Raw genomic sequence first — 40,800 nt, forward strand, 5'->3', positions numbered from 1 at the left:
CAATATGCGCATCTCTTCAAGCGTGTTGTGAGCCAGGCTCCGGCCGTCTCGTTTCATGAGCGATCCTGTCAATAGCTGTCGCTCAAGCATAGACCATTTGTCCGCTAAATTTCTGACCTATGAGTAACACCATTACCCTTGTGACCGCAATTGTCATCTTGGTCAGTACGGTGGATGACTTTGCGCTGGACGCTTGCTACTGGTCGTTCGAGCTTGGGCGGGTTCTGCGTCACGAAAAAAAACAGACTGTCAATATCAGCATGTTGCGCTCCTTGGAGGAGCGCCATCTGGCACTAATGCTACCGGCCTGGAAAGAGTATGACGTGATCGCCAAGATGATCGAAAACACCTTGGCGACCATGGAGTATGAGCAATATGTGATTTTCGTCGGAACCTATCACAACGACGCCGAAACCACGGCGGAAGTCGACCGGATGGTCCGCCGGTATCCTGGCAGGGTAACGCGCGCAACGGTCATGAACGATGGGCCGACCTGCAAGGCGGACTGCCTGAACTGGATCATTGCCGCCATCCTGCGTTACGAAGAGATCCATCATATGCAGTTCGCGGGCGTCGTCATGCACGACTGCGAGGATGTGATTCATCCGGTTGAACTCAAATACTTCAACCATGCGGTTGTGGACAACGATCTGATCCAGCTTCCCGTCCTGTCGTTGCCCCGGAAATGGAACGAGTTCGTGGCCGGATGCTACATGGACGACTTCAGCGAAACGCACCAGAAGGACGTGCCGTCGCGGGCACGTCTGACCGGTGTCGTCCCCGGCGCAGGGACTGCCTCGTGCTACAGCAGACGCGCGATCGCAGCGGCGATGAAGGAGCGCGACGATTGCCCGTTCAATACGAGCTCACTGACCGAGGACTATGACTTCAGCTTTAGGTTGAGAGACCTGGGCATGAAGGAGACCTTTGTGCGCTTTCCGCTTTCGGACATCACGCGGGATGGCGGGGCGGAGCGTCCAGGTCGTGGAGTGGCTGCCCGGAATCTGTTGGCGACACGTGAGTACTTCCCGAAAACATTTCGGACCGCGTACCGGCAGCGCGCCCGATGGATCGTCGGCATCGCTTTTCAGGGCTGGGAGCAGCTGGGTTGGAAGGGTAACCTGCTCACGCGCTATCTGTTCTTCCATGATCGCAAGGGGATCGTTACCTCGCTGTTTTCGGTAATTGCCTATGGCGTGCTGATCAACTTCGCAGCGCTTGCGGCGCTTCAGAGGAGCGGATATGTCATTCCGGCCAATGCGCCCGTCGTCACGCTCGGCGACTGGATCAATCCGCTGCTATGGGTGAACACCGCCATGTTGTTTGCCCGCGTGGGACAGCGCTACCATTTTGTCAGCAAGCTGAACGGTCCGGTCCAAGGGCTGCTCTCGATTCCGAGGATTTTCGTCAACAACCTGATCAATTTCTACGCGGTTTGCCGGGCGTGGCGCATCTATATCGGGCACCTGGCGAGCGGCAAGCCTATCGCATGGGACAAGACCAGCCATACATACTTGTCGAGCGAGGAACTCGGGAAGACGCGCCGCAAGATTGGCGAAATCCTGGTCGGATGGGGCGTGCTGACACCGGAGCAATTGCAGGCCAGCCTGGAGAAACAACTGACATGCGGCAAGCGACTGGGCGAACTGTTGATCGAAAGCAATGTAATCTCAGCCGAATCGCTGGCGGATGCGCTCGCTGAGCAAGCGGATCTCCCCCGAGTGAGCCTGGACAATGTGGCGGCAGGCCACTTCGCGGCGTCGCTGGCGTTCGAGCTGCAGTACGCGTATCGGGCTGTCCCGTTTTCAACCTCGGACGACGGAACGTTGAACATTGCGGTCGGGCGCTCGCTTACGCAGGACGAACAGGATATCGTACGGCGAGGTGCCAGAACGAACGTTGCCTATTTCATTGCCAGTGATGCGGAGATTGCCGCCGAACTCGCGCGGCACTCTCGCTTCGTCGAACTCACTCGAGCACGCGACGGCAATGAGGCAACGCCACGCGTATCGTCAGCGATAAAAACAGCGGGAGACCCGACATGAAAAGCTTGAGACCCCCGATCGCGGTTTGCCTGAAGCGCTGCGTCGGATCGAGCGCAATGGCGGCGGCCATCTCGCTGGCCTGGCACGCACCGGCTTACGCCACGCAGCCGCTCGTGCCCAAAGCTTACCGGCTCGCTGATAGTGCGTACAAGGCAATCAATGCCGGCAACCTGCGTCGCGCGGAAGATTATGCGTCGCGCGCCCTCAAGGTGCAGCCTGGAAGCGAACAGCTTGGACTGCTGCTCCTTGACGTTTTTAAGCGAGAAGGAAAAATCGCGAAAGCGGACGCCCAGGTGGAATCGTTGCGGGCTCGCTTTCCGAACAGCGCGGCAGTGCTGGCGGAGCACGGCTACATGGCTGAGCGGAGGAAGCACTACGACGCAGCGTGGAGAGATTTCTCGGCCGCCGTCCGGACAGGACAGTGGAGCAAGGACCAGCAGCGCAACCTGCGACTCGCCTGGTCGGACAGCGCGCTCTCGGCGAATCGTCCATACGAGGCTGGCGTGGCGCTTGCACCGCTGGAAAATGACAGATCGACCGCGGTTCAGTTGCGTATCGCACAGGTGCGTTTGATGACCGGTGACCGGAAAGGGGCACTCCGGGCGGCGGAACTCGCAGCAAGCGAGGCGTCGACGGACGCTGACCGGGAAAAAGCCGTATCGATAGCGGCGCAGGCACGGGAATCGGAACTGCCGGCTGCGGAGCCGGCGGACGACACCGCAACGCAGGCGCTTCAGAAGGGCTACGACCTCCTGCGCGAGCACAAGGATCGCGAGGCGCTCGCTTCATTCCAGCAAGGTTTCGACGGGGGAGCCGGCAACGCGATGAACTATGCGGACGCGGGCTATGCGGCCAAGCGTGCCGGATTGAATGACGAGTCCGTTGACCTCTTCAAACATAGCCTCGACGCGGATGAAAGCGAACACGTATTCGACGAGCAGCGCAAGTTCGGCTATCGGCGAGAAATCGAGCGACTTCAGCGCAGCTGGGGTTTCGTGCTGAGCGCGCCATACCAGACGGCCGCGTTCGGCCCGCAGGGCACCATCAGCGTGTTGCAGCCTGGTATCGAGGTGTACTGGCAGCCGCCGAAGATCGGATATCAGAACGGGCGCATCCTCCAGTTCTTCGTGCGCGGCTACGGCACGGCATACGACGGAGCGGGCAACGTGACCGGCATGCCGACCGTGCAAGGGTCAGCAGGCGTGCGTTACAAGCCGCTCCCCGAGCAGAACGTCGTGTTGACCGCGGAGCGGCTTGTCCGCATCGGCAGCCTGTCGACGAACGACTGGCTGATGCGTCTGGGTTATTCGTCGGAAGCGGGTACCGACCTGAGGGTCACCGAACCGAGCTGGCGTAGCTGGCAGGCCTATGTCGAAGGCGCGTACTTCATCAGCGCGGGCCGGTACATCATCTATTCGGAGCTGCGTTATGGGAACACCTGGCGTTTACCGATGCTCAGCGATCGGCTGACCGTGTATCCGCACGCGGCGATTGCCGGCGATCACGACAACCGCCAGACGGACGAAACGGCGATTGGTGTGGGCCCCGGCGTGCAGTTCCGCTACTGGTTTCGCGAAGACCGATATAGCGCGCCGGCAAGCTATGCGGACGTCACGGTGCAATACCGGTTTGCGTTGACGTCAGCGGTGCGTGCCCGTGGTGTCGTGGTGCGCGCGACATTGTGGTTCTAGCGGCTTGGAGAAAACGGTGAAGAGAGTATTGGTGGTATTTGGCACGCGGCCGGAGGCTATCAAAATGGCGCCGCTGGTGCATGCGCTAAGGGAATGTGCGGACTTCAACGTCAGCGTGTGCGTGACGGCCCAGCATCGCGAAATGCTGGATCAGGTGCTCGAGCTCTTCGACATCCGACCGGAGTTCGATCTCGATCTGATGCGCAGCAGGCAGACCCTGACTGATATCACGTCCGGTATCCTGATCAATATCGGCAACGTAATCGAACCGGCGAGGCCCGACATCGTACTGGTTCACGGCGACACGACCACGACGCTGGCTGCGAGTCTCGCCGCGTTTTACCGGCATATTCCGGTGGGGCATGTCGAAGCGGGGTTGCGCACCGGCGATCTGTGGTCACCGTGGCCGGAGGAGATGAACCGTCGTTTCACGGACACCATATCGTCGTGGCATTTCGCGCCAACATTGCAGGCGCAGCAAAACCTCATTTCCGAGGGTGTGGCGCCGGAGCGCGTCGTCCTCACGGGCAACACCGTGATCGACGCGCTGCTTGCGATCAAGCGACGGCTTGACGAGGAGCCGGAGCTCACTGCGGAGGTCGCCTCGCGATATCCGTTCCTTGATCCGGTGCGCCGGCTCATTCTCGTGACAGGGCACCGGCGCGAGAGCTTCGGCGAACCATTCAGGCAGTTTTGCGCCGCGCTGCATATTCTTGCGTCCGATCATCCGGAGGTCCAGATCGTCTACCCGGTCCATTTGAATCCCTTGGTGAGGGAGCCAGCGGAAGAGCTCCTCTCCGGCCACGAGAACATCTTCCTCCTTGGCCCGCAGGAGTACCTTCCCTTCGTGTTCCTCATGTCCCGGGCCTATTTCGTGATGACCGATTCCGGTGGCGTTCAGGAGGAAGCGCCCGCGCTTGGCAAGCCGGTACTCGTGACGCGCGACACCACTGAACGCCCGGAAGCCATCGAGGCGGGAACGGCCCGGCTGGTCGGCACCGATATCCTGACCATCCTGAGTACCGCATCGGAGCTTCTCAACGATGCTGACGCGTACCAGCGGATGGCGCAGGCGGCGAATCCTTACGGAGATGGGCATGCGTGCGAACGTATCGTCTCAGCACTATCGGAGACGGAGGATAGCCGGCCGGTCGACGATGCGTTGGCAGTTTGCGCGGATCGATTGCCGATGGCGCCGACGGATACGGAAATGCCCGAGGCGGCGCGCGCTGAATGACGCCCAGCAGCGTTCTGCCCGCGCCCCGGCTGAGATGCATCGCACGGCAGTTGCGTGACAGGCAACCCGATACGGCATTTTCCGATCGGGCTGCCCGGACCCATCAGCTGGGCGCCTTCAGGTTGATGATCGTTTGACGCAGCAACTGGAAGTAGGGGCTCGTCGAATACGGAAGCATTTCCTCGGCGTAGTTCCACCAGAAGAATCCTCCAATGAACCGCGGATCGGTCATGCTGTTGACCATCGGGTAATAGGTCTTGATCAGGTTCTGCTGCACCGAGGCCGGCGCGGCGATATCCGACGTGCCAATTTCGCCGAAGCCGACCTTGGCGTTCGGGAAAATGCTTTCCAGCGCGGTGAAATCGTTCTTCCACGACGGATTCAGCCCCGGGCAATCCTGATACGGGTAGTAGCTGAACAGCGCATAGTCGGCCTGCTGACGAACCGTCGCGGGCAGGAAGGCCGTTGGCCAGGTCTTCCAGTAGTCCTGCGGTTTTTCCCAGCAGTTGGTGCCCTTGCTGTCGTCGTTGTAGTACAGCGTGATAGCGGTCTTGCCGCCGTTCGACTTGACGATCGTGTTGGCGGCCGCGACCATCTGGCCGATTTGCTGTTCTTCCGAATTGACCACCGAGTTCGTGCCGCTCGGATCGTTACGCAGCCATTCGCCGTTGATTTCATTGGCGATTTCCCACACGTCGACCGTGTTCTTGAGCTGCGACACCAGCTCCTGGGTTCGCGCTTGGTACGTCGAGAGATTGGTCGGGAAATAGTAGGAATCGTAGACTTCGCCCATCACATACGCGACCGCATGCAGGCGCAGCAACGGTGCGTAGTAGTCCGTGGCCGGCGTACCCGGATCGAACACCACGCGCACGGTGGGTCGGTACGGCAAGTTCTGCAATGATGCGATGATTGCATCCAGTTTCGTCAGATCGTCGAGCGTCACGCCGTAGACGGGATTCTTCAAGGGTTCGACCTGAGCCTGGACGGGTTGGGAAAAAGGCATCAGCCCGGAATACGCGACGCCCGCAGCAACGGCCGCGCGGGCGAGGTGTTTCGTCAGCTTTTTCAAAACAGTCCTTCCATCTTAAGGTAAGAAGAAGGGCGATTTTAACGGAAAATAAAAGCAAATTATCTGACGATAACGAAACATCGGCTTCGGCGCGTTGCGAGGCGACGCCTGGAGCGGGCTCCGAGCCTTGCACCGAACAGGCGACTGCGCTCGATGCGGAGCGAGGTGCGCGGCAGTATCCGCCTCGCACGCCAACGCATCGAGCACGCGTAGTACAACATACTATTTAGCGGTTATTGCAGCCGAAGCGGATGCTACCCGGACGTGATCAACGAAATTGCTGGCTGAGAAGTTCGTCGACGATTCTGCGCGCCACATGAGCGTCGTGCGAAAACATATCGCAGCGCCCGTCAAGCCGGCGATCGACCGGGTGCCGGTCAATGTTTTCGCATCACGGCCTGAAGCAGCGATTCACCATCGTGCGTCACCCGCGGACGGCTTGCGCCGGAGCCGAATCGCTCGAGTACGACGAACTGTTGCTCGATCAGCGTATCGAGTTCCTCGCGCGCCATGTCGATCTGGTCAGGCGATGCCTTGACCAGCATGAGCACCGAAAATTCGTGAGGGCTCAGCATTCTTGTCTCCCGGGATTTGGAATAAGCAGGCTTGACCGCTTCGTTCAGCATCGACCGCAACGACATCGAATCACACATGCTGCTTGCGCGTGATCAGTCTCGTTTCGGGTGCGCAATGTGATGGGTGATATCCCTGACTAACGTCAGCTTCGGACTCGGACGCGAGATCGACAACGAATCCGCGGCTGCATGGACGCCTTGCTTCACGTGTATAGGCGAGGCTCCGGGATTCGCGATTACTTCCACGTGGAACAGCGTGACGGACAATTCCATCGGTGTTTCGCCGAGCATGGCGGCAAGATCCTCCTTAGTCAGCGGATCGGCGTCGACAATGTCGACCGTCATCGACCCGACGCCCGTCTGGCGATCGACATGGACATTCCAACGGCAAATTCTTGCGCCGCGTTTCGCGAGGCATTGCCACACGGCGCCGACGTACAGCTTGCCGGTGGCAGCACGGAACGAAAGTCTTTGGACAATCATGTCTGTTCAAAGCTGAAGTGGTTCCCCTGTCATGGGGAGGGCCGTTCCAAAGCATATGTCAGGGGGGCAGGAAAGTACACGACGGGAACATGTCCGTATATTCATCTTTACGAACATCGGTAGCGGCGTTGGAACAACACGCCGTCCTTGCGCACGCGCCAGCCCTCGTCCTCGTGGTGGCCAGACGCAGCCGCCTCGGCGAGCCCGCGAGCAGGGGCGGCCGGCCGCATTCACATCGGGTGATCCGAACGGCCGGGACGCCGACTGTCGTGCAGGCGCAATACCGGAAGCTGCACTTCGACCAACAACAAGTCGCTTTTACACCGTCGTTATAAAAAAGCACCGACGCCACGCACATCGCAACGCGCGATTCCGTGCGGTCGCTTAACAGAATCTCAAGGCGACGAAGTGGCACGGAAATCGCTGTATTTCGTGTATCGACGCTTATCCGGACAAGCGTCGATTGTGCGACCGTCCAGAGAGCCGCATGTAAATCAGACGCTCGAACCGCTCAGGTCGCCGGCGCGTTGTCGAACGATTCGAGCAACATGGCGCGACGGATGGCGTCGCCTGCGAAACCACGCACCGTCGCCGTCCGAGGAGGCGAAAATGAACGGCGTGTGGTGCGGCGCACAGCGAATTTTGTGTGTGCGGCTCGACAGTATCGGCAACGTGCTGATGACGACGCCTGCCATGCGCGCGCTGAAGGAAAGCGGCGAAGGACGTCACCTGACGCTGCTGACGTCGAACGCAGCGGCGCCGCTCGCCGGGCACCTGCCGATGATCGATGACGTGTGGACGTACGACGCGCCGTGGATCAAGTATGCGTGCACGAAATCCAATCCGGTGAGCGATCTCGACATGGTTACCCGGCTGCTGACTGCCCAGTTCGACGCGGCGGCCATCTTTACTGCTTGCAGTCAGAGCGCGCTGCCCGCCGCGCTGATGTGCTGGTTCGCGGGGATTCGCCTCCGGCTTGCTTATTGCCGCGAGAGTCCGTACCAGCTGCTGACGGATCACGTCGTCGAAAGCGAACCGCATCGCCCAGTGCAACACGAGGTGGTGCGCCACCTGGCACTGGTTCGCGCGGTCGGCGCGACCACCACCGACTGGCGGATGACGTTCGATCCCGGCTACGCTGCACGTCGCGCGATTCGTGTGTGGCTGCGCGCGGCGCTGCAGCGCATGGAGGGTGCAATACGGCCGCTCGGCGGACTTGGACGCTGGCTGGTCGTCCATCCCGGTGCGTGCATGCCGTCACGGCGCTGGCCGGCGGAGCGCTTCGGCGACACGGTGGCTCGGCTTGCGCCGCTGTTCGACGGTATCGCGGTCACGGGCAGCGGCGCCGAACGCGACCTCGTCGCGAACGTCTGCGCGCGCGCCGGCGGGCGGGTGTTCGCGCTTGCCGGTGCGCTGTCGATCGGCGAGCTAGGCGCGCTGATCGAGGCGGCCGACCTGCTGATCTCGAACAACAGCGTGCCGGTGCATCTCGCCGCCGCGCTCGGCACGCCCGTCGTGGATCTGTGCGCCATGACCCATTCACGGCACACGCCATGGCACGTGGCGAGCCGTGAGCTGAACGTCGACGTGCCATGCCGCAATTGCTGTCGCGGTGTGTGCGACCAACCCGGCCATCCGCGCCTGCTCGGCGTTGGCGTCGACGACGTAGTCCGCGCGGCGCATAGCCTGTTGCGCGCGACCGCCCGACGCGCGGACCGCTTGCAGGGTGTGGCGAATGCGTGCCCGACAGGTGTGGACGGGCCCACGGAGGAACTGACATCGGCGACAGTATCCAATGTGATTCCTTTCGCATCCGTCATCACGAGGAGGTGACCCATGGCCCGAACCGGCACGGTTGCGTCACTCGACACGCTCGGCGTCAATGCCGTCTTCCACGGCAGCGCGGCATCGGCGGCCGCGCACGTGTTCCATTGGCACGGCTTGCGCGGCACCCGGCTCGCGCCGTCACATGTCGCCGAGATCATCATCACGTCGACCGCGATCCCGCCCGTTTCGCTGTGCTGGCATGTGCGCGGTACGACGCATTTCAGGGCGACCTTGCTATGACGCACGAATTTTCCCAATCGTCTTCGGATATGCCCGGTCGACCGCGCATCGCGGTGTTCCGGGCGCTGCAGCTCGGCGACATGCTGTGCGCGGTGCCGGCGCTGCGCGCGTTGCGGCGCGGCGAGCCCAGCGCCCGCATCACACTGATTGGCTTGCCGTGGGCGCGCGAATTTTCATCCCGGTTCGCCGACTACGTGAACGATTTCATTGCATTTCCCGGTGCGCCTGGGCTCGCCGAGCAAGCCGGGGATGATGCAGGGCAATACGATGTGTTTCGTGCGACATGCCAGGCGCGCGGTTTCGATCTCGCGATCCAGCTTCACGACAACGGCGAGCTGACTAATGCGGTGGTCGCATCGCTCGGCGCGGCCCGCACCGCGGGATTCGTTCCGGCGAACGGCCATGGCACGGCGCTCGACCATGCGATTCCGTGGCCAGACCGTGAGCCTGAAGTTGCGCGGTATCTCCAGTTGATGCGCAGTCTCGGCTACGATGACTGGGGCGATTACCTCGAATTTCCGCTCGGCGGCCTCGACTTTGCAATCTGGCAGGTGCTCTGCGAGAAACATGGTCTGCAGCCAAGCCGTTATGCCGTCGTACATCCCGGTGCGATGATGCAGTCGCGGCGCTGGCCGGTCGATCGCTTCGCGGGCGTCGCGCGCTGGCTCGAGGATCGCGGCCTGCGGATCGTGCTGACCGGAACACGTGCGGACGCGGAACTCGCACTAGCCTTTCGAGAGAGCCTCGGAAGGCCGTTCGTCGACCTGTGCGGCGGGACACCGCTCGGCGCGCTCGCGGCATTGATCGGCCGCGCGCGGTTGCTTCTGTGCAACGACACGGGCGTGGCGCACATCGCCGCGGCGCTCGGTACGCCGAGCATCGTCGTCGCATGCGGCAGCGACGTCGCGCGCCGGGCACCTCTCGATGGCGGGCGACATCGCGTGCTCGCGATCTATCCGGCCTGCCGCCCATGCATGTTCGACACCTGCCCATATGAGCACGTGTGCGCGACCGCGATTGGCGTGGACGATGTGATCGGCTTTGCAGACGAGCTGCTCGGGGAGGGGAGACGCCATGCCCGGTAAGCGTTTGCGTGATTTGACCGACCCGCGTGATCGAGCATGGCGCGCTGATTCCGGAGCGCGAATATGGCACGCCAGCCTCGGTGTCGAAGTGCCCGGCCCGCCGATATGAGCGCCGGGACCGCGACGGCATCATGCAAGCGAGGCGCGGGGTGGCCGCTCACACGCAATCGCGTACGGGACACGACACGCGAATTGCAAAGAACACCCTTTGCGCACGGCACCGCGCAAAACGGGCGTCATGTTGACGCCCGCAATACCACAGTCGACGCATGTCAGCGTCGCTCCTCTCCGCTTTCCGGGTGGTTGGGCGACGCCGCATGAGGTGGCTCGTCGAGGTCGAGTTGGTCGCTCTCGCGCCAGTAGGGCGCACTGCCATAGGACTCGTGCATCGGGCCGGCCCATTTCGGATCGGCCGTCGCCGGCCAGTGGTCCTTGTCGAATCCCGGCGCGTTGCGGATTTGCTCGGACGACTCCGACAGCAGCAAGCACTTGCGTTCGGCGTCGAGCGTGAACGCGCTCCAAGGAATCGCGACCAGCTTGTCGCCGATGCCGAGCATGCCACCGCTCGACAGCACCGCGTAGGCGATTCGCCCCGATATGACGTCGAGCATGATCTCCTTAATCTTGCCGACGTCGTCACCGTCGATCGAGAGGACCTTGTCGCCTTCCAGCGTGCTCGCGGCCATCACGTCGGGGCCTGGGCCGCGTGCCGTTTCGAATCCCTTGCGGATGATGCGGGTCAGGCCTTGGGCGGGGATATTCATCGTCGTTCTCCTGGCTGGCGCGAACGTAGACCGTACCGGGCCGATATGTCGCGCGGGTGTCTGTCAAGCCGGCGGGTCGCTGGCTGGAAATCGAGATGCGGCACGGAACGATGCGTATGTGCGTCGTCCTTGTTCTTGAGCAGCAGCAACCACGGCTCGCAACGTGTGCGCAACACGCGTACCCATGCTGTGACGGGTACAGCGTTTGCGACATCGCATGTGCCCCGTCACGACGCGGCGCCGACGTGGCGGCTGGCGCAGGACGCATCGCAATGAACCAGCGGCCTGCGAATCAAGCCCAACGGGCCGCGCGCAACGGCGGCGCCGGCGACAGGAGGGGGCATGACGTTGCCGAAGCAGACGCATCAGACGCATTACGAGGTCAACGTATGCGGCGGCGGATTCGATACGGTCAGGGATCGGTTTCGGATCTGGAAGCAGGAGCCGCTCGTCTCGCGACCCGGCAGGCTGATGTTCGAGGGCAAGTCGGACGTGCGGCCGCTCGGCACCGGCGATTTTGACGGCACCGAGGCCGCTCGTCGTGCGCTACAGCGGGCGAGCCGGCCGCAGGACAATTTCGCGCTTGCCGCACATGCGTGCGAAGACGGTCGCGAACTCTGGATCGTGCTGGCGGCGTACGACGTATGACCATGTTGCGACGATTGGAAAATTTACACCAGTCGATGTAGCTATTTCGACGGCGGGCTGTGTGGAACCACGGGCGCGCGGCCCCACAGCCGTGTGCGGTGAACGGCGCCAGGTGGCACGCCGATTGCGGACCAATGGTCATTCCATCATGAGGACCGATCCATGGAACCTGCACCCTGGACGTCGCTGCATCCGCCCGATCCGCCGATGCCCGACGTCGAACCGGACCCCGCTTCGCCCAACGAGGACGACGAGTTGCCGCCCGAGATGCCGGAGCCGTATCTGCATCCGGTGGGGGATCCCCCTGAACATCGGCCGCCCAAACACGAACCGCCGGTGTACGCGTTGCCTGCACCGAGTGCCGGCGTACCCGCCGGAAGCGGAGGTGTGCGATGAGCATCCATGTCATACCCGGGATCAAGCGCGAGATTGCCGAAACGCTCGGCCGCTACTTCGAAGCGCGCGACATGTTGTTCCATATCGAGGAGCGGCCGTCCAACGTGCTGCACGTCGGGTTTCAGGTCAACGGGCATACGGCCGCTGTGACCGTGACGTTCGATGAGGACGCGTTCGCCGCATTCGAGCAGTGGGACATCGACCAGCAACGCGTCGCGCTGACACACGTCGCGGAGGAATTCGACGAGATGATGGCGCAACGCAGCCCGACCGCGTATGCGGGGGATCTTCACATCAACCGGTTCTGAGCGCGGCACGCGCATGGCCGGTTCTCATTTTGCGGAGGACTTCGATGATTCCGAATCCGATACGCTGCATCGCAGCCTGTGCGGTTGCCGCCGCGTGCAGCCTGACGGCGTGCTCGCAGACGGGGCCTTATGGCTCGCGACCCGGCTCTGACCCGCAGCAAAGCGGCGCAGTGCCGCCATCCACGACGCAGGACGCGAACAGCCGTTACGACACGCGTTCGCCGGGGGGCGGAATGGTCCCCGGGCCGTCGACGGGCGACGACCATAGCCCGGGCGCGCAGCCGCCACCGTTGTATTGACGCATACCGTGCAAAACGGCACGCGCGTCGCGTGAGATGGCCGCGCCGGCAAGTTCCCCGACATCGAGCGCCTCGACCCTCGCAGCCACAGGCAAATCCGCGAGCGACACGTCGTGGCGCAACTGGCGCTCGGACGCGTGGCCAGCCTCAGTCTGAGCCGCCAGTTCCAGAACGATGTGCTGATCGGGCTTCAGTATCGAGTCAGAAGCTAGCCGCCGGGCAGCGGCCCGTCTTGCTCGAGCCCGGTCTGCCAGAGCGTGGCGTCGAGAATGCTCGGTGACGACACCGCCATACAGGAACGGCACGATCGCGAGTCCCGATCCGAACACGAACGCACCCGCTTTCATGAAGAACGTGCCGATCTGAACGAGTTGCGGCAGATCGATGCCGCTCAGCAGGCCGCTTGCCGCCGGCAGGTTGGCGCCGGCGATTGCATTCAACCCGCTCTTGTGCAGCCATTTGGGTGGGGCGCGCCAGAACCGCATGCGAGCCGTCGCGTTCAGGCCGAGTATCGCGCGGGCCTGCGCCGGCGGCGAATCGCAACCGGCGGCCACGCCGGTTTTGAGCTTGCGGTAATGGCACGAGTGAAAATTGATTTGAAGGCTGGATCAACCGGCAATTTTCCGTACGCCTTGACCGGGCCGGCAATTTTCCGTACCGTGGCTGCCAGGAGGTAAATGGCTATGGCCACGACGAGATTCGAAGCCCGCATTGACGCAGACGTGCATGCAGCGATCCGCCGAGCCGCCGAGCTCCAGGGGCGCACGATGTCGGATTTTGTCGTCTCGGCTGCCCGCGAAGCTGCGCAACGCGCGATCGCCGAGGCCGAGATGATTCGCCTGTCGCTGGCGGATTCGCAGCGCTTTGCCGACGTGATTTTGTCGCCACCTGAGCCAGTCGACGCGCTGAAGCGCGCGATCACCCGTCACGATCAACTGCTGCGTAACGAATGAGCGCCGATCAGCTGCTTGTTGGCGCCGTCGGATCCACTCATGACCGGTGCCGTTTCGAGTGCGGATCGGCCGCGCTTGATCGTTACCTCCGAGAGCAGGTTACCCAGGATGTGCGGCGACGCGTCGCGGCGTGTTTTGTCATGCTCGATGGCGACTTTGTCGTCGGCTATTACACGCTGTCCGCAGCCAGCGTCGCGCTTGCGGAGCTGCCGCATGCCGTGGCGCGCAAGCTGCCCCGATATCCGTCGATCCCGGCAGTCCGGATGGGGCGGCTGGCCATCGATATGAAATACCGGGGCAGGGGGCTGGGTGCGGCGCTGCTCGTCAACGCGCTGCAGCGCGCCGCGAAGCCGGAGATTCCCGCGGTGGCCTTGACGGTCGACGCGAAGGACGATACGGCCGTGGAGTTCTACCGGCACTTCGGCTTCATGCAGCTGACGAACAATCCGTTGGCGCTATTCCTGCCTTTGGCAACAGTCAAGTAGGGCGTGTAGGCCTCGATCGGAGGAAGGATGAATGTCTGAAGAATATGAAGTGCATGGCCCTCACGACGATGCGGTGGAACATCACGGAGCCCACGGCGGAGATCAAGGTACGTCGCGCATAGCGGTGCTAACGGCCGTGCTTGCCTGCTTCGGCGCGATTTCTGCCTATCAGAGCGGTGCGGACGAGAGTCTGGCGCTGCTGTTCAAGAACGAGGCCGCGATCCGGAAAACCGAGGCCGCCAACCAGTGGGCCTACTATCAGGCGAAGGGCAGCAAGCAGAACCTCGCCGAACTCGGCGCGGCGTTGAGCCCGGACACGTCGCCGCAGCGGAAGCGGTTCGAGGCGGACGCCGCGCGATACCGCGCCGACAAGGAACCGATCCGCGCACGTGCCGAGGCGCTCGAAAAGGAAGTCGAAAAGAACAACGCGGCGAGCGAGGAGCGGATGCATCGACACCATCGATGGTCGCAGGCGACGACCGTCATCCAGATCTCGATCGCGCTTGCGGCGATCACGATTCTCACGCGGCGCTCCTGGATGCAGGGGCTGTCGATTGGCGTCGCCGCGATCGGCATCGTGTTGGCGGGGTTGGCGTTCTTTGGGGTTTGATTGACGGCGAAGCCGTCGCAGTCCACTCGTATCGCGCCAGTTTATGCGCGAGGTCACACGTGTAGAGCAGGGATACGAGTCGCCGATCGGACGCGGCTGCGGCTGCCGTCCGGGTATAAACCGTATATACTGTTTATACTGTTATTAACCCGGAGAAACTCATGAATACACAAACCGCAACCCCGCCGACAACAGAAGCCTTTCCCTTTCCGAAAAGCACCAGCAGCGCCGCCGATCCAGTTCAAGAGCCGGCAGCTCAAAACGACACGCCAGAACCCGCTGCTGTTGAGGTCAAGCCCACCAAGACCACCAAGCCCACCAAGACCAAAGCTGTAAAGAAGGCGCCGAAAGCGCCGGCAGCTCAAAGCGATTCGCCAGAATCGGCAGCCGTTGCGGCAACCGTTGAGGTCAAGCCCGCCAAGACCAAAGCAGTAAAGAAAGCACCGAAAGCGCCGGCAGAATCGACGGCGGAGACCAAGGCGAAGCGGCCGAAAAAGCCGAAAGTCGTGCGAGACAGCTTCACGATGCCGAAACAGGACTACGAGAAGATCGCCGTCTTGAAGCAGAAGTGCCTTGAAGCTGGCGTTGCGGTGAAGAAGAGCGAGATCTTGCGCGCGGGTCTGATCATGCTCGAAGCGGCGGCTACCAAGCGCTTGCTCGCTGCTGTCGAAGCGGTCGAGACGGTGAAAACCGGTCGGCCCGCCAAGTCGTAAAGGGTTACGGCTCGAGCCGCATGGCCGCGCGTCGCCGTCGCGAGTTCAAACGGCAATGTTGTTCCCCAACTGAGCAGCGCCCGCGGCGGATCCTGCAACTGCCGCGGTAAATGATTGAGGAGACCGGTCATTTCCGACTTCGATCCTCTCATGCATAAGCTCGACTGGCAGCCTGCGGAAGAATGGGTGCCGTACTCTCACGCCACCGTTTTTCGTTCTTTACGTCTTGCATACCCCGCGCGGTGAAGGCGAACCGGGCCGATATCAAAGTCCACAACTCGAAGCTGGCGCTCTTCAATCGTTCATTTCCCGGTTTGCGCCGTTCTTCGCCAGCGATGCGCGTTTCGATCTCTGGGTGCACTCGCCCGGTTCCCAAGGCACGATTGTCTGGGACCGCCACGATCTTATCTATGGCTACGGTCCAATCGAGTGTTTTCGCCGTGGTCTCGGTTCAATCGGATTCTACGAAGGCAGGCCTGGCGTCCCGAGCCCACACATGCATCACGACCGCCAAGAGCTGGATGGAGATGCAATGGCTCTGCTGTCTACATACTCCTGGCAGTAATCTCCGCTGCGGCCGGAGGACGAACAGTGAACGCGTATCACATGAGGTTCGAGCGCCCGAACCCGCGATATCGCGTCGTCACACCACGCCGGACGACCGCCGCCAGGCGGCCGTCCGTCAGGCACATCAACTCCGGCGCGCTGTGAGCCACTCCGCCGGCTTCGGCGGCTTGCCGACCACGCGGACCTCGCCAATGTTGCCGAAGAAGCCGTCCGTCCCACAGCATCTTGCCGTAGGGCACCTCGAGCGGGCTGACGCCGTCCTTGTCGATGTTGAGGAACTGGTGGTTGACCAGGATCACGGGCAGCGTGGGGTTGTCCCGGATGACCTTGTTGGCCCACGCGAGACCGTCGTCGGAAATGCGCCAGGACAGCGACAGCACCAGGAACTTCTGCCCTTCGGCGGTGAACACGCGGTATTCGTGAAAGCCGCTGGGATCGCGCCCGCCGAAGGTGGCCTGGCGCTTCGCGCGCGCCGTGCCGAACCACTGCAGGTACCGTTCCTTGGTGAGGTCGCGCTGCTTGTCGGTCGCGCTTCCCTGGCTGCTGGCGTCGACGTAGTCGCGGACGAGAATGACGTCGTGGTTGCCGGCGAGAATCGAGTAGGGCACCTTGGCGTTCTCCAGCACCTGCATCGCGCTGTTGGCCACCATCCACTGCGCTTCCTTGCTCTGCTGGTCGACCACGTCGCCCAGGTGGATCAGGAACGGGATGTTCAGCGTCGCGGCGTTGCTCGCCACCCATTGGGTCTGCGCGCGGAACGGCTCGCTGCCGTATTTGCGGATGAGCTGCCGGTTCTTGGCGACCGTGGCATAACGGGCATAGAACTGAGTGTCGGGCAGCACGGCCAGCGCGAAGCTGGAGACCGCTTTCGACGCGCCCGGCTGGGGCGTGGGCTGAGCCGGCGGCTGAGTGCCGGTGCCCGGACTGCCGTCGCAGCCGCAGCCGCAGCCGGCCAGCAGCGTCGTGCACTGTACGCTCGGCCACATGTCACTGGGTACGACGTCGATCTACGTGTAGTCGGAAGAAGCGCGTATGCGCTGGGAGGCCGCGAAATATCACGCGCGACTTGCGGGTGCGAAAGGTGAGAGTGGGGATGGCACTACCGTGGTTCGTCAACGCGGTCGGAAGTGCGGTCGTAGATTGCCCGGTGGCGGACACTGCGGCCGAACGCGTAAACGGTGGCAAATCGGCGCCAGATTAGATATCGTCATTGAAATGACCGGCATCATTTTATACAATATCATCATTGATGATTGACGGGGGCGATCCGTGGCAGCAATGACCATTCGAGATCTGGACGAGCCACTTAAGACACGGTTGCGTGTCCAGGCCGCCAAGCACGGCCAATCAATGGAGGCGGAGGCGCGCGATATCTTGCGCAGTGCATTGGCGGTGGAGCCGCCGCAGGGTGACTCACTGGTGGCGTCGATTCGCCAGCGTGTGGCCGCAATCGGAGGCGTGGAACTCGAGTTGCCGACGCGGGAGCCGATTCGAGAGCTGGGCGGTTTCGGCTCATGATCGTCCTCGATACCAATGTTTTGTCCGAACTCATCAAGCCGGCGCCCAATGAACGAGTGATCGCATGGTTCGGTCGGCAGTCTCGACTCGCGCTGTTCACGACGACCCTCACGCGCGGCGAAATGCAGTACGGCGTCCGTTTGCTGCCGACCGGTACGCGGCGTGAAGCACTCGCAACTGCGGTCCGTGCGATCTTCGATGTCGATTTTTCGGGGCGAGTCCTCAGCTTTGATTGGGATGCAGCTGACACCTATGCCCAAATCGCGAGCGAGCGACGTCTGGCGGGTGCGCCGGTTAGTCAGATCGACGCGATGATTGCCGCGATCGCACGCGCGCACGGTGCGACGGTAGCGACCCGTAACGTGAAAGACTTTGTAGGCTGCGGTGTGGAGTTGATCGACCCGTGGAATTAATCTGAAGCCCGCTCGACGGTTGACGGGAGTATGTATGTTGATCGAGCTATTTGGGAAGGCGAATCGCCAGTCTGATGTGCGCAATAGCTGGGACCAGCGAGTTGAAGTAACGTAGCGGCACCGGCCGATGTCGCGACGTCGCCCTCTTCGAACTGCCCCGAGGCGCTGATGGCTGAAAACGTGCAGTTCGTTTCGTTTGCTTTGCCCGTGGAGATCGCGCCCAAACAGGTGCCCTCGTCGTTGCACGACTTCGTGAGGCTTCTCGCGACAGCAACTCCGCTTCGAGTGTGCCGAAGAATGATTCGCACATGGCGTTGTCGTAGGCGTCGCCGGCCGTCCCCATCGACGGTTGCACGCGTGCTTCGCGACAGCGCCGCCCGAAGGCAATGGACGTGTATTGGGCACCCTTGGTCGGAATGATGAATCACATGCTCGGGACGACGCTGCGCAAGCGCCATATCGAGCGCTCGCAGCATGAGCTCCGTGTACAGATGGTTGGACATCGCCCAGTCCACGCACGGCGACTGAAGACATCGAGCACCACCGCCAGGTACAGGAATCCCTCGCTCGTTGGTATGTAGGTGGCGTCTGCCACCCACAGTACGTCAGGCCCATCGGCACTGAAGTGACGGCGTACGAGATCAGGTGCGCGCCGTGCCCCCGCGCGTTGCCGCGTGGTACGTGGCCAGCGCCGTCGGCTTGCGCCACAAAGCCCTGCCATGCGCATCAGGCGCGCCACCCGCTTGCGTCCCACGTGCACGCCTTCACGCGCAAGTTGCGCATGGATACGGGGTGCCCCATACGTGCCGCGCGAACTCGCGTGCAGCGTACGGATAGCGCCAGCAGCTGCGCATCACTGCATGCGTGGCGCGACGGTTTGCGTGCCAGCCACGCGTAGAAGCCGCTCGTGGAGACGCCGAGCAGCCGCGCCATCGTGGCAACGGGCCAGCGGGCCCGGTTCGCTCTCATGAATCCGTACCGCCCTTCGGTGGAACGGCTCCCGTCTCCCTCGCGAACCAGGCTGCCGCGTGAGAGAGTATGTCGCGCTCCATCTCCAGCTGGCGGACCTTACGACGCAGCCGCGTCAATTCTTGCCGCTCGGCCGTGGTCAAGCCGTCCTGGCGCACACCGGCGTCACGATCGGCCTGCGCGACCCAGTTGATGATGCTTTGCGCCGTCGGCTCGAACTCGCGCGCCAATTCCTCAGGCGTACGTTCTGCCTTTACCAGTTCCACCATCTGCGCCCGGAATTCGGCCGCGTACGGCTTCCGATGCTTGCCCATGACGGCACCTCCATCGGGCGGCCAGGAGGCCTCTCAATGATTATCAACTTCAGTCGCGGTCGAGAACGACGTCGTGGTTGCCGGCGAGAATCGAGTAGGGCACCTTGGCGTTCTCCAGCACCTGCATCGCGCTGTCGGCTACCATCCACTGCGCTTCCTTGCTCTGCTGGTCGACCACGTCGCCCAGGTGGATCAGGAACGGGATGTTCAGCGTCGCGGCGTTGCTCGCCGCCCATTGGGTCTGCGTGCGGCCGCCGGCAGTTTGGCGAGCTGCTTCGTGGCGCCGGGCAGGCCGTCCACGTAGGTCAGGAAGGCTTCGGCTTGTTGGGCCGCCGGCGTCGACTGCGGGCCGCCATCGCCGCCGTAGGAGGCCAGGGAGAGCGCGGTGGAAAACGGGAGGAGCGAATACGCGCCAATCTGGCGTTTGGTATAGCGAGTCACGGTCGACTTTGGAGATTGTGAATCCGCACATATCTTTCACGACGCTGATTAAAAATGTATTTCTTGTATGTTGCAAAATAGTTTCAATTGGATGGGAAAGCTTTCCGTGCGTCAGCTTTGTTCTTCGGATTCCGGACGAACAAGCCTGCCGGCGAATCTTGGGAAGCGCGCGTCAGCCGGACGCCTTGGTGCTGTCCGGCGAGGTGGTGTGGAGCGGGCTCACGCGTGTCACTCGGTATCGACTCGCGGGCATTTCCGCAGTCGCCCGCGTCCCGGAACCGATCGGGAGTTGTTTTCAACAGAGGAAAGCGCCTCGGAATCCCCTACGCTTGGCCGTGGCCAACCCGCCGTCGAACCGATTCCCCCCAGGGAAAAGGTCGGCTGACTGGCTGGATGGATCCGAATTCAATTGGCTTGCAGACGACCTCGATGCTGCTGGAATGCTCCTGGGGCCGCCATGCGTATGCGCCGTAGTATTTACGCTGCTGACGTTGAACGGAGTCCCTCTAATGCAAGGTCGGATGGGTTACCCACTAGTATTAATTTGTAGTGGGTAACTTGAGCCGCACGCCCGCCTTTCCACAGTACAAGTTACCCACTAATATGTGAATTTAGTGGGCAACTTCGATGCGACCATGCTGACCTACCATCCCGACGCGCTGCAAACGCTGTACGCCTCTTTGATCGAGTCCGCGGCTGGGCAAACGCATATCTCGCTGCAGACGCCCGGCACAGCGGCGTACAAGACGGTCAAAGGCAACGACTACACCTATTGGCGCGTCTATAGGGCCGATGGGCAGCGCTCTGACGAAATTCTCGGGGTGACGGATGCTCCGGACACGCTCGCCAAGCTAGACCAGAAGCGTAGCGAGAGCGCGGAAGCGCGTGCGTTGGCGGAGTCGGTGAAGACACTACGAACAGCCAAGTTCGCCGTCGCGGACAACTCCTCGGCGCTCACCATCGCGTCGATCTTCAACGCGGGTCTGTTCAAGCAAGGGGCGGTCCTCGTCGGCTCACACGCCTTCGGTGCGTTGCTGAACGGCCTGGGGGTCAAACTGGCCGCGAACTACCAGACGAACGACATCGATATCGGTGCGGCTTCTCCGGTGGCGCTCGCCATTTCGGAGGATCGCAGCCTTCTGGATGTACTCAAGGACACCGGGCTTCCATTCCTCGAGGTGCCTGGGCTCCATCCCAAGCAACCCGCAACCTCGTACAAGCGCCGCGGTTCGATGCTCAAGGTCGATCTTCTGGTACCGGGTTCAGAGAATTACGAAACCAAGGAATTGCCCGGGCTGAAGGCCCATGCGATCGGCCTGCCGTACTTCGACTTTCTCATTTCAGAAGCAGACTCGGGATATGTGCTGGGTAAGGATCACATTGTGCCTGTACGCGTTCCGGCGCCCGCGCGCTTTGCGTTGCACAAGCTCGTTGTGAGCACGCTGCGACCAGCCGCATTGGGCGTGAAATCGAACAAGGATCTGCAGCAGGCGGTTGTGATGCTCGCGGCAACACTGGAGCGCAATGCGGATTGGGTCGAGGCCGCGATGGAGGCCTTGCCGCCCGCGGCGCGTTCGCGCGTCGCGCAAGCCGCCGATCATGCCATGCCTCATGCCGAGGGGTATCCGCACCTTACCGTAGACACATTGGAGCGGCTGGTTGCGTTGGGCTGATCGTTGGATATGCATTTTCTTTTACCGCCGGCTGATGATCAAGTAGTGGGGGGCTTTCTACGTGACAAGGACTTTCTGGTCTTTTCACCTCCGGCCTACAACACTGTAGGCGTCGACGTGTTCGATAACCGTGCGGTAGCCGTACCCTGCTATGCACCGACGCACACTTTCGTCGAGAAGCTCTGAAGGGGCAGCAGCCCGCGGGCACCCGCGCACAAGGTCCTGGAACCGCTGGTCACAGACTTGTCGTGGTCCTCATCCCGCCAAAAAGGACGACCACCCCGACGAAGCTTGGCACCGGTGTGGGCGGTTCGCTCAAAAACGAACTGTTCGGCTGTTAGTGTGTCTGTCCTTTTGAGTTCGTTTCGACTCGAAGGAACACCGATGGGCACTCGACTGAAACCGGAGCCGGATGACGGCAGTACGAGAAGGGGACCGATACCCGAGTGCGATTCGACCGGCCCGTTGCGCGCACTCGATCACGCAAGACAGGCACTGATCGCGCGCGCGACCGGCGGTTTTTCGCCAGCGGCACTCATGCTTGCATTCGCCGACTGGTTCATACATCTTCTTTCCGCACCCGGCAAACGGCTGGAACTGGCGGCGCTTGCTGCGGGCAACGTCCGGCTGATGCTGGCAGACCTGACTGACGCACAGGCCGGGAAGGGCGCGCAGCCGCTCGCGCCGATACTCCCGGAAGACGACCGTTTTGGTGCGGCTGCGTGGCAATGGGAGCCGTTCCGCTTCTGGCAGTGTGCCTTTTTGCTGAGTGAGCAATGGTGGAGCGCAGCCACCCATGAAGTGCCGGGCACGACGCGCCACCATGAAGACGTCGTATCGTTCGTCGCACGACAATGGCTCGACGTCTTCGCGCCGGCCAACTTCGTGCCGACCAACCCCGAAGTCTTGCAGCGCACCGCCGCCACCATCGGCGCCAATCTCGCGCAAGGCGCGGCCAACGCGATCGAAGACGCGTGGCGCCTCGCGTTGCGCATGCCGCCCGCCGGCGTCGAACGCTTCGAGGTCGGCGTCGACGTTGCCGCGACCCCGGGCAGTGTCGTGTTTCGCAATCGGCTGATCGAATTGATCCAGTATCGCCCGTCGACTGCCCAGGTTGCCGCCGAGCCTGTGCTGATCGTGCCTGCGTGGATCATGAAGTACTACATCCTCGATTTGTCGCGTGACAACTCGCTGATCAGGTACCTTGTCGACAACGGGCACACCGTCTTTTGCATCTCTTGGCGCAACGTCGACGAGCAGGACCGCAATCTCGGCCTCGACGACTATCGCAGCCTTGGCGTGGTGGCCGCGCTCGACGCCATTTCGCGCATCGTGCCGAACCAGAGAATTCACGCGACCGGCTACTGCCTCGGCGGGACGATCCTCGCCATCACCGCTGCCGCCTTGGCGAACGACCATGACGACCGGCTTGCTTCGGTGACGCTGTTCGCCGCGCAAACGGATTTCACGGAACCGGGTGAACTGCAATTGTTCATCGACGAAAGCCAGGTTTACTTTCTCGAGAGCGTGATGTGGGAACGTGGCTATCTCGCCGCGCGTCAGATGGCGGCCTCGTTTCAGCTCTTGCAATCGAACGACCTGATCTGGTCGCGCGTCGTGCACGACTATCTGCTGGGCGAACGTTCGCCGATGAGCGACCTGATGGCATGGAATGCCGATCCAACCCGCATGCCCTACCGGATGCATTCGGAGTATCTGCGCAAGCTCTTTCTGGACAACGACCTCGCTTGCGCACGATATGAAGTCGGCGGCCATCCCGTTTCGCTGCGCAATATCCGGGCACCGATGTTCGTTGTCGGTACCGAGCGCGACCATATTGCACCCTGGCGCTCCGTCTACAAGATTCATTACTTGTCCGACACCGATGTCACCTTCGTGCTGGCGAGCGGCGGCCACAACGCAGGCATCGTCAGCGAGCCGGGACACTCGCACCGCCAGTTCCGGATCAAGTTCACCGCCGCCGCCGAGATGAGCATCGGCCCCGACGAGTGGCTCGCCGCCGCCGACCACTGCAATGGTTCCTGGTGGCCCGCATGGACCGAATGGCTCAACGAGCATTCTTCAGCCAGCCGCGTCGTGCCGCCGCCGATCGGCTTGCCCGATGCCGACATGCCGATCCTCGCCGATGCGCCAGGCACCTACGTCTTGCGAAAGTGAAGAGCGGGACATGGACGACAAACTCTTGCGCTCTCCGCCGTTATCGCGCGACATTTTCACTTGGCGGACGTTGGGCCGAAATAGCCATTTACAGGACAGGCTACCGTTTGTATCATGCTTTCTCATGTTATTTGAGAATTCTCAATCGTCGTGAGAAAGCATGAGAAAACCCCGGTCGACCCGTGGCATTACCCGCGTCCTGAGCTGGCCAATGCCTATCTAAATGCGTTCGGCCTGGGTCTGACATCCGCGCGAGGTCTCTTTGCCCGCCGCCGCATGGGCAAGACGGAGTTCCTGTGTAAGGACCTGCTGCCGGCGGCCGTCGAAGAGGGTATCCTCGTCGCCTACACGAATCTTTGGGACACCTCGACCCCGGATATCGCGCTGGTTTCGGCGCTGGCCGAAGCGCTCGAGCCGCGCGGTCTGCGCGCCGTGCTCACCGCCCTGGGCAAGCCCGTGCGGAAAATCAAGGTGGGCGGGAAGATTCCGGGCGGCGCGGAGGGCTCCATCGAAGCCGAGCTGGCGCAGCTCGACGCCGACAGCTCGGCCACGATGCGCGAGGTGCTTCGGCAGCTGGACCGTCAGCAGAAGCCGCTGCTGCTCGTCATCGACGAGGCGCAGGTGCTGGCGAAGGCAGAGCACAGCACGTTCGCGCACGCGCTGCGTGCCGCGCTCGACATCCGCAAGGAGCGCATCAAGGTGGTGTTCGCTGGCAGCTCGGAGACGACGCTGCGTGACATGTTCGCGCGCTCCGCCGAGCCCTTCTACAACTGGGCACCGCTGGAGCCGTTCCCGCTGCTCGGCGACGAGTTCGTGGCGTTCACCATCGACCGGATGAACAGCATGGCCCGGCATACGCTAACCTTCGAGCAGGGCAAGCGCGCGTTCGACGAACTGCACCGCACGCCTGAGTTCTTCAAGCGCTTCGTCGAGCGGTTCATGCTCTACCAGACCGAAGGCGTCGGCGCCGCCATCGAGCACACGAAGGAATCCGTGTTCTCCGATGCGCACTTCCTCAAGCAGTGGAACGCCGCCAATCCCGCCGACCAGGCCGTGCTGACGCTGCTCGCCAGTGGCGATTCGGACCTGCATTCGGTGCCGGGCATGGCACGCCTGACGGCGCTCATCGGCCGGCCCGCGACCCGCAATACCGCGGGACACGCGCTACGCCGCCTGCAGGACGACAACGTGGTGACGCGCCTGAGCGTAGGCGAATATCGCATCGAAGACGAGGCCTATGGCGAATGGATTCGGCGGCGCACCGCGGCCACCCTGCACACGACACTCGTGCCGCCCGTGAAGAAGTAGCCCGCCGGAGAACGCGGGCTGCTCGCCTGATGATCAGCGAACCTCAATCCGCGTCATGCCCTTTCAGTCCGTAATAGGCGATGTACAGGTAGCACACCACGGGTACGCAGAACGAGAGCTGTACGCCAATGTGGTCGGCCATAACACCCTGGATGAGCGGGACGATCGCGCCACCGACAATCGCCATGCACAAGATGCCCGAGCCTTCGCCGGTATGCTTGCCCAGCCCCTCGATCGCCAGCGTGAAAATCGTCGGGAACATGATCGAATTGAACAGGCCGATCGCGAGCAAGGCCCACATCGCTATCGTGCCCGATGCCAGTATTGCGATCATGAGCAGCGCCGATACGACGAAGGCGTTAAACGCGAGCAAGTAGCCGGGGCGGATCCTGCTCAGCAACGCAGAGCCGAGGAAGCGCCCCACCATGGCTCCGCCCCAGTACAGCGACAGGTATCGGGCGGCTGCTTCCTGCTGCAAGCCTGCAATCTGCGGCTGGCCCATGAAGTTCACCAGAAAGCTCCCGATAGCGACCTCGGCCCCCACGTACAGGAAGATGCCGACCGCACCCAACACCAGGTGGCGATGGGTCCAAACGTTCGCGTGGACACGGTCGGTGCTACGGGCGTCGGACACCTCGACCCGCGCTTCGGGCGCGTCGATCTTCGGCAACTTCAACGTGGCAATCGCGACGGCCAGCAGGTAGAACACGATCGCGAGCCCGATGTACGGGATTTGCACTGCGCCCGCTTGCGAGACGCCATAAGCCGCGAGCTCCGCGGGATTCAATTTCTGCAACTGCCCGGAGGTCTTGATCGCCACCGAGAGAATCAACACCGAGCCGAAAACCGGCGCGAGCGCGGTGCCGAGCGAATTGAAGGCCTGGGTCAGGTTGAGGCGGCTCGATGCCAGTTCCGGCGTCCCGAGGATGGCCACATACGGATTGGCAGCGACCTGCAGCAGGGTGATACCCGAGGCGAGCACGAACAGCGCGCCAAGAAAGAACGGATAGGACGCGTGTTCCGCCGCGGGATAGAAAAGCAGACAACCGGTTCCGGCCGCCGACAGGCCGAGGATGATGCCCGCCTTGTATCCGAGCCTTTCGACCAGAAAACCTGCCGGGAACGACATGACCAGGTATGCGCCGAAGAAGCAGAACTGAATCAACATCGCCTGCACATAGCTCAGCGTGAATACCGCTCGCAAATGAGGGATCAGGATGTCATTGAGCGAGGTGATGAATCCCCACATGAAGAACAGGGATGTCAGGATAATCAGCGGTGTCGTATAGCGCATCGCAGCTGGCGAGCCGCCGCCAGATCGTGCGCTTCTTAAAATCATGTCCGCCACAATGTTGTCTCCTTGAGTTCAAATCATCGGGTGAGCGCGTGGGAAATCGACGCGTCGCGTTCGCCACACAGGGCGAACGCGACGCACGCAAGTTGCGTTTCCTTCCACGCGCTGCAAAATTGCCCAGGCGCAATTCTGTCGTTGCGCGCGCAGGGCAAGTCAAAGTAGCCAAGCCAGACAGGCGTCAGACCTTGGCAATGTGCAGGAAGTTGGTTGTGCCCGCCACGCCGAAAGGCATGCCGGAGGCAATGACGACGAAGTCGCCCGCGTGCGCGAAGGCTTCGCGTCGCGCGATCGCGCAGGCTTTGTTCACCATGTCAGGCACGTCGGAGACACGCTCGTTGGCGTGCACGGGATGCACGCCCCAGACGAGCGCCAGGCGCCGTGCAGTCGCGAGTTCCGGCGTCACGCCAAGCACGGGGACCACCGGCCGCTCGCGTGCCGCGCGCAGGCTCGTGTAGCCGGATCGCGTGTATGTGACGATCGCCGCGGCAGGCAGCAGGTTCGCCGTCTGCTGCAGAGCAAGGCAGACCGCATCGGCAACTGCGGCCTGCGGCGCCGTATGAGCGGCGTCGATCCCGCTGCGGTAGTCCGGATCGGACTCCACCTCCGCAATGATGCGGTCCATCATCGCCACGGCCTCGCGCGGGTATTGGCCGGACGCGGACTCGGCCGACAGCATCACGGCGTCTGCGCCGTCATACACCGCATTCGCCACGTCCGAGGCCTCCGCACGAGTCGGCACCGGCGCGGCGATCATCGATTCGAGCATCTGGGTGGCAACGACGACAGGCTTGCCAGCGGCCCGGCAGGCCCTGACGATCTGTTTCTGGATCCGCGGCACCTGTTCGGCCGGCAGTTCGACTCCCAGGTCGCCGCGCGCCACCATGATCGCGTCGGCCGCATCGACGATCGCGTCGAGCGAGTCGATTGCCGCCGGCTTCTCCAGTTTGGCCAGCACGGCGGCGCGCCCCTGGACGATCGCTTTCACCTCGAGCACATCCTCGGGTCTTTGCACGAACGACAGCGCGACCCAATCGACGCCCAGCGTCAGCCCGAACTCGAGGTCGGCGCGGTCCTTGGGTGTCATGGCCGGGATGGGCAGCAGTACCGAGGGGACGTTCACACCCTTGCGATCCGATATCGTGCCGCCGGTGATCACCTGCGTCTCGGCGAAGTCCGGCCCGAAGCTCAGTACCTTGAGACGCACCTTGCCATCGTCGACCAGCAATTCGGTGCCGGTCTCGAGTGCGGCAAAGATCTCCGGATGGAGCAGCGGTGCGCGTGTGGCGTCGCCCGGGGTGGCGTCCAGATCAAGGCGAAACGCCGCACCGGCCTTTAGCGTGACCGGGCCGTCGGCGAGCGTGCCGATGCGCAGCTTCGGGCCCTGGAGATCGAGCAGCACGGCGATAGGCCGCCCGGTGTCCTGCTCGACGCGGCGGATGATCTCGAGCCGCTCCTGGTGCTGGACGTGCGTACCGTGACTGAAGTTGAGTCGGAACACATCGGCACCGGCGTCGAACAGGGCACGCACCGTGGCCAGGTCGGAACTCGATGGCCCCAGTGTCGCGACGATCCGGGCATTACGTTTGCGACGCGTCATGTTCACTCCGCTTAAAAGATGAAGTCTGTGTTGATGAACTTCGATTGATGTTCGCGCACGATGGTGTTGAGCAATGCCATGTTCGGCTCGGTCTGTCGGGTCGCGACCATCGAGCGGATCGAGAACGCGCGCAGCGCATCGCTGACCGACAGCGTGCCCTCGGCCGAATCCTTGCGCCCGGCAAACGGGAACACGTCCGGCCCGCGCTGACACTGGCAGTTGATGTTCACGCGGCAGACCTGGTTGACCAGCGGATCCACCAGCGTGCCGATCTGCGAAGCGTCGTTGCCGAAGATGCTTACCTGTTGCCCGTGATCCGAGGTGATCACGTAGTCGAGTGCCTCTTCCACGTCGTCGAAGCTCATGACCGGGACGACCGGACCGAACTGCTCCTCCCGGTACAGCTTCATCCCCTCGCGCACGGGGTAGACGACGGCCGGGTTGAACAGCGTGCTGCAGAAGGCACCGCCGCCCTCGTTGACGACGCGCGCGCCCTTTGCCACGGCGTCTTCGATCGCTTCTGTCATGTAGGCGGTGCGATGCGGCCCCGGCAGAGGCGTGATGTGCACGCCGGCCTCCCAGGGCATGCCCGTTTTGAGCCGGGCCAGTTCAGCCGTGAAACGCTCGAGGAATGCGTCGATGACACTGCGGTGCACGATCAGCATCTTGAGGGCCGTGCAGCGTTGTCCGTTGAACGACAGTGCGCCAAGCAGGCATTCCCTTGCCGCCAGATCCAGGTCGGCATCGGGCAGCACGATGGCCGCATTCTTCGCGTCGAGGCCCAACACGGCGCGCAGGCGGTGCGATTTCGGATGCTGCTTTTTCAGATGGTCCGCAACGCGGCTCGATCCGATCAGTGCCAGCACGTTGACGTTGCCCGAGGCCAGCATGCGCGGCACCACCAGTTGACCCGGCGCGTAAATGGTGTTGACCACGCCGGGCGGAAACGCATCCCGAAACACTTCGAGCAACGGCTCGAAAAGCAACGTGCCATATTGTGGCGGCTTGAGGACCACGGTATTGCCCATGAGCAACGCCGGGATCAGCGTGCAGAACGTCTCGTTGAGCGGATAGTTGTACGGCCCCATGCACAACACGACGCCCAGCGGCGTGCGGCGGACCTGTCCAATGGTCCCCTCGACCACCATGAATCGCGAATGGCCGTTGTCCATGTCCTTCAGGGCGTCGATCGTGGCCTGGATGTACTCGATGGTGCGATCGAACTCCTTGCGCGAATCGGCGAGGCTTTTGCCGATTTCCCACATGAGAAGGTTCACGATCGACTGCCGGCGCTCGGCCATGCCTTTCACGAAGGTTTGCATGCAGGCGATGCGGCCGGCGACCGTCATCGTCGGCCATTCGCCTCGGCCGTTGTCGTACGCAGCGACGGCGGCATTCAGTGCGGCGTCGCTCTGCGCCTCGTGCATGAGCGGGTAGCTGCCGATCTCGACCTGGCTTACGTCGCCCGTCAACGGGTCGCGTGTGCAGACCGGCGACAGCACGGTTTTGCAGGGGCCGTCCCATGTGAGCAGTTGCCCACCGATCAGGAAATCGCGCTGGTGAACGGGGGCGGCGAGACGGTGTTCCTCCGGTATCTCGTCAAGCGTTGGGAAGTGCCGGGCGAGTCGCGAATCGTGATCGGTCGTCATGAGGTCTCCGAAAGCGTTGGGGCAGGTGTACAGCGTGTTCAGTCGAGGCGTTCAAAGCGCACGGCGGTCAGGCGCCTTGCAGGCGGTGCCGAAGTCGATCGGAGCAGGGTACGCGGGCATGGCGCCTGCGCGCGACGTGCTGCAACGAGGGATTGAAGCCGGCGAGAAACCGACGAGAAACGCCTGCGCAGATTGATCAGCCCTTTCTGCATCGACATCGCTCCGCCTTTTCGTCCCCAGGTACTATTCATTGCGCTCGACTGTAGTTAAACTACTTCGCAGTGTCAATTGCAATTTTTGCACGACTACATTGCCTCGGGGCGGTAGCGACAGATGCCTGGCGATTCCGGCGGTATCACCGCACTTTTCGGTGCGGCGCAGGCGCGCCTCCGATGCAGGCGCTGCTCCAGGTGGCGTGCCTGATCCTGCTGATCGCTCCCGGCACACGCTCTACGTGCTGCAGCAGGCCGCCACGGCTGACCGGAACAGTGCCATCTCGAAGCTGGCGAACGACAAGGAAATGAGACTCAATGTCTACAGGTGCACCTGACAAATCTGCCCCTGGCGAGAGCCAGCACGCCAACGGACCGAGAATGCTCGCCGACATCGGGGGGACCAACGCGCGCTTCGCCCTGGAGTGGAGCGCGGGCGAGATCGGCCAGGTGCGCGTGTATCCGTGTGCCGACTATCCGGGTGTCGCGGACGTCATCCGGCAGTATCTGAAGGACACGAAGGTCGGCCGCGTGAGCCTCGCGGCCATCGCCATTGCAAACCCGGTCGATGGGGACCAGGTGCGCATGACCAATCACGACTGGACCTTCTCGATCGAGGCCACGCGCCGTGCGCTCGGCTTCGACACGCTCCTGGTCGTGAACGACTTTACCGCGCTCGCCATGGCGCTGCCGGGTTTGACCGACGCGCAGCGCAGCCAGGTGGGCGGCGGCCAGCCCCGCCAGAACAGCGTGATCGGCCTGCTCGGGCCGGGCACGGGCCTCGGCGTCTCGGGCCTGATTCCCGCCGACAACCACTGGATCGCCCTTGGCAGCGAAGGCGGCCATGCGAGTTTTTCTCCGCAGGACGAGCGCGAGGATCTCGTGCTGCAGTTTGCGCGCAAGAAGTCGCCGCACGTGTCGTTCGAGCGCGTCTGCTCGGGCCCCGGCATCGAACTGATCTATTGCGCGCTTACCGCGCGCGAAGAAACGAAAAAGCTGCCCGCGAGCCTCGACACCGCCGAAATCGTCAAGCGCGCGCACGAGGGCGAGGCACTCGCGGCCGAAACGATCGAGTGCTTCTGCGGCATTCTCGGCAGTTTCTCAGGCAATCTCGCGATGACACTCGGCTCGCACGGCGGCATCTATATCGGCGGCGGTGTGGTGCCGCGTCTGGGCGAGCTATTCACCCGCTCGTCGTTTCGCCGGCGCTTCGAAGCCAAGGGTCGATTCGACGCCTATCTCGCCAACGTGCCGACCTACGTCATCACCGCGGACTATCCGGCGTTCCTCGGCGTTTCGGCGATCCTCGCAGAACACCTGTCGAGCGAACCGCGCAGTGGCCCCGGCAAGGCGTTGCCGCATTGACTTCGCGGTACCGCAAGGAACAATCCGATCGATCCATCGTGGCCATTCGTGCTCACGTGCCGGCGGTTACACCGGTCGTATTGCCGCGCGCGTAAACGTTGGAGTGCTGACGAATTTAAGACCGCGTCGTCCCGTTCGACAAAGGCACGCCCAGGAAACGATGCAAAACCGCAATCTATCTCAAAAGGCAATGCTGCTCCCCTTGCCGATGGTATTCGTCAGGGATGCGTCGCTCGCAGCACATCTGGCTTTCGCGGTGTGCTGCGCGGGTCAGGGAAATCGGCATCAGCTCTATCAGCTTATCCGCATGACCTATCTTTCATACCTGCTTTGGCAGGACGGGTATGGAGACGCGGCATACGAGTTGTACTGCGACGCTGAAGGGGCATTGGAGGCTGCGGCCGAGCATGCCTATGCAACGGATGACTGGAGCCTGGGCGATGACGCAGTCCGTTTAATGCAGGAGGTCGTCCGAATTTACGATGGGCAAATGCGCTCGGTTTGTCGTCGACGTTACCTGCAATGCACGGCCAAACTCGACCGTTTGCTCCGAATCGAAATACCGGACAAGTTGCGCGGAAAGGTCGTCGATTCTATTCCCCTTTGATACCTGATCACCCGCCAAGTCCGTACCGGTCTGGCTGCGTTCGCGGGTGACCGGCGCGCCGATCAATGCATGTGCTGGCCACCGTTGATTGCGATGTTCGAGCCGGTCACGAAGCCCGCATCCTCCGAGCACAGATAGACGACCAGTGCGGCGACCTCGTCAGGCCGGCCGAGCCGCCCGATGGGAATCTGCGGCAGGATCTTGATGTCGAGGATGTCCTGCGGGATCGCCGTCACCATCTTCGTCGCAAGGTAGCCTGGCGAAATGGTGTTGACCGTCACGCCTTTGCGGGCCACTTCGAGCGCGAGCGCTTTCGTGAAGCCGTGCATGCCCGCCTTGGCGGCGGCATAGTTGGTCTGGCCGACCGAGCCCTTCGAGCCATTGACCGACGAGATGTTGATAATCCTGCCCCATCCACGTTCGACCATTCCTTCGCACACCGGCTTGGTCATGTTGAAGACCGAATCCAGATTGGTGCGGATCACGGCGTCCCAATTGACCTTGTCGAGTTTCCTGAGCGTAAGGTCGCGCGTGATGCCGGCGTTGTTCACCAGGATGTCGATCGGGCCGATCGCCTGCCGGATCTCCGCCACACACTGCTGGCACGAGTCGTAGTCGGCCACATCGACCGCATACGCGCGGAAGTGGCGCCCGTGCGCCTGCATGCCGGCTAACCAATCCTTCACGCCGGTATTGGACGGTGAGTGGGTGACGGCGACGTCGTAACCCGCGTCATGCAGCTTCGTGCTGATGGCTTCTCCCAATCCGCCCATGCCGCCCGTTACCACCGCAATGCGTTTCGTCATGATGTCTGTCCCCGGTTGTCGATTCAGTGGTACTCATCAGGGTCACGCCCGTGCGACGTATCGTCAACCCCGCGGCGATTGCCCGCGGTGCGCCTGATCGAGCAGCCGCAGCATTTGGGCACGCCGCTGCTCGCGTCGATAATGGCCAACCACGGAAATGACCGCGAACAGCAGCACCGCCAAACCCATCACCATGCTTACCCGGCTTTCGTCCATCTTCATTTCCTTCAACGTGGTGTTGAGCGACCCGGCCGATTAGCGGATGCCGACCATTGCTGCGGTGCGCAGTATGACGCCGACGTCCACGCCGGATGCCAGCCTTTACACGGTGCCCAACTGGTGCGGTGCCCGGTTCTCGTTGACGCACCGTCTCACTGTCGAATTCCGGAAAATCACTGCCGAAAGACGACCTGGTTTTCCTGCTCAGCTTCGGCGTCGGGCGTTATCGTTTGGTGGCCGGTGCCGCCGGCACGACGGTGCGCTTGACGGATTGCGAGGCCGCTACCACGGCCATGTCGAGGTTGCCTCGGGTGATCTCGGCCGCCTGTTGAGCGCTTCGCTGCATCGTTTCATACAGTGCATTGGCGGCGGTGAGCGCGGAATCCAGCGCGGCGAAGGGCGTCTCGGAACCTCCGGGCGCGCTTTGCGCGAGATCCGCCACCAGCGTCCGAGCCTGGTGACTATACGCCTCCCACTGAGCCAGCCCGACCTGCGCAAACCCGGTCTGGATCGCAGTGACGATCTCGAACAACTGACGGTGGTAGGCCTGCACCTTTTCTGCACTGTTGCCGACAAGGCCGTCCTGTAGTGCCAGCCATTCGCGTGGCTCTTTCACAGAGAGGGACTTCTGGGCCTGATCGAGCGTATCGGTCAACGCAGACCGAATCGCCTGTGCGTTCAGTTGGGCGAGCTGTTCGACGCTTTCGACGATCCTGTTGGTCAGGCCGAACAGCATGTCGACATAGGCCTTCTGGGTCGCAGCAAGCTGCTCCTGCGTTTGCATGATGGAACTCCTGTAAGGGGCACGGACGTTGCCCCGTTACCATGGGGTACGTGACATGCGGCGGCATGGCGGCAGCGCCATCACCCGCGGACGACGCGTGGACTGTCTGGTTGAATTCGGTTCAGCGTATCCGCGCGACGGCCTGCAGCACGGCATCGCCGTTGCGAGTGAGATGCGGACGCTGCTGTCCGGAGGCGAGCTGTTCCAGCGCGACCAGTTGCCGTTCCAGAAGCGTGTCAAGCTCTTCGCGGCCGAGATCGATTTGGTCAGGCGCAGACTTGACCAGCATCAGCGTGGAAAATTCGTGGGGACTCAGCATGGCTGTCTCACAGGTTATCGGGAGCAACGTTGCTGGGAGAGAGGAATGACCGCTTTCGCGCCGGAGGCACACCGGTGCGGATAGGTTATTCCATTCTGTTTTCTGGTATGGCGAAATTCGCTTGTCCCAAGACCAGATTAATCATCTTAGTTCGGGATTGGGGACGGTGCCAGAAAAAAATTAAACATGAAAACGCTTTGATGGGTCAGTAATGGGATGGTCACCCCCACCTCTCAGCGAGTACGCTGCTGAGAACTTTCCTCGGGAGGCCACTGCCATGCACAACGTCACGATGGTTGGAATCGATCTGGGCAAGCATTCTTTTCACCTGCATGGGCAGGACGGCGCCGGTAAAGCTGTATTCCGCAAAAAAGTTTCGCGCAAGCAACTGCTTGAGTTCTTTGTGACATTCCACCCTTGCACCGTCGTGATGGAGGCCTGCGCCGGCGCACATTGGATGGCACGCAGGCTCAGCGAGTTCGGACATACCGTCAAGCTGATTTCTCCACAATTCGTACGCCCGTTCGTCAAGAGCAACAAGAACGACTTCGTCGATGCCGAGGCGATTTGCGAAGCCGCATCGCGACCATCGATGCGGTTTGTTACGCCAAAGACAGAATCCCAGCAGACTCTGTCAGCACTGCACCGGGTTCGCCAGGCTCTGGTCCGCGACCGTGTGCGTACTACCAACCAGATGCATGGATTCCTGCTTGAATTCGGCATCAGCCTTCCCGTTGGCCACGCCGTCGTAAAGCGACTGCCGGCCGTACTGGCGGAGCATCGACTGCCGCCACGTCTGGTCGCGATCCTCGATCGCCTGCATGCGCACTTCAAATACCTTACAGAGCAGATTCGCGATATCGAGAAGGAACTCGAGCGGCAACTCGCCGATGACTCCATTGGCCAGCGTCTGCTGACGATTCCCGGCATTGGAACGATCACTGCCAGTCTGCTTGCCTCGGAGCTCGGCGATGGTAAGCAATACCGATGCAGCCGTGACTTCGCCGCTGCGGTCGGGCTGGTGCCAAGGCAATACAGTACTGGTGGAAAGTCAAATCTGCTCGGAATTTCCAAGAGAGGGGACAAGAATATCCGCCACCTGCTGGTCCAGTGTGCCCGAGCATTTATGCTCCGGCTGGACAAGCAGTCGGGCCGTATGGCCGACTGGGTGCGAGCGATGCTGGGGCGACGCCACTCCAGCGTGGTCGCCTGTGCGCTGGCCAGCAAGCTGGCACGAATTGCATGGGCGATCGTAAGCCATGACACTGTATTCGAACGACAGGCGCCCGCTGCGGTCGCGTAACGATGTGCCGTCGCACTTTTAACGAATTCAACCCACCTGGTTTTGCGACTGCTGATTATTGATGACGTAAACGGCAAACCGGCCTGGCGGACACCCTGAAAGGTTAACGAGCTCCTGAAGCTGCGTCTGTTATCAGGACCGCCTGGCGCGATTCTCATCGTGGCGCGGGGAGTAGTCCCCACAACGACGCCGGATAGATTTGTGCAAGCCATCCACCCGTCAAGATCAGCATTGCAAAAATGGGGGTGACCATAGATTAACCTTTGTAAGACAACTTGCACCTTTGCACAGCGCAATTGAAAGACGGATCCGTAGGGAAATATCGCTCCAACGCGCACGGGGTTCACACGGGGAGAATTTCTGCCGGCCGCCCAAGGCACGATTCCGCGCGTGGTTGTCCTGCGGCCATACTCGTCGAGGTAAAACGGCACTTAATGCAGCCTGATCCTGAGGGCGCGCCGCCTTCACCTACCTGAAGCGGGCGCATCCGTTGGCAGCGGTACCGCACGCGCAATTCTCAAGTCGGGTTCACGACCGGCTCGCTCCGGATCACCCGTTCCATAAACCCGGTACCCGGGTCGAATTCCCTGGCGAAACGATGTCCGGGAAGCAGCGCGATCGATAGTTCGCCAGTCGTGCGACCATGCACCCGCGCGCCATCAGGCGAGACCGACCCGGCCAGGGTCAAAATTTCGAGGTCGCCACGAAGCCCGGTCGGGGATTCTGCGCCGGCGATCGCGCAACATTGGGGGGCAATTCGGCAAAGCCATCGAGCCCCCGCATTCGCGGTCGGCAGCATATGTTGTACCGCACCATGCATTCAGGTATCATCCATCCCCCCAAAAGCTGCGCACACCGGATTCCGCGCGAGGCATCCCGGCCTCGACTATCTGTGCGTCTCCACGATTCCGTTCGCATCCTGGCAGGCATCCATCCTGGTGCCATGCTCGCGACGATCGTCGGCCTATCTGTCGAGGAGCAAGTATTGGCAATTCCTGATCGGAACGTTTCCACGTTCCCTGTCACCACCGTCGCGTCAAAGGCCGGCCGCCGCGAGTTGAAGGGAAAGGCCCAGGCCCTTTCGCCGCAGGACACCGCGTCACAGGCACGCCAGAACGAAGAGCGTCAACGCCAGATGCGTGCGTTGATCGCGCTCGGTCGAGAGCGCGGCTATCTCACGCACGCGGACATCAACGATCACCTGCCCGATAACTTTACGCAAACGGCGGCGATGGACACCATCGTCAGCACGTTCAGCGACATGGGTGTGGCCGTGTACGAACAAGCGCCGGACGCCGAGGCGCTCCTGTTGACCGACGCCGCGCCTGCCGCGGCATCGGACGATCAGGCTGACGAGGAGGCGGAAGCTGCGCTCTCGACTGTCGATTCGGAATTCGGCCGCACCACGGATCCGGTCCGGATGTACATGCGCGAAATGGGCGCCAGCGAACTGCTGACCCGCGCCGGCGAAATCGAGGTCGCGAAACGGATCGAAGATGGCCTCCAGGACATGATTCAAGCGATTGCCGCGTGTCCGTCGATCGTGTCCACGATTCTTGCCGATGTCGACCGCATCGTTGCCGGCGAACTCCGCATCGACGAACTGGTCGATGGCATCAGCGTCGACGCCGACGAAAGCGACATGGCGCCGGAGTCCGAAGAAGAGGAGGCGGAAGCACTCGCCGCCGACGATGAGTCGGACGAAGACGACGACGTCGAAACGGACGCCGGGGATTCGGAGAAGGTGAACGCGGCACGCCTCGAAGAACTCACGAACGACAGTCTTGCGATTTTCGCGCGCGTGCGTGCCCTGTTCGAGCAGTTGCCGGATGCGCCGGTTACTGGCGACGCTCGATCCGCGGCCGCTGCGCAAGTGCGCACCGCGATCCAGCGTGAAGTCGCGCCGATCCGCTTTACGGCCAAGACCATCGACCGCCTGTGCGCCATTGTGCATGAGCAGGTGACTGAGGTTCGCTCGATCGAGCGCAGCATCCTGGCGATCGCCGTCGATCGGTGCGGCATGCCGCGCGACGCGTTTGTCGAGTCGTTCCCGGGCCACGAGACCGACCTCGAATGGACGAACCGCACGGCAGCGACCTCGCAGCAGTTCGGCGCGGCGCTCGAGCGACACCTGCCGGCCATTCAGGCTGCGCAGCAGAAACTCGTCGACATCGAGTCCCGGGTCTCGTTGCCGCTCCAGCAGCTCAAGCAGATCAACCGCCAGATGAGTGCCGCGGAGCTGAAAATGCGGCAGGCCAAGCGCGAGATGATCGAAGCGAACCTTCGCCTTGTCATTTCGATCGCCAAGAAATACGTGAACCGTGGCATGCAGTTTCTGGATCTGATCCAGGAGGGCAATATCGGCCTGATGAAGGCCGTGGACAAGTTCGAATACCGGCGCGGCTGGAAGTTCTCGACCTACGCGACCTGGTGGGTCCGGCAGGCTGTCACGCGTGCGCTCGCCGATCAGGCGCGGACCATTCGCGTGCCGGTCCACATGATCGAGACGATCAACAAGCTGAACCGGATTTCGCGCGAAATCCTGCAAAAGACAGGGCAGGAAGCGCATCCCGCAGAGCTTGCAAAGCGCATGGAGATGTCCGAGGAGAAAGTGCTCGGTATCCTCAAGATCGCCAAGCAACCTGTCTCGCTCGAAAGCCCGGTGGGTGACGATGGCGATGCGACGCTTGGCGACATGATCGAGGACGCCTCGGCGAGTTCACCGGCTGAAGCCGCGATTCACGCAAATATGCGCAAGGCGATCGACGAGGCGCTCGACGGGTTGTCGCCGCGCGAGGCCAAGGTCCTGCGGATGCGATTCGGGCTCGACACGAACTCCGATCACACGCTTGAAGAGGTCGGCAAGCAGTTCGACGTGACCCGCGAGCGGATTCGCCAGATTGAAAGCAAGGCGATGCGCAAGCTGATGCATCCCAGTCGCGCAGACAAGCTCAGGCCCTTTCTTGAGCGCTGAGACAAGCCGGGCGTGATATCACTTTGACGTCCGGCTCCAGACCAGCAGCGATCATGCGCAGGCGTGATCGCTGCTGGTAACTTGCAGCGGCTTGATGTTGGCCGCCTGTTTCCCCTTGGGGTCCTGCTTGACCTCGAAGCTGACCTTCTGGCCTTCCTGAAGGGATTTGAAGCCACTTCCCTGAACCTCGGAGAAGTGCGCAAACACGTCTTCGCCGCCGTCGTCCGGCGTCATGAATCCGAACCCCTTCGTATCGTTAAACCACGTTGTGGCGACCTCGTAAGCGATTGTGGCGTTGGCACCGGCGAACAGGAAAATGGAATCGACAGGCTGGATCAGCTCTTTCTTGATGTCTTCGCGACAAATGGCGTCGGTACGTGTTGAACCTGTTCGCTTCCGCATTGCGGGCAGGGCGGGTGAGCCGATGCATGTTCAGCGAGATGCTCAACACTCTCAAACGTTTTGCCGCACTTCTCGCAACGGTATTGGTAGGTCGGCATGGCATTCCTCCGGTATCGATGCTGCCTGTGGATATGAGTATGGTGCGAGGCGGCGCAAACTCGATATTGCAGTGAACCCGCATTGAGGCACCCGCGGGAACCTCGACCGGGAGGACCGCTCGTGGAGCCCGACGACGGCGTGTTCGAAAGGCGGCTGGTACGTGTACGCGACGAAGTGCAGGGACGACCCTGCAAACGTCTGATTAATGATTCTTTCGCTGCTTCGCGACAAATTCACGAGTAGCGCCGAGCTTTCTTCGCTGAAAGGACCATCACTGGAGGAGGCGATCAACCTGATGCCTTCGCTGAGTTGTAAATGGGTCGATGCGATGAGCGGTTATGCGCTGCAGCTCCAGCATTTTGGCCGCTGGTTGTAATCGGGCGTCAGCCTGGCCGATGGATATTCTCCATCCATCCTTGAGTTGCGCCGATGAGTTCGTAACGCATGTTTTGAACTCCTTGGTTTCGTTTGAGTTGGAGAGCCCTTTCGATAGGACTTGATCGATCACGCGCTGGTTGACAAGTGGCTGGCAGGGTAATCTATCAATTCCGTCTATCACGATGAGTGGCATAATTCGAGCGTTGCGACCTCTCGCAACCGACAACTATGGGAGAACAGAACATGGCCAATGGCGACTACAAGACGTTGAAGGCACAGCTTGAAGCATTGCACGAGAAGACGGAAGCAGCACGCATTGCGGAATTGGAAGCAGTGATCGCTGACATTCGCGAAAAGGTGGCTGAATACGGGATCACGGCCGAGCAGATTTTCGGTCGTCAACGCGTCGGCAAGGGCAAGACGGTCGGTGCTCACGTCGCGGCAAAGTACCAGAACCCGAAGACGGGTGAAACGTGGAGCGGACGCGGTCGCGCTCCGGCGTGGATCAAGGACGTGAAGAACCGCACCCGCTTTCTCATTGGCGCCGCGGCCGAGGCACCGAGTACCGCCGGCAAAGCCGCGACCCGGACTGCAGCAAAGAAAGCCGTCGCAAAGACTCAAAAGGCCGACGCGAAATCCGTGAAATCGGCGGGCGCGACAGTGGCTCGCGAAAGAGGGCGCCCGTCGACTAATGTTGCCGCAACAAAGACGAGAAGCCAGCGCGCTCCTCGCGTGAAAAAGGCGGCAGGCGCCGTCAAGCCGGAAGTTGTCACCGAAGCCGCGAGCGAGTAACGGCGCGGATCAGGCGGGCGAGCGGCAAGGAATGGACTGGTCGCTGTCGCTCGCTTTATTGTTTCTTACTGCTGACGTTGAATCGTTTTTCACGTGCTCCGGGTCAATCCGACCCGGGGCCCGGATGCCGCCACAGTTTTGTATGTGGGTTTGGAATGCCAGCGTTTTATCGGATGGATTGCTGCTGGAGAAACTTCTCGCTGGGTGAGTCTGGTGTCTCGATACCGATCAGGTGTTCACGGCATCCTTGAATGCTTTGCCGGCGGTAAACTTGACCGTTTTTGCGGCGGCAATCGTGATGGCTTCCCCGGTCGCCGGATTGCGGCCGGTCCGCTCAGCACGTGCCCCGGTGGAGAAAGAGCCAAAACCGATCAGTTGCACCGTATCGCCGCGCGTGACGGCGTGCGTCACGGCCGCGAGAATGGCATCAATGGCAGCGCCCGTGCTGGCTTTGCTGTCGCCCGTTGCAGCCGAAACAGCGTCGATGAGTTCTTGCTTGTTCATTCGTGGATTCCTCAGTCATGTCCGCTAAAGGCGGATTTGGCCACTACCCTATAACATTTACTGCGTAGAACGCAACTTCTGCCTCTTTGTTGCACATGTAACATTCGAAATCGAGGTCAACCAGGGGAGAATCGCCGCGTTGTACGGAGCAGGCGTCGGGCGAGGCGCTCGTCCTGCCCGATGATGCCGCTACGCTGCGATCTGGATGGACAATGAGGACGGGTAGGTGGTACCACTGACGAATGCGATGCGTGCCAGGATTTTGGCGCGAGTTGTTCCGCAAAGTTGCCATCATGATTGGTCGTGGCCAAACAGGCCTCGAAAATGCGCCGCGACCGACATGGTTTGCGCGCACGGTATCGATGAACAGATTATTCATGACGACCAGTAAAATTCAATCGCTGCACCAGCAACTCGGCCACCTCAACTTGCTCGTTGATGAGGCCCGGAAAAAAGAAAAGGCAGCAGTACTCGCCACGATTCGGGAGCAGGTGAAGCGGCGCGCGTCAAGGTAGTTGCCGCCTGATTCATGCAGCCAGAGGCTGTTTGCTGTCGACGTGCGGGGCCATCGAAACGACAGCGTCGTGTTCAGGATTGAGCGTCACGGCACCAACCGGTGTCCAG

Annotated in this window: 39 protein-coding genes and 6 pseudogenes; 24 read left to right on the top strand and 21 right to left on the bottom strand. The window is 61.9% G+C overall.

Annotation, left to right across the window (positions count from 1 at the left end):
• Positions 1 to 119 precede the first annotated feature (119 nt).
• From DID96_RS31485 to wecB, 3 genes are read left to right on the top strand one after another with little or no spacing between them, the layout of a single operon-like run.
• Entirely contained in the window at positions 120 to 2,045 is a 1,926-nt protein-coding gene (locus DID96_RS31485) for a glycosyl transferase family protein (RefSeq protein ID WP_124603127.1), read from the top strand.
• Positions 2,042 to 3,736 carry a bacteriophage N4 adsorption protein A gene (locus DID96_RS31490; protein ID WP_124603128.1) on the top strand — a complete coding sequence of 565 codons (1,695 nt, stop codon included), beginning with the start codon at positions 2,042 to 2,044 and terminating at the stop codon, positions 3,734 to 3,736. The genes DID96_RS31485 and DID96_RS31490 overlap by 4 nt, the downstream gene beginning before the upstream one ends.
• Before the next feature lie 16 nt (positions 3,737 to 3,752).
• Positions 3,753 to 4,973, top strand: coding sequence for a non-hydrolyzing UDP-N-acetylglucosamine 2-epimerase (wecB, locus tag DID96_RS31495; protein WP_124603129.1), 1,221 nt, complete (start codon positions 3,753 to 3,755; stop codon positions 4,971 to 4,973).
• A gap of 103 nt (positions 4,974 to 5,076) precedes the next feature.
• Here wecB and DID96_RS31500 read toward each other — a convergent pair whose 3' ends face one another.
• The 3 genes from DID96_RS31500 to DID96_RS31510 form a co-directional block, all read right to left on the bottom strand.
• Entirely contained in the window at positions 5,077 to 5,979 is a 903-nt protein-coding gene (locus DID96_RS31500; RefSeq protein ID WP_260464077.1) for a hypothetical protein, read from the bottom strand.
• A 443-nt stretch (positions 5,980 to 6,422) separates the two neighbouring features.
• Positions 6,423 to 6,620, bottom strand: a complete 198-nt coding sequence (locus DID96_RS31505; protein ID WP_124603156.1) for a hypothetical protein — start codon at positions 6,618 to 6,620, stop codon at positions 6,423 to 6,425.
• 93 nt (positions 6,621 to 6,713) lie between these two features.
• A complete protein-coding gene (locus DID96_RS31510; protein ID WP_124603131.1) occupies positions 6,714 to 7,103 on the bottom strand; it encodes a hypothetical protein in 390 nt (129 codons plus the stop codon).
• Between the two features lie 609 nt (positions 7,104 to 7,712).
• On the opposite strand from DID96_RS31510, the gene DID96_RS31515 reads away from it, so the two are divergent.
• Entirely contained in the window at positions 7,713 to 8,936 is a 1,224-nt protein-coding gene (locus tag DID96_RS31515; RefSeq protein WP_124603132.1) for a glycosyltransferase family 9 protein, read from the top strand.
• 230 nt (positions 8,937 to 9,166) lie between these two features.
• The gene (locus tag DID96_RS31520) at positions 9,167 to 10,255 is read left to right on the top strand and encodes a glycosyltransferase family 9 protein (RefSeq protein ID WP_124603157.1); all 1,089 of its coding nucleotides are present in this window, start codon (positions 9,167 to 9,169) and stop codon (positions 10,253 to 10,255) included.
• Between the two features lie 272 nt (positions 10,256 to 10,527).
• Here DID96_RS31520 and DID96_RS31525 read toward each other — a convergent pair whose 3' ends face one another.
• Positions 10,528 to 11,019 carry a PRC-barrel domain-containing protein gene (locus tag DID96_RS31525; protein ID WP_124603133.1) on the bottom strand — a complete coding sequence of 164 codons (492 nt, stop codon included), beginning with the start codon at positions 11,017 to 11,019 and terminating at the stop codon, positions 10,528 to 10,530.
• A gap of 342 nt (positions 11,020 to 11,361) precedes the next feature.
• Between DID96_RS31525 and DID96_RS31530 the strand changes: the two genes are divergently transcribed.
• From DID96_RS31530 to DID96_RS31540, 3 genes are all read left to right on the top strand, one after another.
• Complete coding sequence (locus DID96_RS31530) at positions 11,362 to 11,667, top strand: hypothetical protein (RefSeq protein WP_124603134.1); 306 nt, start codon at positions 11,362 to 11,364, stop codon at positions 11,665 to 11,667.
• Positions 11,668 to 11,829: 162 nt separating this feature from the next.
• Positions 11,830 to 12,063, top strand: a complete 234-nt coding sequence (locus tag DID96_RS31535; RefSeq protein WP_124603135.1) for a hypothetical protein — start codon at positions 11,830 to 11,832, stop codon at positions 12,061 to 12,063.
• Entirely contained in the window at positions 12,060 to 12,371 is a 312-nt protein-coding gene (locus tag DID96_RS31540; protein ID WP_124603136.1) for a hypothetical protein, read from the top strand. Before DID96_RS31535 ends, DID96_RS31540 begins: the two co-directional genes overlap by 4 nt.
• Before the next feature lie 541 nt (positions 12,372 to 12,912).
• Here the strand turns inward: DID96_RS31540 and DID96_RS31545 are convergent.
• Positions 12,913 to 13,149, bottom strand: a pseudogene (locus DID96_RS31545) (chromate transporter); the annotation flags it as partial.
• Positions 13,150 to 13,353: 204 nt separating this feature from the next.
• Between DID96_RS31545 and DID96_RS31550 the strand changes: the two are divergent.
• From DID96_RS31550 to DID96_RS31565, 4 genes are all read left to right on the top strand, one after another.
• Positions 13,354 to 13,623: a DUF1778 domain-containing protein gene (locus DID96_RS31550; RefSeq protein ID WP_124603158.1), complete on the top strand. Its 270-nt coding sequence runs from the start codon at positions 13,354 to 13,356 to the stop codon at positions 13,621 to 13,623.
• Complete coding sequence (locus DID96_RS31555; protein ID WP_124603137.1) at positions 13,620 to 14,108, top strand: GNAT family N-acetyltransferase; 489 nt, start codon at positions 13,620 to 13,622, stop codon at positions 14,106 to 14,108. Before DID96_RS31550 ends, DID96_RS31555 begins: the two co-directional genes overlap by 4 nt.
• Before the next feature lie 31 nt (positions 14,109 to 14,139).
• Entirely contained in the window at positions 14,140 to 14,718 is a 579-nt protein-coding gene (locus DID96_RS31560; RefSeq protein WP_124603138.1) for a DUF4337 domain-containing protein, read from the top strand.
• A 161-nt stretch (positions 14,719 to 14,879) separates the two neighbouring features.
• On the top strand, positions 14,880 to 15,431 hold the full coding sequence (locus DID96_RS31565) for a hypothetical protein (protein WP_124603139.1): 552 nt from the start codon (positions 14,880 to 14,882) through the stop codon (positions 15,429 to 15,431).
• Positions 15,432 to 16,189: 758 nt separating this feature from the next.
• On the opposite strand, the pseudogene DID96_RS31570 reads toward DID96_RS31565, so the two are convergent.
• Positions 16,190 to 16,984, bottom strand: a pseudogene (locus DID96_RS31570) (metallophosphoesterase); the annotation flags it as partial.
• Positions 16,985 to 17,276: 292 nt separating this feature from the next.
• On the opposite strand from DID96_RS31570, the gene DID96_RS31575 reads away from it, so the two are divergent.
• Positions 17,277 to 17,516: a FitA-like ribbon-helix-helix domain-containing protein gene (locus DID96_RS31575; RefSeq protein ID WP_409333830.1), complete on the top strand. Its 240-nt coding sequence runs from the start codon at positions 17,277 to 17,279 to the stop codon at positions 17,514 to 17,516.
• Complete coding sequence (locus DID96_RS31580; protein ID WP_124603142.1) at positions 17,513 to 17,929, top strand: type II toxin-antitoxin system VapC family toxin; 417 nt, start codon at positions 17,513 to 17,515, stop codon at positions 17,927 to 17,929. Before DID96_RS31575 ends, DID96_RS31580 begins: the two co-directional genes overlap by 4 nt.
• Before the next feature lie 424 nt (positions 17,930 to 18,353).
• Here the strand turns inward: DID96_RS31580 and DID96_RS39640 are convergent, their stop codons facing one another.
• From DID96_RS39640 to DID96_RS38510, 4 genes and pseudogenes are all read right to left on the bottom strand, one after another.
• A complete protein-coding gene (locus DID96_RS39640; RefSeq protein ID WP_124603160.1) occupies positions 18,354 to 18,764 on the bottom strand; it encodes an IS3 family transposase in 411 nt (136 codons plus the stop codon).
• 130 nt (positions 18,765 to 18,894) lie between these two features.
• Positions 18,895 to 19,212 (bottom strand): transposase, encoded by a 318-nt coding sequence (locus DID96_RS31595; RefSeq protein WP_124603143.1) that lies wholly within the window; start codon positions 19,210 to 19,212, stop codon positions 18,895 to 18,897.
• A gap of 52 nt (positions 19,213 to 19,264) precedes the next feature.
• Positions 19,265 to 19,456, bottom strand: a pseudogene (locus DID96_RS31600) (modulator protein); the annotation flags it as partial.
• Entirely contained in the window at positions 19,420 to 19,653 is a 234-nt protein-coding gene (locus DID96_RS38510; protein WP_185732432.1) for a hypothetical protein, read from the bottom strand. The gene DID96_RS38510 and the pseudogene DID96_RS31600, both read right to left, overlap by 37 nt.
• Positions 19,654 to 20,288: 635 nt before the next feature.
• Here DID96_RS38510 and DID96_RS31605 point away from each other — a divergent pair.
• The 3 genes from DID96_RS31605 to DID96_RS31620 all read left to right on the top strand — a co-directional run bounded on the left by DID96_RS31605 (position 20,289) and on the right by DID96_RS31620 (position 24,812).
• A complete protein-coding gene (locus DID96_RS31605) occupies positions 20,289 to 21,326 on the top strand; it encodes a GSU2403 family nucleotidyltransferase fold protein (protein WP_124603144.1) in 1,038 nt (345 codons plus the stop codon).
• A 384-nt stretch (positions 21,327 to 21,710) separates the two neighbouring features.
• Complete coding sequence (locus DID96_RS31615) at positions 21,711 to 23,504, top strand: alpha/beta hydrolase (protein WP_124603161.1); 1,794 nt, start codon at positions 21,711 to 21,713, stop codon at positions 23,502 to 23,504.
• Positions 23,505 to 23,654: 150 nt separating this feature from the next.
• The gene (locus tag DID96_RS31620; protein ID WP_124603146.1) at positions 23,655 to 24,812 is read left to right on the top strand and encodes an ATP-binding protein; all 1,158 of its coding nucleotides are present in this window, start codon (positions 23,655 to 23,657) and stop codon (positions 24,810 to 24,812) included.
• A gap of 43 nt (positions 24,813 to 24,855) precedes the next feature.
• Here DID96_RS31620 and fucP read toward each other — a convergent pair whose 3' ends face one another.
• From fucP to DID96_RS31635, 3 genes are all read right to left on the bottom strand, one after another.
• Entirely contained in the window at positions 24,856 to 26,151 is a 1,296-nt protein-coding gene (fucP, locus tag DID96_RS31625) for an L-fucose:H+ symporter permease (RefSeq protein ID WP_185732431.1), read from the bottom strand.
• Positions 26,152 to 26,344: 193 nt separating this feature from the next.
• A complete protein-coding gene (pyk, locus tag DID96_RS31630; RefSeq protein WP_124603147.1) occupies positions 26,345 to 27,763 on the bottom strand; it encodes a pyruvate kinase in 1,419 nt (472 codons plus the stop codon).
• An 11-nt stretch (positions 27,764 to 27,774) separates the two neighbouring features.
• Complete coding sequence (locus DID96_RS31635; protein WP_124603148.1) at positions 27,775 to 29,412, bottom strand: NADP-dependent glyceraldehyde-3-phosphate dehydrogenase; 1,638 nt, start codon at positions 29,410 to 29,412, stop codon at positions 27,775 to 27,777.
• A gap of 530 nt (positions 29,413 to 29,942) precedes the next feature.
• Here DID96_RS31635 and DID96_RS31640 point away from each other — a divergent pair.
• Positions 29,943 to 30,950: pseudogene (locus DID96_RS31640) on the top strand (glucokinase); the annotation flags it as partial.
• A 199-nt stretch (positions 30,951 to 31,149) separates the two neighbouring features.
• On the top strand, positions 31,150 to 31,596 hold the full coding sequence (locus DID96_RS31645; protein WP_124603149.1) for a hypothetical protein: 447 nt from the start codon (positions 31,150 to 31,152) through the stop codon (positions 31,594 to 31,596).
• 62 nt (positions 31,597 to 31,658) lie between these two features.
• Here DID96_RS31645 and phbB read toward each other — a convergent pair whose 3' ends face one another.
• The 4 genes from phbB to DID96_RS31660 all read right to left on the bottom strand — a co-directional run bounded on the left by phbB (position 31,659) and on the right by DID96_RS31660 (position 33,724).
• The gene (phbB, locus tag DID96_RS31650) at positions 31,659 to 32,402 is read right to left on the bottom strand and encodes an acetoacetyl-CoA reductase (RefSeq protein ID WP_124603150.1); all 744 of its coding nucleotides are present in this window, start codon (positions 32,400 to 32,402) and stop codon (positions 31,659 to 31,661) included.
• Positions 32,403 to 32,465: 63 nt separating this feature from the next.
• Positions 32,466 to 32,618 (bottom strand): hypothetical protein, encoded by a 153-nt coding sequence (locus DID96_RS38515; RefSeq protein ID WP_185732429.1) that lies wholly within the window; start codon positions 32,616 to 32,618, stop codon positions 32,466 to 32,468.
• 226 nt (positions 32,619 to 32,844) lie between these two features.
• The gene (gene phaP / locus DID96_RS31655; RefSeq protein WP_124603151.1) at positions 32,845 to 33,405 is read right to left on the bottom strand and encodes a TIGR01841 family phasin; all 561 of its coding nucleotides are present in this window, start codon (positions 33,403 to 33,405) and stop codon (positions 32,845 to 32,847) included.
• A gap of 121 nt (positions 33,406 to 33,526) precedes the next feature.
• Positions 33,527 to 33,724, bottom strand: coding sequence for a hypothetical protein (locus DID96_RS31660; RefSeq protein ID WP_124603152.1), 198 nt, complete (start codon positions 33,722 to 33,724; stop codon positions 33,527 to 33,529).
• Positions 33,725 to 34,001: 277 nt separating this feature from the next.
• On the opposite strand from DID96_RS31660, the gene DID96_RS31665 reads away from it, so the two are divergent.
• On the top strand, positions 34,002 to 35,027 hold the full coding sequence (locus tag DID96_RS31665; RefSeq protein ID WP_124603153.1) for an IS110 family transposase: 1,026 nt from the start codon (positions 34,002 to 34,004) through the stop codon (positions 35,025 to 35,027).
• A gap of 517 nt (positions 35,028 to 35,544) precedes the next feature.
• On the opposite strand, the gene DID96_RS39180 is transcribed toward DID96_RS31665, so the two are convergent.
• Positions 35,545 to 35,847, bottom strand: a complete 303-nt coding sequence (locus tag DID96_RS39180; RefSeq protein WP_409333831.1) for a DUF296 domain-containing protein — start codon at positions 35,845 to 35,847, stop codon at positions 35,545 to 35,547.
• Positions 35,848 to 35,970: 123 nt separating this feature from the next.
• Between DID96_RS39180 and rpoD the strand changes: the two genes are divergently transcribed.
• Positions 35,971 to 38,001, top strand: coding sequence for an RNA polymerase sigma factor RpoD (rpoD, locus tag DID96_RS31675; RefSeq protein ID WP_260464076.1), 2,031 nt, complete (start codon positions 35,971 to 35,973; stop codon positions 37,999 to 38,001).
• A gap of 51 nt (positions 38,002 to 38,052) precedes the next feature.
• Here the strand turns inward: rpoD and DID96_RS31680 are convergent, their stop codons facing one another.
• Both DID96_RS31680 and DID96_RS31685 read right to left on the bottom strand, forming a co-directional pair.
• Positions 38,053 to 38,289 carry a cold-shock protein gene (locus tag DID96_RS31680; protein ID WP_124603164.1) on the bottom strand — a complete coding sequence of 79 codons (237 nt, stop codon included), beginning with the start codon at positions 38,287 to 38,289 and terminating at the stop codon, positions 38,053 to 38,055.
• A 47-nt stretch (positions 38,290 to 38,336) separates the two neighbouring features.
• Entirely contained in the window at positions 38,337 to 38,501 is a 165-nt protein-coding gene (locus tag DID96_RS31685) for a zinc ribbon domain-containing protein (protein WP_124603154.1), read from the bottom strand.
• A 206-nt stretch (positions 38,502 to 38,707) separates the two neighbouring features.
• Here DID96_RS31685 and DID96_RS38520 point away from each other — a divergent pair, with 206 nt between their 5' ends.
• Positions 38,708 to 38,878 carry a hypothetical protein gene (locus tag DID96_RS38520; protein ID WP_185732430.1) on the top strand — a complete coding sequence of 57 codons (171 nt, stop codon included), beginning with the start codon at positions 38,708 to 38,710 and terminating at the stop codon, positions 38,876 to 38,878.
• A gap of 245 nt (positions 38,879 to 39,123) precedes the next feature.
• A pseudogene (locus DID96_RS39185) lies at positions 39,124 to 39,420 on the top strand (H-NS family nucleoid-associated regulatory protein); the annotation flags it as partial.
• A gap of 480 nt (positions 39,421 to 39,900) precedes the next feature.
• Here the strand turns inward: DID96_RS39185 and DID96_RS31695 are convergent.
• A complete protein-coding gene (locus tag DID96_RS31695) occupies positions 39,901 to 40,176 on the bottom strand; it encodes an HU family DNA-binding protein (protein ID WP_124599463.1) in 276 nt (91 codons plus the stop codon).
• A 377-nt stretch (positions 40,177 to 40,553) separates the two neighbouring features.
• Here DID96_RS31695 and DID96_RS31700 point away from each other — a divergent pair.
• A pseudogene (locus DID96_RS31700) lies at positions 40,554 to 40,676 on the top strand (H-NS histone family protein); the annotation flags it as partial.
• Positions 40,677 to 40,800 lie beyond the last annotated feature (124 nt).

The sequence above is a fragment of the Burkholderia sp. Bp8963 genome, assembly GCF_003854275.1.
Classification (GTDB): domain Bacteria; phylum Pseudomonadota; class Gammaproteobacteria; order Burkholderiales; family Burkholderiaceae; genus Burkholderia.

Bases quoted from the DNA above. Each gene is read 5' to 3' on its own strand.
- DID96_RS38520 (WP_185732430.1), top strand. From the start codon at position 38,708: ATGATTCTTTCGCTGCTTCGCGACAAATTCACGAGTAGCGCCGAGCTT.
- DID96_RS31575 (WP_409333830.1), top strand. From the start codon at position 17,277: ATGACCATTCGAGATCTGGACGAGCCACTTAAGACACGGTTGCGTGTC.
- DID96_RS31530 (WP_124603134.1), top strand. From the start codon at position 11,362: ATGACGTTGCCGAAGCAGACGCATCAGACGCATTACGAGGTCAACGTA.
- DID96_RS31635 (WP_124603148.1), bottom strand. From the start codon at position 29,412: ATGACGACCGATCACGATTCGCGACTCGCCCGGCACTTCCCAACGCTT.
- DID96_RS31515 (WP_124603132.1), top strand. From the start codon at position 7,713: ATGAACGGCGTGTGGTGCGGCGCACAGCGAATTTTGTGTGTGCGGCTC.
- DID96_RS38515 (WP_185732429.1), bottom strand. From the start codon at position 32,618: ATGGACGAAAGCCGGGTAAGCATGGTGATGGGTTTGGCGGTGCTGCTG.
- DID96_RS31665 (WP_124603153.1), top strand. From the start codon at position 34,002: ATGCACAACGTCACGATGGTTGGAATCGATCTGGGCAAGCATTCTTTT.
- DID96_RS31695 (WP_124599463.1), bottom strand. From the start codon at position 40,176: ATGAACAAGCAAGAACTCATCGACGCTGTTTCGGCTGCAACGGGCGAC.
- DID96_RS31500 (WP_260464077.1), bottom strand. From the start codon at position 5,979: ATGCCTTTTTCCCAACCCGTCCAGGCTCAGGTCGAACCCTTGAAGAAT.
- fucP (WP_185732431.1), bottom strand. From the start codon at position 26,151: ATGATTTTAAGAAGCGCACGATCTGGCGGCGGCTCGCCAGCTGCGATG.
- DID96_RS31615 (WP_124603161.1), top strand. From the start codon at position 21,711: ATGGGCACTCGACTGAAACCGGAGCCGGATGACGGCAGTACGAGAAGG.
- DID96_RS31540 (WP_124603136.1), top strand. From the start codon at position 12,060: ATGAGCATCCATGTCATACCCGGGATCAAGCGCGAGATTGCCGAAACG.
- DID96_RS31605 (WP_124603144.1), top strand. From the start codon at position 20,289: ATGCTGACCTACCATCCCGACGCGCTGCAAACGCTGTACGCCTCTTTG.
- pyk (WP_124603147.1), bottom strand. From the start codon at position 27,763: ATGACGCGTCGCAAACGTAATGCCCGGATCGTCGCGACACTGGGGCCA.
- phbB (WP_124603150.1), bottom strand. From the start codon at position 32,402: ATGACGAAACGCATTGCGGTGGTAACGGGCGGCATGGGCGGATTGGGA.
- DID96_RS31580 (WP_124603142.1), top strand. From the start codon at position 17,513: ATGATCGTCCTCGATACCAATGTTTTGTCCGAACTCATCAAGCCGGCG.
- DID96_RS31565 (WP_124603139.1), top strand. From the start codon at position 14,880: ATGAATACACAAACCGCAACCCCGCCGACAACAGAAGCCTTTCCCTTT.
- DID96_RS31595 (WP_124603143.1), bottom strand. From the start codon at position 19,212: ATGGGCAAGCATCGGAAGCCGTACGCGGCCGAATTCCGGGCGCAGATG.
- DID96_RS39180 (WP_409333831.1), bottom strand. From the start codon at position 35,847: ATGCATGGTGCGGTACAACATATGCTGCCGACCGCGAATGCGGGGGCT.
- DID96_RS31490 (WP_124603128.1), top strand. From the start codon at position 2,042: ATGAAAAGCTTGAGACCCCCGATCGCGGTTTGCCTGAAGCGCTGCGTC.
- DID96_RS31555 (WP_124603137.1), top strand. From the start codon at position 13,620: ATGAGCGCCGATCAGCTGCTTGTTGGCGCCGTCGGATCCACTCATGAC.
- DID96_RS31505 (WP_124603156.1), bottom strand. From the start codon at position 6,620: ATGCTGAGCCCTCACGAATTTTCGGTGCTCATGCTGGTCAAGGCATCG.
- DID96_RS31645 (WP_124603149.1), top strand. From the start codon at position 31,150: ATGCAAAACCGCAATCTATCTCAAAAGGCAATGCTGCTCCCCTTGCCG.
- DID96_RS31525 (WP_124603133.1), bottom strand. From the start codon at position 11,019: ATGAATATCCCCGCCCAAGGCCTGACCCGCATCATCCGCAAGGGATTC.
- phaP (WP_124603151.1), bottom strand. From the start codon at position 33,405: ATGCAAACGCAGGAGCAGCTTGCTGCGACCCAGAAGGCCTATGTCGAC.
- DID96_RS31520 (WP_124603157.1), top strand. From the start codon at position 9,167: ATGACGCACGAATTTTCCCAATCGTCTTCGGATATGCCCGGTCGACCG.
- DID96_RS31535 (WP_124603135.1), top strand. From the start codon at position 11,830: ATGGAACCTGCACCCTGGACGTCGCTGCATCCGCCCGATCCGCCGATG.
- rpoD (WP_260464076.1), top strand. From the start codon at position 35,971: ATGCTCGCGACGATCGTCGGCCTATCTGTCGAGGAGCAAGTATTGGCA.
- DID96_RS31485 (WP_124603127.1), top strand. From the start codon at position 120: ATGAGTAACACCATTACCCTTGTGACCGCAATTGTCATCTTGGTCAGT.
- DID96_RS31560 (WP_124603138.1), top strand. From the start codon at position 14,140: ATGTCTGAAGAATATGAAGTGCATGGCCCTCACGACGATGCGGTGGAA.
- DID96_RS31685 (WP_124603154.1), bottom strand. From the start codon at position 38,501: ATGCCGACCTACCAATACCGTTGCGAGAAGTGCGGCAAAACGTTTGAG.
- DID96_RS31510 (WP_124603131.1), bottom strand. From the start codon at position 7,103: ATGATTGTCCAAAGACTTTCGTTCCGTGCTGCCACCGGCAAGCTGTAC.
- DID96_RS31550 (WP_124603158.1), top strand. From the start codon at position 13,354: ATGGCCACGACGAGATTCGAAGCCCGCATTGACGCAGACGTGCATGCA.
- DID96_RS31660 (WP_124603152.1), bottom strand. From the start codon at position 33,724: ATGCTGAGTCCCCACGAATTTTCCACGCTGATGCTGGTCAAGTCTGCG.